Annotated in this window: 48 protein-coding genes and 1 pseudogene; 27 read left to right on the top strand and 22 right to left on the bottom strand. The window is 40.5% G+C overall.

Annotated features, from left to right (window positions below):
• Positions 1 to 119 precede the first annotated feature (119 nt).
• Positions 120 to 1,352 carry a tyrosine--tRNA ligase gene (gene tyrS, locus EXE30_RS15060; protein WP_130163106.1) on the bottom strand — a complete coding sequence of 411 codons (1,233 nt, stop codon included), beginning with the start codon at positions 1,350 to 1,352 and terminating at the stop codon, positions 120 to 122.
• A gap of 61 nt (positions 1,353 to 1,413) precedes the next feature.
• On the opposite strand from tyrS, the gene EXE30_RS15055 reads away from it, so the two are divergent.
• On the top strand, positions 1,414 to 2,547 hold the full coding sequence (locus EXE30_RS15055; protein ID WP_130163105.1) for an anhydro-N-acetylmuramic acid kinase: 1,134 nt from the start codon (positions 1,414 to 1,416) through the stop codon (positions 2,545 to 2,547).
• Between the two features lie 52 nt (positions 2,548 to 2,599).
• On the opposite strand, the gene erpA is transcribed toward EXE30_RS15055, so the two are convergent.
• From erpA to EXE30_RS15035, 4 genes are all read right to left on the bottom strand, one after another.
• Positions 2,600 to 2,935 carry an iron-sulfur cluster insertion protein ErpA gene (erpA, locus tag EXE30_RS15050; RefSeq protein WP_130163104.1) on the bottom strand — a complete coding sequence of 112 codons (336 nt, stop codon included), beginning with the start codon at positions 2,933 to 2,935 and terminating at the stop codon, positions 2,600 to 2,602.
• 123 nt (positions 2,936 to 3,058) lie between these two features.
• A complete protein-coding gene (locus EXE30_RS15045) occupies positions 3,059 to 4,063 on the bottom strand; it encodes a putative solute-binding protein (protein ID WP_130163103.1) in 1,005 nt (334 codons plus the stop codon).
• A 286-nt stretch (positions 4,064 to 4,349) separates the two neighbouring features.
• Positions 4,350 to 5,360 carry a putative solute-binding protein gene (locus tag EXE30_RS15040; protein ID WP_005194339.1) on the bottom strand — a complete coding sequence of 337 codons (1,011 nt, stop codon included), beginning with the start codon at positions 5,358 to 5,360 and terminating at the stop codon, positions 4,350 to 4,352.
• Positions 5,361 to 5,503: 143 nt separating this feature from the next.
• Positions 5,504 to 6,505, bottom strand: coding sequence for a putative solute-binding protein (locus EXE30_RS15035; RefSeq protein ID WP_130163102.1), 1,002 nt, complete (start codon positions 6,503 to 6,505; stop codon positions 5,504 to 5,506).
• A 254-nt stretch (positions 6,506 to 6,759) separates the two neighbouring features.
• Between EXE30_RS15035 and EXE30_RS15030 the strand changes: the two genes are divergently transcribed.
• Both EXE30_RS15030 and EXE30_RS15025 read left to right on the top strand, forming a co-directional pair.
• A complete protein-coding gene (locus EXE30_RS15030) occupies positions 6,760 to 8,685 on the top strand; it encodes an ATP-binding cassette domain-containing protein (RefSeq protein WP_130163101.1) in 1,926 nt (641 codons plus the stop codon).
• A 322-nt stretch (positions 8,686 to 9,007) separates the two neighbouring features.
• Positions 9,008 to 9,565 carry a VTT domain-containing protein gene (locus EXE30_RS15025; protein ID WP_130163100.1) on the top strand — a complete coding sequence of 186 codons (558 nt, stop codon included), beginning with the start codon at positions 9,008 to 9,010 and terminating at the stop codon, positions 9,563 to 9,565.
• Between the two features lie 124 nt (positions 9,566 to 9,689).
• On the opposite strand, the gene gyrB is transcribed toward EXE30_RS15025, so the two are convergent.
• The 4 genes from gyrB to dnaA all read right to left on the bottom strand — a co-directional run bounded on the left by gyrB (position 9,690) and on the right by dnaA (position 15,984).
• On the bottom strand, positions 9,690 to 12,158 hold the full coding sequence (gene gyrB, locus EXE30_RS15020) for a DNA topoisomerase (ATP-hydrolyzing) subunit B (RefSeq protein ID WP_130163099.1): 2,469 nt from the start codon (positions 12,156 to 12,158) through the stop codon (positions 9,690 to 9,692).
• Positions 12,159 to 12,209: 51 nt separating this feature from the next.
• Positions 12,210 to 13,304: a DNA replication/repair protein RecF gene (recF, locus tag EXE30_RS15015; RefSeq protein ID WP_130163098.1), complete on the bottom strand. Its 1,095-nt coding sequence runs from the start codon at positions 13,302 to 13,304 to the stop codon at positions 12,210 to 12,212.
• A gap of 28 nt (positions 13,305 to 13,332) precedes the next feature.
• On the bottom strand, positions 13,333 to 14,481 hold the full coding sequence (gene dnaN / locus EXE30_RS15010) for a DNA polymerase III subunit beta (protein ID WP_130163097.1): 1,149 nt from the start codon (positions 14,479 to 14,481) through the stop codon (positions 13,333 to 13,335).
• Between the two features lie 111 nt (positions 14,482 to 14,592).
• Positions 14,593 to 15,984 (bottom strand): chromosomal replication initiator protein DnaA, encoded by a 1,392-nt coding sequence (dnaA, locus tag EXE30_RS15005; protein ID WP_130163096.1) that lies wholly within the window; start codon positions 15,982 to 15,984, stop codon positions 14,593 to 14,595.
• A 666-nt stretch (positions 15,985 to 16,650) separates the two neighbouring features.
• Here dnaA and rpmH point away from each other — a divergent pair.
• From rpmH to EXE30_RS14970, 7 genes are all read left to right on the top strand, one after another.
• Positions 16,651 to 16,785 carry a 50S ribosomal protein L34 gene (gene rpmH / locus EXE30_RS15000; protein ID WP_000831329.1) on the top strand — a complete coding sequence of 45 codons (135 nt, stop codon included), beginning with the start codon at positions 16,651 to 16,653 and terminating at the stop codon, positions 16,783 to 16,785.
• 27 nt (positions 16,786 to 16,812) lie between these two features.
• Positions 16,813 to 17,208: a ribonuclease P protein component gene (gene rnpA / locus EXE30_RS14995; RefSeq protein ID WP_130163095.1), complete on the top strand. Its 396-nt coding sequence runs from the start codon at positions 16,813 to 16,815 to the stop codon at positions 17,206 to 17,208.
• A 9-nt stretch (positions 17,209 to 17,217) separates the two neighbouring features.
• Positions 17,218 to 17,541: a membrane protein insertion efficiency factor YidD gene (gene yidD / locus EXE30_RS14990; protein ID WP_004672254.1), complete on the top strand. Its 324-nt coding sequence runs from the start codon at positions 17,218 to 17,220 to the stop codon at positions 17,539 to 17,541.
• 2 nt (positions 17,542 to 17,543) lie between these two features.
• On the top strand, positions 17,544 to 19,301 hold the full coding sequence (yidC, locus tag EXE30_RS14985) for a membrane protein insertase YidC (protein ID WP_130163094.1): 1,758 nt from the start codon (positions 17,544 to 17,546) through the stop codon (positions 19,299 to 19,301).
• 90 nt (positions 19,302 to 19,391) lie between these two features.
• Complete coding sequence (mnmE, locus tag EXE30_RS14980) at positions 19,392 to 20,747, top strand: tRNA uridine-5-carboxymethylaminomethyl(34) synthesis GTPase MnmE (protein ID WP_130163093.1); 1,356 nt, start codon at positions 19,392 to 19,394, stop codon at positions 20,745 to 20,747.
• A gap of 162 nt (positions 20,748 to 20,909) precedes the next feature.
• Complete coding sequence (locus EXE30_RS14975; RefSeq protein ID WP_130163092.1) at positions 20,910 to 21,710, top strand: DUF2310 family Zn-ribbon-containing protein; 801 nt, start codon at positions 20,910 to 20,912, stop codon at positions 21,708 to 21,710.
• A gap of 134 nt (positions 21,711 to 21,844) precedes the next feature.
• On the top strand, positions 21,845 to 22,543 hold the full coding sequence (locus tag EXE30_RS14970; protein WP_130163091.1) for a DsbC family protein: 699 nt from the start codon (positions 21,845 to 21,847) through the stop codon (positions 22,541 to 22,543).
• A 52-nt stretch (positions 22,544 to 22,595) separates the two neighbouring features.
• On the opposite strand, the gene EXE30_RS14965 is transcribed toward EXE30_RS14970, so the two are convergent.
• Positions 22,596 to 22,847, bottom strand: a complete 252-nt coding sequence (locus EXE30_RS14965; protein ID WP_004672229.1) for a GlsB/YeaQ/YmgE family stress response membrane protein — start codon at positions 22,845 to 22,847, stop codon at positions 22,596 to 22,598.
• 218 nt (positions 22,848 to 23,065) lie between these two features.
• Here EXE30_RS14965 and EXE30_RS15940 point away from each other — a divergent pair, with 218 nt between their 5' ends.
• The gene (locus tag EXE30_RS15940) at positions 23,066 to 23,230 is read left to right on the top strand and encodes a hypothetical protein (protein WP_213072749.1); all 165 of its coding nucleotides are present in this window, start codon (positions 23,066 to 23,068) and stop codon (positions 23,228 to 23,230) included.
• Between the two features lie 10 nt (positions 23,231 to 23,240).
• On the opposite strand, the gene hpt is transcribed toward EXE30_RS15940, so the two are convergent.
• Together hpt and guaD are read right to left on the bottom strand one after the other, a co-directional pair.
• Complete coding sequence (hpt, locus tag EXE30_RS14960) at positions 23,241 to 23,768, bottom strand: hypoxanthine phosphoribosyltransferase (RefSeq protein WP_004672228.1); 528 nt, start codon at positions 23,766 to 23,768, stop codon at positions 23,241 to 23,243.
• A 222-nt stretch (positions 23,769 to 23,990) separates the two neighbouring features.
• Complete coding sequence (gene guaD, locus EXE30_RS14955) at positions 23,991 to 25,307, bottom strand: guanine deaminase (protein WP_130163090.1); 1,317 nt, start codon at positions 25,305 to 25,307, stop codon at positions 23,991 to 23,993.
• A gap of 181 nt (positions 25,308 to 25,488) precedes the next feature.
• On the opposite strand from guaD, the gene EXE30_RS14950 reads away from it, so the two are divergent.
• The gene (locus tag EXE30_RS14950) at positions 25,489 to 26,088 is read left to right on the top strand and encodes a nucleotidyltransferase family protein (RefSeq protein ID WP_130163089.1); all 600 of its coding nucleotides are present in this window, start codon (positions 25,489 to 25,491) and stop codon (positions 26,086 to 26,088) included.
• A 48-nt stretch (positions 26,089 to 26,136) separates the two neighbouring features.
• On the opposite strand, the gene EXE30_RS14945 is transcribed toward EXE30_RS14950, so the two are convergent.
• The gene (locus EXE30_RS14945) at positions 26,137 to 27,090 is read right to left on the bottom strand and encodes a TerC family protein (protein WP_130163088.1); all 954 of its coding nucleotides are present in this window, start codon (positions 27,088 to 27,090) and stop codon (positions 26,137 to 26,139) included.
• A gap of 404 nt (positions 27,091 to 27,494) precedes the next feature.
• Between EXE30_RS14945 and EXE30_RS14940 the strand changes: the two genes are divergently transcribed.
• Positions 27,495 to 28,691, top strand: coding sequence for a low temperature requirement protein A (locus EXE30_RS14940; RefSeq protein ID WP_130163087.1), 1,197 nt, complete (start codon positions 27,495 to 27,497; stop codon positions 28,689 to 28,691).
• A 55-nt stretch (positions 28,692 to 28,746) separates the two neighbouring features.
• Here the strand turns inward: EXE30_RS14940 and EXE30_RS14935 are convergent, their stop codons facing one another.
• Positions 28,747 to 29,664, bottom strand: coding sequence for a LysR family transcriptional regulator (locus EXE30_RS14935; protein ID WP_130163086.1), 918 nt, complete (start codon positions 29,662 to 29,664; stop codon positions 28,747 to 28,749).
• A gap of 106 nt (positions 29,665 to 29,770) precedes the next feature.
• Between EXE30_RS14935 and EXE30_RS14930 the strand changes: the two genes are divergently transcribed.
• From EXE30_RS14930 to EXE30_RS14915, 4 genes are read left to right on the top strand one after another with little or no spacing between them, the layout of a single operon-like run.
• Entirely contained in the window at positions 29,771 to 31,003 is a 1,233-nt protein-coding gene (locus tag EXE30_RS14930; protein ID WP_165382422.1) for an acyl-CoA dehydrogenase family protein, read from the top strand.
• Between the two features lie 12 nt (positions 31,004 to 31,015).
• Positions 31,016 to 32,137, top strand: coding sequence for a phosphotransferase family protein (locus tag EXE30_RS14925; protein ID WP_130163084.1), 1,122 nt, complete (start codon positions 31,016 to 31,018; stop codon positions 32,135 to 32,137).
• On the top strand, positions 32,134 to 32,832 hold the full coding sequence (locus EXE30_RS14920; RefSeq protein WP_130163083.1) for a histidine phosphatase family protein: 699 nt from the start codon (positions 32,134 to 32,136) through the stop codon (positions 32,830 to 32,832). Before EXE30_RS14925 ends, EXE30_RS14920 begins: the two co-directional genes overlap by 4 nt.
• 19 nt (positions 32,833 to 32,851) lie before the next feature.
• Positions 32,852 to 33,595: an SDR family oxidoreductase gene (locus EXE30_RS14915; RefSeq protein WP_130163082.1), complete on the top strand. Its 744-nt coding sequence runs from the start codon at positions 32,852 to 32,854 to the stop codon at positions 33,593 to 33,595.
• 272 nt (positions 33,596 to 33,867) lie between these two features.
• On the opposite strand, the gene mpl is transcribed toward EXE30_RS14915, so the two are convergent.
• Entirely contained in the window at positions 33,868 to 35,229 is a 1,362-nt protein-coding gene (gene mpl / locus EXE30_RS14910; RefSeq protein WP_130163107.1) for a UDP-N-acetylmuramate:L-alanyl-gamma-D-glutamyl-meso-diaminopimelate ligase, read from the bottom strand.
• 207 nt (positions 35,230 to 35,436) lie between these two features.
• Here mpl and EXE30_RS14900 point away from each other — a divergent pair, with 207 nt between their 5' ends.
• The 4 genes from EXE30_RS14900 to EXE30_RS14885 all read left to right on the top strand — a co-directional run bounded on the left by EXE30_RS14900 (position 35,437) and on the right by EXE30_RS14885 (position 39,579).
• Positions 35,437 to 35,793 (top strand): DMT family protein, encoded by a 357-nt coding sequence (locus EXE30_RS14900; RefSeq protein ID WP_165382421.1) that lies wholly within the window; start codon positions 35,437 to 35,439, stop codon positions 35,791 to 35,793.
• A 137-nt stretch (positions 35,794 to 35,930) separates the two neighbouring features.
• Complete coding sequence (purE, locus tag EXE30_RS14895) at positions 35,931 to 36,443, top strand: 5-(carboxyamino)imidazole ribonucleotide mutase (protein ID WP_005086095.1); 513 nt, start codon at positions 35,931 to 35,933, stop codon at positions 36,441 to 36,443.
• A gap of 69 nt (positions 36,444 to 36,512) precedes the next feature.
• Positions 36,513 to 37,634, top strand: a complete 1,122-nt coding sequence (locus EXE30_RS14890) for a 5-(carboxyamino)imidazole ribonucleotide synthase (RefSeq protein ID WP_130163081.1) — start codon at positions 36,513 to 36,515, stop codon at positions 37,632 to 37,634.
• Positions 37,635 to 38,277: 643 nt separating this feature from the next.
• The gene (locus EXE30_RS14885; RefSeq protein WP_130163080.1) at positions 38,278 to 39,579 is read left to right on the top strand and encodes a lytic murein transglycosylase; all 1,302 of its coding nucleotides are present in this window, start codon (positions 38,278 to 38,280) and stop codon (positions 39,577 to 39,579) included.
• Positions 39,580 to 39,619: 40 nt separating this feature from the next.
• Here EXE30_RS14885 and EXE30_RS14880 read toward each other — a convergent pair whose 3' ends face one another.
• The 4 genes from EXE30_RS14880 to EXE30_RS14865 form a co-directional block, all read right to left on the bottom strand.
• Positions 39,620 to 40,003 (bottom strand): hypothetical protein, encoded by a 384-nt coding sequence (locus tag EXE30_RS14880; RefSeq protein ID WP_165382420.1) that lies wholly within the window; start codon positions 40,001 to 40,003, stop codon positions 39,620 to 39,622.
• Between the two features lie 121 nt (positions 40,004 to 40,124).
• Positions 40,125 to 41,012, bottom strand: coding sequence for a matrixin family metalloprotease (locus tag EXE30_RS14875; RefSeq protein WP_130163078.1), 888 nt, complete (start codon positions 41,010 to 41,012; stop codon positions 40,125 to 40,127).
• A gap of 377 nt (positions 41,013 to 41,389) precedes the next feature.
• The gene (locus EXE30_RS14870) at positions 41,390 to 42,304 is read right to left on the bottom strand and encodes a matrixin family metalloprotease (RefSeq protein ID WP_130163077.1); all 915 of its coding nucleotides are present in this window, start codon (positions 42,302 to 42,304) and stop codon (positions 41,390 to 41,392) included.
• A 436-nt stretch (positions 42,305 to 42,740) separates the two neighbouring features.
• Entirely contained in the window at positions 42,741 to 43,649 is a 909-nt protein-coding gene (locus EXE30_RS14865) for a matrixin family metalloprotease (protein WP_130163076.1), read from the bottom strand.
• Positions 43,650 to 43,893: 244 nt separating this feature from the next.
• Between EXE30_RS14865 and EXE30_RS14860 the strand changes: the two genes are divergently transcribed.
• Positions 43,894 to 44,778, top strand: coding sequence for an MBL fold metallo-hydrolase (locus EXE30_RS14860; protein WP_130163075.1), 885 nt, complete (start codon positions 43,894 to 43,896; stop codon positions 44,776 to 44,778).
• 47 nt (positions 44,779 to 44,825) lie between these two features.
• On the opposite strand, the gene dnaK is transcribed toward EXE30_RS14860, so the two are convergent.
• From dnaK to EXE30_RS14845, 3 genes and pseudogenes are all read right to left on the bottom strand, one after another.
• Positions 44,826 to 46,772, bottom strand: coding sequence for a molecular chaperone DnaK (gene dnaK, locus EXE30_RS14855; RefSeq protein ID WP_130163074.1), 1,947 nt, complete (start codon positions 46,770 to 46,772; stop codon positions 44,826 to 44,828).
• Positions 46,773 to 46,973: 201 nt separating this feature from the next.
• Positions 46,974 to 47,522: a nucleotide exchange factor GrpE gene (gene grpE, locus EXE30_RS14850; RefSeq protein ID WP_130163073.1), complete on the bottom strand. Its 549-nt coding sequence runs from the start codon at positions 47,520 to 47,522 to the stop codon at positions 46,974 to 46,976.
• A gap of 94 nt (positions 47,523 to 47,616) precedes the next feature.
• Positions 47,617 to 48,575 (bottom strand): annotated as a pseudogene (locus EXE30_RS14845) (LysR family transcriptional regulator).
• Between the two features lie 108 nt (positions 48,576 to 48,683).
• On the opposite strand from EXE30_RS14845, the gene EXE30_RS14840 reads away from it, so the two are divergent.
• The 5 genes from EXE30_RS14840 (at position 48,684) to EXE30_RS14820 (ending at position 52,654) form a co-directional block, all read left to right on the top strand.
• Positions 48,684 to 49,547, top strand: coding sequence for an MBL fold metallo-hydrolase (locus EXE30_RS14840; protein ID WP_130163071.1), 864 nt, complete (start codon positions 48,684 to 48,686; stop codon positions 49,545 to 49,547).
• Between the two features lie 388 nt (positions 49,548 to 49,935).
• Positions 49,936 to 50,166, top strand: a complete 231-nt coding sequence (locus EXE30_RS14835) for a hypothetical protein (RefSeq protein ID WP_130163070.1) — start codon at positions 49,936 to 49,938, stop codon at positions 50,164 to 50,166.
• A 289-nt stretch (positions 50,167 to 50,455) separates the two neighbouring features.
• Complete coding sequence (locus EXE30_RS14830; RefSeq protein ID WP_130163069.1) at positions 50,456 to 50,653, top strand: hypothetical protein; 198 nt, start codon at positions 50,456 to 50,458, stop codon at positions 50,651 to 50,653.
• 243 nt (positions 50,654 to 50,896) lie between these two features.
• Entirely contained in the window at positions 50,897 to 51,967 is a 1,071-nt protein-coding gene (locus tag EXE30_RS14825) for an alpha/beta hydrolase (RefSeq protein ID WP_130163068.1), read from the top strand.
• 129 nt (positions 51,968 to 52,096) lie between these two features.
• Complete coding sequence (locus EXE30_RS14820; RefSeq protein WP_130163067.1) at positions 52,097 to 52,654, top strand: peptidylprolyl isomerase; 558 nt, start codon at positions 52,097 to 52,099, stop codon at positions 52,652 to 52,654.
• The last annotated feature ends 258 nt before the right edge of the window (positions 52,655 to 52,912 follow it).

Genomic DNA, 52,912 nt, shown 5'->3' with positions numbered 1-52,912 from the left:
CAAACATTTCCTTTTGCTTGTTTCTTTTTTCTACTAATTTGATGCTTTCGTTGTTTTTATCATCTATCTATGTATAAAAAGCAGGCTCAAGGCCTGCTTTTTATTGTTTTTATTTCGATTTAATCAGTGAAAGTCACACGTGCAATCGCTTTTTTACCAGATTGGATAATCAAAGTGACATTCTCTTTTACAGAGAAACTCATATCGACCACATTCCAATCCACTTTAACTGCACCACGACCAACCGCATCTTTTGCTGCCGCCGCATTCGCGTTTAAACCTGCCACACGCAAAATCGTTGCAATAAATAACTCGCCACCAAACTCACCACGTGAGATGGTCACTTCAGGCGTATCTTCTGGTACTTCACCTTCAGTAACACGGTTACCTGCACTCTTATGTGCATTTTCAGCAGCTTCCGCATCATGGAAACGTTCGACCAGTTCAAGCGCTAAGATACGTTTGATTTCCTGCGGATTACGCCCTGCCGCCATTTCATCAAGCAAAACTTTGATTTCATCCAGTGATTTAAAGCTAAGCAAATCAAAGTAACGTTCAATCAAGCTATCTGGCATCGACAAGATTTTTTGGTACATCGCACCCGGTGTGTCAAATACACCAATATAATTACCCAAAGATTTAGACATTTTATTCACGCCATCTAAACCTTCAAGAATCGGCACAGTGATGCAGACTTGTGATTCTTGACCATAGCGACTTTGTAAAGTACGCCCCATCAGCAAGTTAAAAGTTTGGTCTGTTCCACCTAACTCCACATCCGCCTCAAGTGCAATTGAGTCATAACCTTGCACCAAGGGATATAGGAATTCGTGAATCGCGATAGGCTGGTGGTTGTTATAGCGCTTGGTAAAGTCATCACGCTCTAACATACGTGATACGGTTTGCTGGCTCGCCAATTGAATTAAATCAGCCGCAGTTCTTTGATTAAACCACTCTGAGTTAAAACGTACTTTGGTTTTATTCGGATCTAAAATTTTAAAAACTTGTTCTTGATAGGTTTTGGCATTCGCTTCAACTTGTTCACGAGACAACGGCGGACGTGTCGCACTTTTCCCAGACGGGTCACCAATCATCGCGGTATAGTCACCAATCAAGAACGTAACCTCATGTCCCAAATCTTGAAAAGTTTTAAGCTTATTAATCAGTACCGTATGCCCTAAGTGTAAATCAGGGGCTGTTGGGTCAAAGCCTGCTTTTACACGGAGTGGACGATTCTCTTTGAGCTTTTTCAGTAAATCTTCTTCAGAAATAATCTCGTGCGTGCCTCGTTGAATGAGAGCAAGCTGTTCTTCGGCTGGCAAGAAATTTGACATCACAAAACCTAAACACATCAGTTATTCAATTTGTGCGATATACTAACATTTTTTCAGCATCTTGCAGGGGAAGTTGTATATGAGCGCAATCTATATTGGTGTAATGACAGGCACAAGCATGGATGGTGTTGATATTGTTGCAACTTCATTTGAGCCTTTAACCGTACACGCCACCTTAACAGTGCCATTTGAGCCTGAATTACGCGATGAACTGATGGCCTTAACGCTACCAGACGATAACGAAATAGATCGTATGGGAAAAGCCGATGTCGCTTTGGCAAAAATGATCGGCTCAGGGATTAATGAGCTGATTGAAAAAAATCAATTGGATCGAACTCAAATAAAAGCAATTGGTTCACATGGTCAGACCATTCGCCATCGTCCTGAATATGGTTTTACCCTACAAATTGGTGATCCGAATCTCATTACTGAAATCACTCAGCTGCCTGTTATTTCCGATTTTCGTCGACGTGATATGGCTGCTGGTGGACAAGGTGCACCGTTAGTCCCAGCATTCCATCAAGCGTTATTTCAACATGACAGTATCCATCGCGTTATTTTGAACTTAGGTGGTATCGCCAATGTCAGCATGCTGCCTGCCAACAATCCAGATGCTGTGTATGGCTTTGATACAGGTCCTGCCAACATTCTCATGGATGCGTGGTGTCATCGTCATACCGGACATCCCTATGATGAAAATGGCGATTGGGCTGCGTACGGGCAACCGATTCGGTCGCTACTTGATCGTTTACAAACACATGAATATTTTTCTAAAGAGCCACCAAAAAGCACGGGGCGTGAAGACTTTAATCTTGAATGGTTAGATGATCAAATTAGTGATTGGCGCAATGATCTCGAATACGAAGAACTCGAAGATACACCTGAGAATATCCAAGCCACGCTAATGAAACTGACCACACGAGCCATTAAGAAAGCAATTTATCGCAGCAAAGACTTGATGCCGACAGGTGAAGTCTATGTGTGTGGTGGCGGGGCTTATAACTCATTTCTGCTTGAACAATTACGCTGGCGCTTACGTAAACATAATTGGTCAGTGCAAACAACTGATGTGCTTGGTTTAGCACCCACGTGGGTCGAAGCAACCGCTTTTGCTTGGTTGGCAATGCGCTTCGTTGAACAGCTCAGTGGCAATCTACCAACCGTCACAGGCGCATCAGGTGATCGTATTTTAGGTACGATGACGGCAGTATAAGCAATAAAAAAGCTTCTCAATCGGAGAAGCTTTTTTGGGTATCAAGAATTTATTAGATCGAAAAAGATGACCCACATCCGCAAGTAGTCGTGGCATTCGGGTTTTGAATCACAAAACGAGAACCTTCCAGTCCTTCAAGATAATCAACCACTGAACCCACTAAATATTGATAGCTTAATGAGTCAACCAAAACTTTGACATCACCATTGCTGAACTCAGCATCATCTTCATTCACGCTTTCAGCAAAATTAAAGCCATAAGAGAAACCTGAACAACCGCCACCTGTGACATACACACGTAGCATGAGGTCATTATTCCCTTCACTTTCGCGCAATTGGCGAACTTTTTTGGCAGCATTATCTGACAATTCGAGAGCTTGGGCGTTCATGGTGGATATTCCTCAGACTTCAATACGTCTTTAACAAATTAAAAGACCCGATAATAAGTATAGCATACTCAATATCGGGTCTGTCTTTGAAGTTTAAAGTCCTGTTAATGACTTTTTACAAGATTATTTATAATTTTCATCCTGTAAACCACACTCAAAATTCTTAGCATCTTCACGACAACGGAATTGCCACAACAACTTCATCATGCGTTTGTCATAAATACCACGTTTAGTTAAATCAATACGGGCTTCCCGCATTAATTTTTGATAGCCTGGTTTGTCTGAAGCAGGGACTTCCATCCAGTATTTTTGTGGAATATCTGCTTTCATTTTGCCTAAAATATCAACCGCACGTGGCAATTGCGAACTAACCCATTGTCTGGATTTTTGCCCATACCCTTCTGGGAATTTATCGGAGCGAATAATAATATTACCCGTCACTTGTAAAATTGGATAATTCACAATTGCGCCTTTACTGCCCAAACCTTTATGCAGCTCCAAAGGTTTAAATGCTGCTGCTGGTGCGCCAATGATGTCCACTTGACCATTATTAAACTTGGCACCAAAGTTAGTGACATCTGAACTCACTGCCTGAGCACCGACTTGAGACGCCATAATTTTCTGGGCTTCATCATAGTCCAGAACCGCGATTTTCTTTCCTGCAGCTTTTGCAACCGTATTAATCTCGCGATCGTTGACCATCAGATAAGCATCACCAATCGGAATGACACCGACCACTTCATATTTACCATTGACCATTGCTTTAGCAAATGTCTGGCTCGATAAGCCTTGCATGACTTTGACTGCAAACTTTAAATTGGTAATTGCCCCAATGGCATCGAGTGAACCTGTAAAAGAGTTAAATTGACGACCACGCATCCCTGTAATACTGACAGCATCACATTTACCTGCTTTAAAATCCTCGGCGAGCACGGCTTCATTTTGTCCTACACGCAACTCAATGTCCGCACCCCATGCTTTTGATGCAAGCTGATAGTCTTTCATCAAAGCATAGACATCTCCGTTTTTTCCCACCAAATCAAACACGCAAAGTGTTTGTTTTGCTTGTGTGCTAAAAGAAATGGTTGCTACGCTCGAAGCGATTAAAAGTGTTTTAATCCATTGCATTTTATTTTTCCTTTTGCAGCTAGACTGATTGTTGTTGCTTAACATCAAAAATCAAAGAATAGTGATAGCACCTAATTAAAGCCACTCAAATGAATATATGTTTAACTTCATGGTGTTTCATCTTCCTGATTAAAACATATTTTTAAATCTGCACGATTTCATCTGATTTTTATATCTCTATGATTACGGTCTTTCTAAGTAAAGACAATGACTCAAATGACACAATGCAAAAAACAAAAAGCCTAGATAAATCTAGGCTTTAAGTATGATTTATAGCAATTAGTGATTATTCACCTGGCAATGCACACTCGAAGTTCGCTTTGTCAACTGAACAACGTGCTTTCTTCAATACAGACATCATGCTCGCATCGTAAATACCACGTTTGGTTAAATCCATACGACCATCACGTAGTAATTTTTGATATTTGAGCTTATCTTCATCACTTAATTTCATTTTGTATTTTGCTGGAATTTCAGCTTCTAAACGCTTGATCATTGCAAAAGCTTTCGGTAATTGCTTCACATGCCAATCACGAGATTTTTGACCAAAACCAGCTGGGAATTTTTCTGGACGAAGCACTAAATCAGCAGTTACATGTAATACTGGAAAGTCAAACATCGCGCCATTTGCACCCAAACCTTTGCTTAATTCTAATGGCTTATAAGCATAAGCTGGCGCACCAACCATGTCGACTTGACCATTGTTAAATTTCGCAGCAAAGTTTGAAATATCAGAAAGGACAGCTTGAGCACCTACGCGTTGTACCATGATTTTTTGTGCATCATCATAGCCCAATACCGCAAATTTCTTACCTGCTGCTTTTTCGATTGAGTTAATGTTCTTGTCACGTACAAAGATATACGCAGAACCAAGTGGTGCGATCCCACCGATTTCGTATTTGTTTCCGCCAAGATTGGTTGTCATTTTTGCAGCATTACGCGTATCTAGAACAAAAGTAATCGCACGTTGTGCAATTTCATTGCTGGTTACGCCACCTAACGAGTCAATTGAACCCGCAAATTTATTGTATGGGCGGGCACGCATTGATGTCATCGCAACCGCGTCACATTTACCCGCTTTAAAGTTGTTGTCTGCAACAGCTTCATCCGTCATTGCAACCAAGTTGACATCTGCACCCCAGCCTTTGGCTGCCAATGCCCAATCCTGCATCATTTTGTATGATTCACCAGATCTACCCAATAGATCAAATACACAAACTTCAACTTTATTTGCTTGCGCTGAAGCAGAAAAACCAACGATTGATGCGGTGATCGCAGCTAATGCAATTTTTTTCATTTTTTCATCCCTCTACAAACCAATGTGTCTGTACTCCTTGTTCAAAGCAAATATTAATCATGTTTTATGAAAAAAAATAGAGTTGTTACTCTATTTTTTGTGTCAATAATGCTATTTTTTGTCATTTTTTAACCAGTTTAATTTTACTCACCACTTAAAGAGCATTCAAAATTGGTCCTTTCAACGGTACACCGCGCCCGTTTGAGTACATTCATCATAGTGGCATCATACACACCCTGCTTGGTTAAATTCATACGCCCATCACGTAACATTTTCTGATAACGGACCTTATCCTCATTAGACAAAGTGATTCTTGCGGCATCCATGCCAGCCTCTAGGCGTTGCACCATTGCAAAATTAGCAGGTAACTTCTGCACGAACCACTGGCGAGATTGAATGGCAAACCCTGTCGGGAATTTTTCAGGACGAATGATCAAATCTCCCGTAATATTCACCACAGGGAAATTAAATAATGCGCCATTGCTCAAGCCTTTATTAATCTCTAAGGGCTTATAAGCATAAGCAGGGGCTGCAATCACATCGACCTGACCACGATTAAATTTCTGAACAAAGTCTGAAATATTCGAAGGCACAGCAATCAGGTTCATACTTTCAACAATGGTTTTTTGTGCTTGGTCATAATGCAAATAGGCAAATTTTTTGCCCTTGGCTTTTTCAATCGTATTAATATTTTTATCACGCACAAAAATATAAGCCAAACCGACTTGAATAATCCCTGCGACCTCAAATTTTTCGCCATTTAAAGTCGCAATAAGACGGTTCTGATTACGTTTATCGAGAACAAAAGAAATTGCCTTTTGAGCGATGGCATTACTGGTTACAGCCCCAACTGCATCAATAGAACCTGCAAATTTATTGTATTTTCGTGCTCGCATAGAGGTCATATACACGCCATCACACTTGCCAGCATCAAAATCACGTTCAGCTTTTTCCTCATCCTGATACGGAATAAGCTCAACGTCCGCTTGCCAGGTTTGAGCTGAAAGTCGCCACTCCTCAATCAGCTTATATGACTCTCCCGCCCGGCCTAATAAGTCGAATACACAAACTTTTTGTTTTGCTTGCACTTGCGTGGTCATGACGAATAGAGTCGCGGCACTCAATGCCCAAAATCCTTTTTTCATCTTGTTTTCCCTTATTTACTATTTTGCATATTTTTCCATCAGCATCGAATAAATATAGTCAAATTTTGATCAAAATCATAGTGCTTATATATACATACATCGGGTTCTTATCAGTTTTATCCATATTCATCACATTTCAAATCAGCACACCGAGGGTCTGTGAAAGGACATCCTCCCCCTAATCTACAAGATAAAATTTGCATTCACGCCCGATCATCTTAAAATGCAGCAATCTATCGCTATTTTGCATGCTCATGATCCAATTTGACCAAGTTTCATTACGCCGTGGTGGGCGAGTCCTCTTTCAAAAAGCATCAATGCAGCTTCACCCAGGCTGGAAGATTGGTCTTACAGGTGTAAATGGCGCAGGAAAATCGACTTTATTTGCCGCATTTTTAGGTGACGTCGTCGCAGATGAAGGCAATCTAACACGTCCAGCAGTTTGGACCGTGGCGCATATGGCACAAGAAATTAAAGCCTTAGAAATGGCAGCTATCGATTTTGTGCTTTCAGGAGATGAGGAGTGTTGGGGAATACAACAAAAATTGGCCGATCCAGATCAGCTCAGCAATGATGAGTTAGCGCATCTGCATGGTCGTTTTGATGAGATTCATGGCTATGCCGCCCCTGCTAAAGCCGCTCAACTGATGGCTGGTTTAGGTTTCCTCGATCACCAACTCCAATTAAATGTCTCTAGTTTTTCTGGTGGATGGCGAATGCGTTTAAATTTGGCGCGCACGTTGATGAGCCGTTCAGACTTACTCTTACTGGATGAGCCAACCAACCATTTAGATTTAGATGCTATTTTATGGTTAGAAGACTGGTTAAAAGCCTATGAAGGAACATTGGTTCTTATTTCACATGACCGTGATTTCTTGGATGCCATTTGCGATCGTATTCTGCATATTGAAAATAAAGAATTAACACTGTACACAGGCAATTATTCAACCTTTGAAACCACACGCAGTGAACGCTTGGCACAACAACAACAGTCGTTTGAAAAACAGCAAGAAACGCGTGCACATTTACAAAAATATATTGATCGTTTTAAAGCCCAAGCGACCAAAGCACGTCAAGCACAAAGCCGTATTAAACAACTTGAACGGATGCAACAACTTGCACCTGCACACGTCGATACCCCCTTTACCTTTAGTTTTCGTGAGCCCACCAAAATGAGCTCGCCGCTACTCAGTCTAGATGCAGCCAGTATTGGTTATGGCGAGACCATCATCGCAGAAAAGATTCGCCTGCAAATCACCCCAAGCTCTCGTATAGGCTTGTTGGGAATGAACGGTGCAGGTAAATCAACATTGATCAAAACATTGGTAGGTGACTTACCTTTACTGGCAGGTGAATACAAAGCGTCTGAACTGCTCAATATCGGTTATTTTGCTCAGCATCAAATGGATGCCTTGGATGCAAATGCCAGTCCAATGCTGCAATTGGCTCGCATCGCGGATAAACAGATCAGTGAAGCCGCTTTACGTGCCTTTTTAGGTGGCTTTGGCTTTAGTGGTGAACGGATGGACACCCCTTGTGAAAGCTTCTCTGGTGGTGAGCGTGCGCGTTTGGCATTGGCATTGATCGTTTGGCAGCGTCCAAATGTATTGATTCTGGATGAGCCAACCAACCATTTAGATTTGGATATGCGCCATGCGCTCAGCATGGCATTACAAGACTTTAATGGTGCGGTGGTATTGGTCTCGCATGAGCGTCAATTGATTGCCAGTGTCTGTGATGAGTTACTATTGGTCCATGCGGGGAAATGCACCGAATTTGATGGCGATTTGCAAGACTACGCCAAATGGTTACGTGAAGCGCGTCAGCAACAAATCAATGCTCAAAAAGCCTTGCAACAAACATCGACCACTCAAACGACATCGGTAAAGTTAGATAAAGACGCACAACGAAAAGCTGCGGTACGCCACCGTGAACTCACACGGCCGATCCGTAAAAATATTGAGAAAACTGAGGGACAAATTGAGAAACTTCAGCCTCGTTTAGCCGAAATTGAGAATTTGTTAGCTGACACTGCACTGTACGAAGAAAGTCGTAAAGACGACCTCCTTAAGTTGATGAATGAACAAAATGAACTAAAAGCCAAACTTGAGCTGCATGAAGAACAATTGTTAACGCTCATGATGGAATTAGAAGAGCTAGAAAGTGGTTTTGTAGGCTAATCTAATCAAGTATTCATAGATGCTCAAATCTAAGAGCATCTGTGGATACTTGATTTTTATCGTCACGTATAAAACTAAATCAATCACTCAAGTGCTTCATCATTAAGAAAAACCGTTCAAGATGTCATGATTTTTTCAATAAGCTCAGTTACAGTAACAATTGGAATATTCCCAAAAAATTGAGCTTTGGCTTCAGGCTCGATATACTCAACCCCCTATTATTGTAAAGTTATCTCTTACAAATGAATCCTGAGGGTGTGATTCATTTAATATTTTTGTACTCCAATGTGGTGAGTACGCTATTTGGGACAACGCAAACTGAATGAATTCTTTAGACTTTATTTTTAATTTCGAGCACTTCCTGCCAATTTTAGTTCAAGAATATGGTTTATGGATTTACGCTATTCTATTTCTGATTATTTTTTCTGAAACTGCTTTCGTTTTTATGTTCTTTTTGCCTGGGGATAGTTTACTACTCGCAGTCGGTGCGCTGTGTTCTGTGGTTGAAATCATGCATCTCGGCTATATGATCAGCTTACTCTTTTTTGCTGCTGCGTTTGGCTATATGGTGAACTATCATATTGGTCGCCACTTTGGTGATCGTATCTTCAATACCGACTCACGTTTTATTAAGCAAGCCTATCTACAAAAAACCAATACCTTCTTTTTAAAGCACGGTGGAAAAACCATTCTACTTGCTCGCTTCATTCCCTTTGCACGTTCATTTGCCCCTTTAGCGGCAGGTTCAAGCAACATGAATTACAGCCACTTTGTTATTTATAATATCTTAGGTGCATTGCTGTGGATCAGTGTCTTAGTCACCGCTGGTTATTTATTTGGACACGCCATTATTCAAGTCAGCGATTTAGTAGAAAGCTAATTAAGAATAACGTTTCACGTGGAACCTAAAGCAATTAAAAAAAGGCGATACCCATCTTGGTATCGCCTTTTTAATTCAAATTATGAAGAATAAAGCTAAATCATAATCAGATAGTTTGACTCAATTAAGCGTCAATATCTGCATTCAATGCATTTTCCTCAATGAATGCACGACGTGGTTCTACGTCATCACCCATTAAGCAAGAGAACATACGATCTGCTTCAATCATGTCATCAATGGTCACTTGCAACATGTGGCGGTTTTCAGGATCCATCGTGGTTTCCCAAAGCTGTTCAGCATTCATCTCACCCAAACCTTTATAGCGTTGGATCATCATGCCACGACGTGAGTCTTGTAAAATATGCTGCCATACTTGATGGAATGTATTGACCTGAATACGACGCTCGCCTTTTTGTAAGAAAGCCCCCTCTTCAAGCAAGGTAAACCAACTCTTCGAGTTTTTAAGTAAACGCGCATATTCAGCAGAATTTAACAAACCAGCGTCCAGTAAATACGAAGTCGGTAAGTTATGCACATAAACCGTTACACGCGGCCAGTAATGTGCTGATTTTTCACCTTGTGCATTTTCACGATCAAACGCTTCTAGGGTAATTTCAGGACGCAAACTTGGTTGCAACTTCACAATCGCGCCACGTAATTGCTCAGCCCATGTTTCGACATATTCACGTTCATGATTGTGATCAATTTTGAAAGCATCTAACTCAAGTAAACCATCCAATAAACTTGCAGGATAACGCTGGGTTAAACGTAGCAAACTTTTTTGAGACACTTGATAATCAGCAATCACATTTGCCAATGCTGTACCTGTGATAGCAGGTGCATCTGCACTGACATGCAATGAAAGTTCATCAATCGCATTGGAGATCAAGAAGGTTTCCAATGCATCATTGTCTTTCATGTACTGCTCATGCTTACCTTTTTTCAACTTATACAAAGGCGGCTGTGCAATATAAATATAACCACGCTCAACCAGCTCTGGCATTTGACGGAAGAAGAAGGTCAGTAGCAAAGTTCGGATGTGTGAACCATCCACGTCCGCATCGGTCATGATAATGATTTTGTGATAGCGTAACTTGTCTGGATTATATTCTTCGCGACCAATACCGCAGCCCAAAGCTGTGATCAAGGTACCGACTTCCTGACTCGAAATCATCTTGTCAAAACGTGCACGCTCAACGTTTAAGATTTTACCTTTTAAGGGCAAGATAGCTTGCATTTTACGGTTACGACCTTGCTTGGCACTTCCGCCCGCAGAGTCACCCTCGACTAGATAGAGTTCAGAAAGCGCAGGATCTTTTTCCTGACAATCTGCCAATTTACCTGGCAAACCGGCAATATCAAGTGCGCTCTTACGACGTGTCATTTCACGAGCTTTACGTGCAGCATCACGCGCACGTGCAGCATCAATAATCTTGCCAGCAATTGATTTCGCTGCTTGAGGATTTTCAAGCAAATAAGCAGAAAATTCCTTGTTCATCGCCTGTTCAACCGCAGGCTTCACTTCACTTGAAACTAATTTTTCTTTGGTTTGCGATGAGAATTTTGGATCAGGAACTTTAACCGAAATGATCGCCGTTAGACCTTCACGGGCATCATCACCAGTGACCGCAACTTTTTCTTTCTTGAGGATATTTTCGCTTTCAAGATACTGGTTTAAACCACGCGTTAAAGCTGCGCGGAAACCAGCAAGGTGCGTACCACCATCTTTTTGCGGAATATTATTGGTAAAACAACGTACATTTTCTTGATAACTTTCATTCCATTGCAATGCAACTTCAACTGCAATCCCACTATCGGTATCTGTAGTGAAATGGAAAATCTCATTTAAATGGGTTTTGCCTTCGTTAATATATTTAACGAACTCAGATAAACCACCTTCGTAATCATAGACGTGTTCAAAGTTGACTCGCTCATCACGCAGTACAATACGTACGCCAGCATTTAAGAACGACAACTCTCGTAGACGACGCGCTAAAATTTCAACGCTAAAAATGGTTTGGCTAAACGTCAGCTCACTTGGCCAAAAACGAATGACTGTACCGGACTTATCCGTTTCGCCAATTACTTTTAATGGATATTGTGAATCGCCATGACAATATTCCTGCTCATGCGTTTGTCCTGCGCGATGAATCGTTAAATGCAGCTTTTTAGATAAGGCATTAACTACCGATACACCAACACCATGCAAACCACCCGATACTTTATAGCTATTATCGTCGAATTTACCACCAGCATGCAGAATTGTTAGAATAACTTCGGCAGCGGATATTCCTTCCTCTGGATGAATATCCGTCGGAATACCACGACCATTGTCTGAAACACTGACCGATTCATCTTCATGAATGGTGACGACAATCTCATCACAATGACCAGCAAGAGCTTCATCGATGGCATTATCCACCACCTCAAAAACCATATGGTGCAAACCAGTACCATCGTCAGTGTCACCGATATACATACCAGGACGTTTACGAACTGCGTCTAATCCACGTAATACTTTGATACTAGAGGAATCATAAGCCTTTTCATTTGTTTGTTCTGTTTGAGAGACGGATTGAGACTCTGAACTCATGGTTACTCCCTAGTTAAATATTGATCTATCAAAAAAGATGAGGAAATAAATTTATGGCGCAGCAAGACTGACTTGACCGTGAACAACATGGAACAATTGAAAAGAAATCGACAAATCATGCAAGTGTTTTAATACCGACGTATGGTCTAAGGTGGTCATAAAAACTTGACTCCCCAACTGACTCAATCGCTCAATTAAACGTTGTTGTGCAGCTAAATCTAACTCTGCTGTCAGATCATCTAATAATACCACAGTTTCCTTATTACTCGCATGTAGCATTGCAATTTGTGACAGTTTTAATGCCATGATTAACAACTTTTTTTGTCCGCGAGATAACACATGAGCTGCATCGCTACGCAAGGCTTCACCGCCCGTTTTTAAGCGCAAATCTGCGCGGTGCGGACCATACTCTGTATAACGTCGATCCAAGTCTTTTTGATGCTGTACAATTAGGTCTTGGAGTAGCCCTTGCTCTGTATGAAAACCAGCACTGTACTCAAGCTCGATCTGAACATCTGGCAAAAGTTGCTGCAGATCATCTTTAAAAAATTGATTCCATTGTTCAACAATACCAACACGCTGCGAGTGCAAAATCTCGCCATAATCGCTCAGCATTTTATTCCATGGCTCTAAATCAGCCAAAGTTAAATTTCGCCGTGTTTTTAGTAAGCTATTCCGCTGTTTTAATGCACGTGAATAATACTGCCATGCAAAATAAAACTCAGGTTCCACGTGGAACATTAACCAATCTAATAACTGCCGTCTTGGCTTTGCGCCATGGTCAATAATATCGGTACTTTGCGGATCAATATGCTGTAAAGGCAATAACTTCGCCAACTGCCCTTGCGTGGCTATGGTGTCACCATTGACTTTAATCAGTTGCTCACCTGAAGCGAGTTTTTGCATCCCAATACGCTCATTGATTGATTGAGCAAATACAATCGAATCAGCCGCGTCATACTGAATATAATGTTTGGGAATGTGCGTACGAAATGAACGTCCTGTTGCCAACAGGTGAATCGCTTCTAAAATAGAGGTTTTGCCAGAACCATTTGCTCCGTAAAAAATATTAAACGGTTGCAACTCATTTAGTGCAACCGCTTTTAAATTACGTACACGTTCGATATTTAAACGCGTGATTTGCATGATTTAAAACTCAAACGATCAATGCAAATTAAACTCGCATTGGCATTACAACATAGGTTTGATCTGGATGCGCTGGATCTTGTACCAAAACAGACTGATTCGCTTCAGTCATTGTGATCTTGACGTCATCGCCATCCAGTACGCTAAGCACTTCTAAGATGTATTGCGCATTAAATGACATTTCCAAAGGTGCGTCCTGATATTGAATAGCAATATCTTCTACCGCTTCATCTTGTTCCGGATTGTTGGCACGTAATTGCAATGAATCTTGATTAAAGTTCAAGAACACACCACGTAATTTTTCATTACTTAAAATCGCCACACGTTGCAACGATTGTTTAAATACGTCTTGGCCAATAAAGACTTGTTTATCCCCACCACGAGGGATGACACGGCGATAATCTGGGAATTTACCATCAATCAGCTTGGTGGTAAAACGAACAATAATATCGCCCTGTTCTTTATCACGACTTGGCGTATTAATGGTGACATTTAATAATTCACGTCCAATCAACAAGGTCAGTTGTTCATCTTCAATACTGAGTAAACGTTGCAACTCACCTACAGCTTTACGCGGCACAATCGCCTGAATAGGTGACGTCGCAGTTGAAGAAGCTAACACTTCACACAAAGCTAAGCGATGTCCATCTGTAGTCACAGTACGTAATTGATTTTGATCAATTTCAAGTAAAGTTCCTGTGAGATAAAAACGCACATCTTGCACCGCCATAGCAAAGGCCGTTTTTTCAAAAAGACGTTTTAATTCACGTTGGGTAACTTGTACTTGCGTGCCTTGACTATTTTCAGTAGTGAGTAATGGATAATCTTCAGCAGGAAGTGTTCCCAAAACAAAACGACTATTTCCCGACTTCAAAATACAACGTTGATCTTCTGTAATTTGTAAATCGATCAGTGCTGCTGTTGGAAGTGATTTACAAATCTCAACCAGTTTACGTGCAGGGACGGTCGTTTCACCCGCTTCTAAACATGCCCCTTCTGCCAGCGTCGTGCTCGCCACCAATTCAACTTCTAAATCTGAACCAATAATGGTTAAGGCTTGTTGCGTGGTTTGAATTTTGACATTTGAAAGAATATTCAAGGTATGACGGCGTTCAACAGCTCCTACCACATGTGATAAAACATTGAGTAAACTTTCTTTAGCGATTTTCAAACGCACGATTTATTCCTCTTACAACAGAAGCCGATATGAATGTTAGCAGTGTACTATGCTGCACTTAAAAGCAGTTTGCAACTCTGAAAGTAGGGTCTATTGTTATTAAACCAGCGATTAACTTTGTAATAGACGCATTAGGTTTTTATAGTCTTCATTAAATATTGGATCTTCTTGACGCAAGCTCGTGACTTTTTCACATGCGTGCATCACGGTACTATGATCACGCCCACCAAAAGCCATTCCGATTTCAGGAAAACTATCGCCAGTTAGTTCACGCGCCAAACCCATCGCCAACTGACGTGGACGCGCATAAATACGTGTGCGTTTTGGTCCCACCAATTCTTTTAATGGGATACGGAAATATTCACTTACGACGCGTTGGATATTTTCAACGCTAATGGTTCTTGCACGAATGGCCAACACATCTTTTAAAGACTCGCGCACCACATCCAAATCAATAACCGTGCCTTTAAAACGGGAAATTGCCACCACTTTATTCAATGCGCCTTCCAGCTCACGCACATTGGCAACCACCTGTTGAGCAATAAATAAAGCACAATTTCTCGGTAAATCAACGCCGCTATTTTCAGCTTTTTTAAGTAAAATTTCGATCCGTGTTTCAATATCAGGTGGCTCGACTCCAACTGATAATCCCCAAGAAAAACGAGAAACCAAACGTGGATCCAATTCAGTTAACTCTTTTGGATAACGGTCAGAAGTTAAAATAATTTGTTTAGACTCATCAAGTAAGGCATTGAAAGTGTAAAAGAATTCAACCAAACTTGCTTCTTTACCCGCCAATAAATGAATATCATCGACCAACAATAAATCTAAAGAACGACAATTTTTCTTAAATTCTTCAACTTTGCCTTTTTGCAGAGAACTCACAAAATCTTGTACAAAACTTTCAGAGGTCATGTACATCACTCGCGCATTCGGTTTCGCTTGCAATAATGCATTTCCAACAGCTTGCATCAAATGCGTTTTGCCCAAACCTGTTGGACCATACAAAAATAAAGGATTGTGTTGTGAAGCACCTAATTGCGTAAGTACTTTGCGACAAGTTTCTGCAGCCATTTGGTTAGAACGCCCTTCTACAAATAGGGAGAAACTAAACAATGGGTTTAATTGTCTTTTCTTCGGTATTTTGGTTGGGTTTTGGCTAGGTTGCCCTACATCAGACTCTTTCTTGATTTTAATAGGTGTGGGTTGGCTACTTAACGCCGCAGTCGTGGTTGCGGGTTGTTCACTCGAAGATAAAATGGTGCCTGGACGCGAATCGACCAAAATTTCGACCTGACGTATTCGTCCTTCAGATAATTGTTCTGCCAATATTGAAATAAGCTCTAGATGATTATCCTGAATATAACGCGTCCAATATGGGTTAGGCGCATATAAGCGCATCACATCATCAACTTCTTCAGCAACCAAGGGACGAATCCACATCGCAAAGACGTTATCAGATAGCTCTTGTCGCAAGCGAGTTAAGCAGTCCGTCCAGAGCATGTGCATCCCCTATATATCCATTTTAAATTTAAAAAACAAAAACCAACCCCTTCTATTTCGAAGGGGTCGCCATTCTAACCAAGTTATCCACATCTGTCAGGCACATTCAGGCCACTTTCGCCGAAAAAAAAAGCATTCGTGAATTAAATTCAAATTTAAACCGATTGTGCATAACTTTTAGCACATCCTGTGGATAGTTTTAAGCCCAAAGTTATCCACAATCCACAAAGCCAATAGAAACACGGTTATACACAAAGTAACTACTTGTTTATTTTTAAAAATACTCGACTTTCCACAGAAAAAAGCCTTACTAATAATAATAAACTTAAATTTTAAATTTGAATTTACTTATAAGGATCACTGCGAATGTGGATAACTGAGCATATCGAAATTTAAATTCAAAATCCAAGGATTAAATTTAAAACAGCTATAGGAATGTGTATAAGCTTGTCGATAAGCTGTGAATATAACGCAATACTGATAAAATTTAAATAGATAGCTTGTGTATGTTTTTTGTTTTAAAACATTTTGTATAAATTGGAGTTGTTCACTTCATCTCAAACAATACAAACATTATGTAAAGTTTTAGGTTTTTGATTGACAGCGGAACCTTTGCGCCATAAAATCGCGGACCTTTACAGAAAGATCATTTTTGGGAGTTTCAATATGAAACGTACTTTCCAACCATCTGAATTAAAGCGTAAGCGTGTTCATGGTTTCCGTGCTCGTATGGCAACTAAAGCTGGTCGTCAAGTTTTAGCTCGTCGTCGTGCAAAAGGTCGTCATAGCTTAACTGTTTAATACTGTTAAGCTGACCAGATTTGGGTGATGTCACTTTACAGTTTTAGCACTGAATCTCGTATTCGTTGTGCTGCAGATTATAAAAGTGTGTTTGATGGTGCGCTTTTTAAAGTGCATCAGCCCCATTTCCTTTTTTTAGCAAAATTAACCGAACAGCCGAACAGCCGTTTGGGTATTGTCGTTGCTAAAAAAAAGGTACGTCGTGCACATGAGCGAAATAGAATAAAACGCCTTGCTCGGGAGAGCTTTCGTTTACATCAAGCGCAATTTAATGCTGATATCGATATTGTGGTGATGCCTAAAGTGGGTATAGAAGCAATTTCAAATCAAGAACTACATCAACAATTAGATTTAGCTTGGCAAAAATTACAGCGTTTAGCTAAAAAGCATTCCAAAGTCGTTGTAACACCCCTCCAAAATTAGAGATCTCCAATGGTACGTTTACTGCATTGGTTGATAAGATGCTACCAAATCGCAATTAGTCCATTATTGGGGCCGCGTTGCCGCTATATTCCAACTTGCTCTCAATATGCAATTGAAGCTTTACAGACCCATGGTGCTGTAAAAGGTGTATGGCTATCGACCAAGCGCGTTTGCCGTTGTCATCCTTGGGGTGGTTCAGGCTATGATCCCGTGCCACGCAAAGCACTTCGTTTCATTTCGTTTCATCAAATAGATTCTCAAATGCATCACGTTGCTGTACCCTTTCGTGATCGTTTATTTAAGCAAAATTTCTCTAATCATTTGGGATATTAGATATGCAACAATGGGCCAGATTTGCAATTCTTGGAGCCATGTTTGTTACCGCATATTTGCTTATTTTGGCTTGGCAAAAAGATTATGGACATGCTGCAACAGCACCGCAACAACAAGCGGCTGTTGTCACTACGCATGAAGTATCTGCAGATTTGCCAAATGCTCAAAATGCAACCGCGGCTTCAGACTTGCCACAAGCAAATGTGACTGCATCACAAGCCACAGAAAGTCCTTCTGTGAGTCAGCAACTGATTTCAGTACAAACCGACCTCTACCATCTTTGGATTAATCCGAAAGGTGGCGATATTGTTCGTATTGAGCTATTAAGCCACGATCAAAGCAAAAACGGTGATCAGCCGTTTGTGATGCTTGAAAATGATGCGAACCGTACTTATGTCGCTCAATCTGGTTTAATTGGTTTAAACGGACCGGACAGTAGCCGTAGCGGTCGTCCAATGTATGATGTTGAAAAAACATCTTATACATTGGCAGATGCGAAAAGTGTGGCGACCAAAGACGGTGCAACTCGTCAGGTATTGACGGTTCCATTGGTCTTTAAAACGCCTGAAGGCGTTGAAGTGATTAAGACTTTCACTTTTAGCCAAGGCGATTATCCGATTACGGTTAAACACCAAGTCATCAACCGCAGCCAGCAAAATTGGCAAGGTCAGATGTTTGGTCAATTAAAGCGTGATAATTCTGATGATCCAGGCAAATCTGACCAAGGTATTTTCACTTTAGGGACTTTCTTGGGTGGCGCATGGGGTACACCTGAAGCAAATTATAATAAGTTAAAGTTTGCTAATTTCTCTGATGAGAAATTGAGTCTTGATGCGAAAGATGCTTGGGTTGCGATGGTGCAGCACTATTTTGTCAGTGCTTGGATTCCGGGTAATCTAAAACTGACTCAAGCAGATGGTCAACCTTATGTTGCTAAGCTAGAGTCACGTCAGTCTACTGATAAAATGAATATTATTGGTTTCACCTCTCCTGTGATTAATGTACCTGCTGGTACATCAATGGAAGTGGATGCTAAGTTTTATTCTGGCCCAAAAATTCAATCTGAGTTAAAAGATCTCGCTGTTGGTTTAAATCAAACCGTTGATTACGGTTGGTTATGGCCAATTGCTAAATTATTGTTCTTAGGTTTGCAATTCTTCCATAACATCGTAGGTAACTGGGGTTGGTCAATTATCTTATTGACGATCTTAGTGAAATTGATTTTATGGCCACTTTCTTCGAAAAGTTATCGCTCAATGGCGAAAATGCGTGTGATTGCACCTGAAATGCAACGCATGAAAGAAGAGTTTGGCGAAGATCGCATGCGTTTTTCGCAAGAAATGATGGCGTTGTACAAGCGCGAGCAAGTGAATCCATTATCTGGGTGTTTGCCGTTATTGCTACAAATGCCAATTTTCTTAGCTTTGTATTGGGTCTTGATGGAGTCAGTTGAACTTCGTCATGCACCGTGGTTGGCTTGGATTCAAGATTTATCTGCGATGGATCCTTGGTTTATTTTGCCGTTGATCATGGGTGTTACCATGTACGTACAGCAAATGTTAAACCCACAACCGACTGATCCAATGCAGGCTAAAGTATTCCGTATCATGCCAATCATGTTCACGGTCTTCATGTTGTTCTTCCCTGCAGGTTTAGTGCTGTACTGGATCGTCAACAACAGTATTACGATCCTACAACAGTCATTTATCAATAAAAGCGTAGAGAAAGATCGTCTCAACAAGGTTGAGACAACCTCTTAATCTCGAACTTTTACTGAATAAATCCGCTTAAGATGGTAATCTTAGGCGGATTTTTCTTTGGCTGTCATTTGAGTTTTTTAGGTGAATAACATGCAATATCAAACCACAATTACTGCGATAGCTACGCCTTTGGGTCGTGGTGGTGTGGGGGTGATTCGTCTCTCTGGTCCTAAGGCCTATGAGATTGCACAACAACTCACACAAAAAACATTACCTGCTGCCCGTATGGCTGGTTTCCGCAAGTTTTATGATGCGGATGGTTCAGTGATGGATGAAGGTATTATCTTATGTTTTCCGAATCCGCATTCTTTTACAGGGGAAGATGTGGTTGAAATCCAAGGACATGGTGGTCCTGTGATTCAAAATGCACTGCTGGCACGCTTACTTGATTTAGGCGCAATTGCAGCCAAAGCGGGTGAGTTTTCCATGCGCGCTTTTGAAAATGGCAAAATGGATTTGGTTCAAGCTGAAGCGATTGCCGATCTGATCGATGCGACTTCACAAGCGGCGGCACGTTCAGCAGTACGCTCATTACAAGGCGCATTTTCAACCAAAATTAATACCGTTTTAGAAAAACTCATTCACTTACGTTTACATGTTGAAGCGGCGATTGATTTTCCAGAAGAAGAAATTGATTTCTTGGCGGATGGTAAAATTTTAGCGTTATTGGATGATGTGCAAAGTTCTGTTCACGCTGTACAGCAATCTGCGCGTCAAGGGCAGTTGTTACGTGAAGGTTTGCAGGTGGTCATTGCAGGTAAACCGAATGCAGGCAAATCCAGCCTATTAAACGCATTGGCGGGACATGAACGCGCCATTGTGACTGATATCGCAGGAACAACCCGTGATGTGTTACATGAAAAAATCAGTTTGAATGGTTTGCCTATCACCTTGACTGATACCGCAGGTCTACGTGAAACAGGTGATATTGTTGAGCGAGAAGGTATTCGTCGTGCCATCAAAGAGATTGAACAAGCAGATCTTTTGTTATTGGTATATGACCTAAATCAAGCCGATGAACCGTTGCAATTGGCGCAAGAATATTTTGCTGACCATCTTGAACCGAAACGATTACTTTTGATCGGCAACAAGTGTGACTTGACGGGACAAATCGCAGAATTAAGCGATTATCAAGGATTCCGTCATATCCGTGTTTCTGCCAAGCAAGAAATGGGTGTTCAGGCGCTCATAGATGCGATTACAGCGCATGCAGGCTTCCAGCCTGAAGAAGATACCTTTATTGCTCGAACTCGCCATTTAGATGCAATGAAGCGCACTCAGCGCTATCTTGCAGAGGCACGGGAGCAACTAGTGGTGTTTAATGCGGGTGAGCTAGTGGCAGAGTCATTACGATTAGCACAAAATGCCCTCGGTGAAATCACAGGTGATTTTAGTGCCGATGATTTATTGGGTAAGATCTTTGGTTCGTTTTGTATTGGGAAGTAATTGCACATTTTAGTCTTGTTTAATAGATTTTGGTGGGTTTTAAGCCATTAATTTATAATGATTTAATGGTTTTTTTATTGAGTATATCCAATATTTTTTGTTTTAATGATCATAGTTTTTACTGCTAAATTTTTTATAATTTAAAGTTCTCATGGGATAGAGATGATTGCTTATAAAGTAATATTCGGAACAATTACAAAAACAAATCGAGAAGATGCTGAATGGTTAGTTGAAGATTACATTTCAGTCTTATTACATAATGGACAGATTTGTGGTGAATATTTTTTAGTTGTACAAAAGGAAAAGCTTTGTGCGTATCTAAATGTACAAGGTAGAAATGCATATGCTATGAAATATCATTGTAAGTATGGTATTGAGCGACTTCATAAAATCATTGAATTTTTTGGTAGGAAGCCCCAATGGACGCTTATTGATGATGATATTCCAAAACAAAATATTACATGGGAAAATGCTCCATTTCTTTACCTCTTTACGCATATGGGGGATAGACGATCATCTTTATGTCGTGGGGATAATGGCGAATCGATTTCTATTTATCTTATTCCAGGTGAACATGAACAGCGTGAAGAAATATATTTTTGGCAGCAAGAATACAAAACTTATGATCAAGCTTGGACATATAGCGGTGCTTTGGAAAAAGTCGCTTATAAACAATTGGCAACTTCAGATAGTGAGTTAGCAAAAGCAGGTCAAAAAATCGGTAAATATATCGAAAAAGTTACAGGCATACCTACCTATTATTATCTAGTGCGTTATTGGGGACGTCGCACAAATGAATATGCTCGGCTTTGCCCATCTTGTGGTCAAAATTGGAGTACAGAAGTAAACTCTAATGAATTTCATCATTTTCCATTCAAATGTGATCAATGCCGTTTAGTCTCCCATCTTGCTGTCTCTTATGAAGATGAGCGACAAGCAGTCATTGGTGAGTGGGGGGGGTAAACAACTAATCAGCAATGTTCCACGTGAAACATCGCGAGAATTGGTTTGATTTTGGTTGCGACTCAGTAAGTCGAGCTGTTTAGCTATGAGAGACGGATTACAATAGCGGCTGATTTTTGATTCGAGTATCAGTCATGTTAAAAAAAATTGGGATATTCTCATTATTGAGCTGTGTTTCGGCACTGAGTTTAGCCAATGTGGAAACGCTCAAAAGTAATTTAAATAAGAACTATCCCAATATCCAAGTGACCAATATTCAAAGCACTGAAATGGCAGGTTTATACAGTGCCAGTCTGGATAATCAAATCATATATCTCGATGACACTGCAGAGCATATGTTTATTGGATCAATGGTGCGCTTAAAAGATCAGAAAAATCTCACCAAGGATTTGGTATTAAAGCAAAACTCAATTGATTGGAAACAACTTCCCTTACAGGATGCGATCAAAACGGTCAAAGGGAATGGCAAACGTCAGCTCGCAATATTTTCAGATCCAAACTGTCCGTACTGCAAGCAATTAGAAGCTGAATTAGACAAGCTCAATGATGTGACGATTTATACCTTTATCTATGCTTTAAAACCGCAATCTATCTCTGTTTCGAAACAAGTTTGGTGTGAAGCTAATCCATCGTATGCATGGAAAAATTTACTGCAGAAGAATGTTAAACCTAAAGCCAAAACCTGTGCCAATCCGATAGAGCGAAATCTAGAGTTAGGCCGTAAATTAGGGGTGAGTGGTACACCAACGTTAATCTTCTCAAATGGTTTGAAAATGGTCGGTGGTCGCAGTGCTGAAGACATTCAAATGATTTGGAAGGAATTAGGACTTTAAAAATACAACTCCCAATTCATTATTTTGGATGAATTGGGAGTGATCCAACGATTTAACTTTTCTTGGTGGCGAGGTTATAAACAAATAAAATAATCACTGCACCGATCACGGATGCAATAAATCCTGCTGCTGAGTTTTCCCCGTATAAACCGAGTAATCGCCCCCCATAAGTCGCCAATAAAGAACCCGCAATACCGAGTAAAGTGGTGACGATAAAACCTGCTTTATCATCCCCTGGATGTAAGGCTCTTGCGATTAGACCTGCAAAAAAACCCACGACAATTGCAACAATCAGCGTCCACATTGTTTTTCTCCTTGTTTCATAAAGCGATTTATTTTTTTATCCTGCTAGATCAAGCGCGTGCTGTCTGTAGTAGATTGCTTATTTATGTCGTATTTTTGTGCAATGTTTAACAGATTTTAATTAAAATTAAAGCTTAAAAAAGTGCTTTTCAACACCTGAGCGAAGATAAAAGCATGAGAAGCATCGCTTCGCAAGGTACGAGCGCAAGATGAGCAGCTATGCTGAGAATGGAGAAAATTAAAACAAACTTAAAGCATCGCGTTAAGGATTTGTCTTACGAAGCCTTTAAAGCTTCGCAAGAAGACCTTGAGCCATATCTGGCTCATATGCTGCGCATGGGGATAAAAGCATTGGATATTTGCAGCACATTAAAAATGGGCTGATGTTGCAAGCTTACAGACCAATTTCACCAATAAAAGGTAAATGACGATATTTCTGATCGAAATCGAGACCATAACCGACAATAAAGCGATCTTCAACTTCAAAACCTAAGAATTTTACGTCTAAATCAATCTCACGGCGTGATGGTTTGCTCACCAGCGTACACAGTTCAATTGAATTTGGTTTACGCGTTTGCAGCATTTGCATCACTTTGTTGAGGGTATTGCCTGAGTCAATAATATCTTCAACCACCAATACATCTTTACCGTGAATTTCGCCATCCAAGTCCTTTAGGATTTTGACATCACGGCTAGAGGTTGTACCACCGCCATAGCTGGAAACGGTCATAAAATCGAGTTCGTGTGGTTTTTCAATGGCACGGCATAAGTCTGCCATGAAGATGACTGAACCGCGCAGTAAACCAATCAATACCAGTTCTTTATCACTTTGAGCATAGTGTGCATTGATTTTTTCGCCAAGCTCTTTCACTTTGGCTTGAATCTCTTCACTTGAAATCATAATGCGCATTGCAATGGTCATCGGCAGATTCCTAAAACATTAAATATGGGAAAATAAAAAAGGTGTTGACCTGCAACACCTCGAAAATTTGAGCTAATGGAAGAATTTTAAAACAAAATGAGTTTTCATGCATCTTTTGATGATGAATATCTGCCATTTTGCTGAGAAGTGCTATCTCGTTTCAGCAAGATTGCAGTTCCAATCGCTAACAATATCAAACCAAGTTTTCGTTTGTTTGAGGCTTTAGTTTTGGCTATAGGCTTTTTTTCCATAGATATAAGTGGCCTCAATATTGCGGTCATCGCCCATGGTAAACAGTGCAAATAAGCTGTCATCAATGGATTTTGACCGTGACTGACGCAGTTGTTGTAAAGCGGTTGCTTGAAGATTCAGCACCACAAAATCCGCTTCTTTGCCTATATTGAAGTTACCGAGTTTATCATCCAGATCGAGCGCTTTTGCACCACCCAAAGTGGCATGATAAAGCGATTCAAAAGCGGAAAGTTTGTCGCCTTGTAACTGTTGTACTTTGTAGGCTTCATTGACCGTTTGCAATAAGCTAAATGAAGTCCCCGCCCCGACATCAGTGCCTAAACCAACTTTGACTTGTTGATCCCATGTTTTTTTCAATGGAAATAATCCGCTGCCTAAAAACAGGTTTGAGGTTGGGCAGAAAGCAATTGCGGAATCTGTGTCATGCATGCATTGCCATTCAGCATCTTCCAAATGCACGCAGTGTGCGAACACCGAACGCTGACCTGTTAGACCATAATGATGATAGACATCGAGATAGCCATTTTGCGCTGGGAATAAATCTTTGACCCATGCAATCTCATCTTTATTTTCACTTAAATGTGTATGCACATACACATCAGGAAACTCTGCTTTAAGTTGCCCTGCTTTTTCTAATTGTTCTGGTGTAGAAGTCGGTGCAAAACGTGGTGTGATCGCGTATAGGGCACGGCCCTGACCATGCCACTTCTGAATTAGTGCTTTAGAATCGTCATAGGCGCTCTCTGCGGTGTCGCAAAGTGCTTCAGGTGCATGACGGTCCATCATCACCTTACCTGCAATTAAACGCATCTGGTGCTGTTGTGCGGCTTCAAATAAAGCATCAACTGATTCAGGATGGACAGTGCAGAACACCAGTGCCGTGGTGGTGCCATTTTTAAGCAGTTCATTGACAAAGAATGCGGCAATTTCTTGGGCATAAGCTTGGTCTTTAAATTGGATTTCGGTTGGGAAAGTATAGGTATTTAACCAACTGAGGAGTTGTTCGCCGTAGGCACCGACCATTTCGGTTTGTGGAAAATGGATGTGAGTGTCAATCATCCCAGGAATGATTAATTGTTCAGGATAATGCTGAATGTCAACGCCTGTAGGAAGATGCTCTTGTGCTTCATTCCAAGCACCAAACCAGCGAATTTTGCCATTTTCGGTGATGAGTACGCCATCTTCGATATAACGCGCTTGATCGGCGATTTCTGCTGCTTGGGAAACGGTTTTTTGAATATCTAAGAAGCGACCACGAACAACCGTGATCTGAGTAGCCAACGTCATAACAACCTACAGGTTTACTTTTTTCGGTTGATTGTACCTGATTTTGTCCAAGTTACTGGAATATTCGCCTAAATTAAGCTGCTAAAAAGTGTATAAATGTGAGTAATCTTTTGAGTCAATTCACTCAACTTTTCGGTGGTTAGGGCTAAGCTGCTTTAGTTATTTAAGGATTTAAACACCAATGACGTCGCATCAAACACATCATCGAGACGCTTTTTTTGATTTGATCTTAAATAGCTCTGACCTCTCGGAGATGCTAAAACAACTTGCAAAGCTACATCCTCAAGCCTATTTAAGTGCAGGTGCGCTTAGAAGTACAGTTTGGGCATTTTTGCATGGTCAGACTTTTGATTTAAAAGATAGCGAAATTGACGTGATTTATTACGATGGGCAGGAACGGAATAACCATGTACAGCAGCGATTAAAACAAAAATTAGAACAACTATTTCCTCAACAGCAATGGGATGTGGTGAATCAGGCTTTGGTGCATACATGGTATCGCAAGGAAAATGGCGAACAAATTCAGCCCATATCATCGATTGAACATGCTTTATCGTTATGGCCTGAAACGGCAACCGCTATCGCGCTTCGTTTGAACTCATCTGGAGAGCTGGAGCTGATTGCACCATTTGGTTTACAAGATTTATTTGAATTACGACTCCGCTGGAATCCTGCACTGGTCAGCTATACCACCTTCAAAAATCGTGTTGAGTCTAAAAAATGGTTGCAACAGTGGCCTCGATTACAGTGGGTTGGTCCAACTGAAACACATGAGGCTTGAATAGAACAAAGGGACTTGATTGAAATCCCTTTGTTCATGTTCAGCGTATTATTCCGCTTGACGCTTATTGTGACGTAACGACAAATACGCCGTAATACTTAATACCAAGATGATAAAGCTGAGTGAGATCCAAATTGGCATGTGGAACACATCTAGCAATAACATTTTTGTTCCAATGAACAACAGAATAATGCCCAAGCCATACGGCAAATAATGTAATTTCGTTGCGGCGCCCGCCAGTAAAAAGAACATTGCGCGTAAACCTAAAATCGCCATTAAATTTGCCGTGAGGACAATAAACGGGTCAGTGGTCACGGCGAATATCGCAGGAATGGAATCCACCGCAAAAATCACATCGGACGCTTCTACCAATACCAACACCAAAAATAACGGCGTTGCCCACAAAAGTCCGTTTTGACGTACAAAGAATTTGTTACCTTCAAGTTGAGGAGTAATCCGGAGGTGTTTGCGTAACCATTTGAGTAAAATATTGTCTTCAATATTGCTTTCTTGCTCTTGTCCTTTTAGGAACTTAAAGCCTGTATACACAAGGAATGCGCCGAAAATATACAGTACCCAAGAGAACTCTTGAACGAACCAAGCACCGATGAAAATAAAGATCGTTCTCAGCACGATCGCACCGAGTACGCCATAGAGCAAAATTTTGCGTTGTAAGGCTGGTGGGATGGCGAACGCGGCAAAAATCATCAACCAAACGAAGACATTATCAATCGCCAATGATTTCTCAAGTAGATAACCTGCGAAGTACTCCATGGTTTTTTGATTGGCGATATTTGTCCCGATCGTTTGTTGTAAATACAGCCATAAGCCTCCACCAAATACGATCGCTGCAGTGACCCACGCCACACTCCAATAAGCGGCTTGCCGAATTGGCACGTCTTGGTCTTGTTTTTGTTTAAAGCCTAAAAAATCGATCAATAGCATCACCGTGACGATGCCAAAGAATGCAAGATACAACCATACGTTGCCGATAGATTCCATTACCACTCCCAATCTGGCAAATGGAAGAGGCATAAAAAAACCTTGACCAGTTGCCAGATGAATTAAAAAAAACATCTGTTTCAACATGATCAAGGTCTTGCCTACATCATCCTTGGGGATGATGCTCAGAGTCCGACTTTTTGCAAAGTGTAATGACGGAGCTCTGACACCAAAGCGCTTTAATTTCAGTGCTTCGGTTTGGAGGAGGCTACTCCCCTTGTCAAACGAATTTCGTATGGATGGTGACATCCAAATTAGGCTGTAGAATTACACAATTAACTTATTTGTGCAAATTTGAAGAAATAATTTTCCAACTATATTTTATGATGCAAGGGGTTAACCCTGATTCCCCAATAGATTAAGTTAGATGTATACGTTAGATAATATCGCTTAGAGAAAAATATATGAGTGCCGAGAAAAATCAAAACATGACTTTAAAGTTATTTGCCCCCAGAGATCCCAAAGAGCCGCACCGAGCTGCAACGCCATTAGAGCTTTTATTTGATTTAGTTTTTGTTATTGCAATTGCAACAGCTGGTCAACAACTTCACCATGCCATGATCGAAGGTCATTTATGGCATGCCTTGCCGACTTACTTTATGGTGTTTTTTGCCCTGTGGTGGGCATGGATGAACTTTTCTTGGTTTGCTTCAGCATATGACAATGATGACACGCTATATCGATGTTTGACCTTTGTTCAAATGGTGGGATCATTAGTCATGGCAGCAGGCATTCCTGCGGTGTTTCAGCAGCATAATTTCGACATGATCATTATTGGTTATGTGATTATGCGGTTGGCTTTAGTGACCCAATGGCTGCGAGTAGCAAGGCATGATCCGCTAAGAAAAGTAACAGCATATCGCTATGCAATCGGAATCGTATTGGTTCAACTCGGTTGGCTCATCAGTTATTTTAGTGCGATTCATCTTAGTCCATTGCTGTTTTTGGTCCTTGTATTCTTTGAACTGGCAGTGCCTTTCTATGCTGAGAAATACGCAGCGACGCCATGGCATCCACATCATATTGTTGAGCGATATGGATTGTTGACGATTATTGTATTAGGTGAATCGATCATTGGGTGTTTTGCTGCGACTCAAGATGCATTTTCAAATAAAGAATTAAATCTTGAAGAAATTTTTCTAGTAGTGGGTGGCTTATTGATGATGTTTGCAATGTGGTGGAACTACTTTGATCGAAGTCATCACCATCACCAACGCCGAGGTGTACAACCATTTTTATGGGGTTATGGACATTTTTTAATTTTTATTAGTATTGCGGTTTTGGGGGCAGCATTAGCAGCCGCCGTAGATGTCTCAACCCAAAATGCACAGATTTCAAGTCAGATGATGGGGCTGATTATTGCTGCAACGTTGGTTGTGTATAGCAGCTGTGTGTGGTTGTTTTACGAAGCATTTTATTTACAGGGGTGGAGACGTTGGATTTATCCTGTCACCGTTTTAATTTTATTTTGCACTCCATTCTTATTTAACCAAATTGGACATATCATCTTGGCTATGGCCGTTGTATATATCCTTAGACTCATCGTTTCTAAAGCATTTTTACTGAACTGTACTGATGAGCCTGTAGGTTCAACTCAATAAATGCCTACCAAAATTGTTTTGAGTGCGAGTTAGAGATGGAATGCTCTCACTCGTCTCAATCGAAAATTTTTAAGATCTCTTGGCGTAAAAATTGATGACGCGGGTTTTGTTTCACATGGTCATGCCAATACATACCCATGGTGATTCTTGGCAGTTCGATCGGTAAGGCATGAATATGCAAATTTTCTGCATAATTGAGGTGTTTTAAAATACTTTGTGGAATGGTCAAAATCGAATTTGGATACTGTGAGAGGACTTGCAACGCTGTTGAATAATGCTGACAACGCAGAAAAATTTGGCGAGACAGTTGTTGGCGATTGAGATAAATATCCTCCAACAGTATGCCAGTGCGCCGTGATGAAACCCCGATATGCGGTGAAGATAAATACAGTGATAAATCCATTTCCGTTTGTTGAGTGCATACGACAAAGTGATCTTCAATCAGGTTTTCAAATTGTAAATTCGCTTGATAGGGTTGCACTAAATCAATCACAAAATCAATTTGTTGGGCGGATAAATCCGCCAGCATGTTTTTACGATCCAGTTTAGAGCTGAGAAACTGAATATCGAGATTTAATTGTGCAAAGTGATTGACCAATTGCGGAAAAATAATCGGCTCGATTTCATCGTGAATCGCAATTTTAAGGCTTTGCAACATGCTCGGTACAAATGCTTGTTTCGGCATGGCAATACTTTGAATGCTTAGCAATGCCGTTTGAATGGGTTGATAAATTTGCTCGGCAAAGGGTGTAGGCAACATTTTTTGGCCGCTACGCACAAACAGCTCATCATTCAATTGTGTGCGTAAGCGTTGTAAGGCATGACTCACTGCGGATTGACTAATACATAGCAGTTGTGCAGCTTTAGAAATGCTTTTTTGTTCAAAAATGGCAATAAAAAGCGGGTATAAATTAATATCAATACGATGGAAATGGCCTACTTCTAAAGGGGTTGTATTATGAATATTGTTCATAGTTCTAAATAAAATAAAATCATTTCATTCATAATAAAATTTCGCTTATGGTGATGTAAAGCAGCGAATGATCTTTCGCCACATTTTTACCTTGAGGGAGCTGATGATGTTTGCATTATCTGAACGCGCACAGGATTTTATTGCACGAACGCAAGCCTTTATTCAACAAGAAATAGAACCGATCGAAAAAGCGTTTTGGGATGAAGTGCATCGTTTAAATGTCGATGGCGACTGGACCAAATGGCAATGGCCTGAACAATTACAACAACTGAAAAGTAAAGCCAAAGCCGCTGGTTTATGGAATATGTTTTTGCCTGATCCTGAACTTGGTGCGGGCTTATCGGTACAAGAGTATGCACATATTGCCGAACTTACTGGACGTAGCTTGCTCGCCCCTACCGTTTTTAACTGTAATGCACCGGATAGTGGCAACATGGAAGTATTGTGGCGATATGGTAGCGAAGCGCAAAAGCAACAATGGCTGCAACCTTTACTGAATGGAGAGATTCGCTCGGTCTTTTGTATGACTGAACCTGCTGTTGCTTCCAGTGATGCCACCAATATGCAAGCCACTGCCGTGATTGACGGTGATGAGATTGTATTAAATGGGCGTAAATGGTGGTCATCTGGTTTGGGTGATCCCAACGCTAAAGTGATCATTTTCATGGCCTATACGCCTGATTCGAGCAAAGACCGCCATCATCAACATTCGATGGTGTTAGTCCCAATCGAAACCCAAGGTGTGAGCATTGAAAGAATGTTACCTGCTTTTGGTGACTATGATGCGCCACATGGTCATGGGCAAGTCAGCTTTGACAATGTTCGTGTTCCTGTCAGCAGTTTTATTGGTGGTGCAGGACAAGGCTTTGAAATAGCACAAGGAAGGTTAGGACCTGGGCGGATTCACCATTGTATGCGATGCATTGGCGCAGCAGAAAAAGCCTTGGAGTTGATGATTGATCGTGGCATGTCACGTAAAGCCTTTGGTCAAGAGATCCTGAAATTGGGTGGGAATTTAGAGCGTGTGGCTGAAGCACGTGTGCAAATCGACCAAGCCCGTTTATTGACGCTTTATGCAGCGTATAAGATGGATACTTTGGGCAATATGGCTGCGCTCACCGAGATTTCAGCGATCAAAGTGGTCGCACCAACCGTATTGCAAAATGTGGTGGATATGGCGATTCAAATCCACGGTGGTGAAGGCGTTTCACGAGATACCCCACTCACAGCATTTTTTAATCAAGCACGTAGTTTACGTTTAGCCGATGGACCTGATGAAGTTCATAAAGGCATGATTGCCAAATTAGAGCTGAAAAAACGTGGCTATGGTCGAAAATAAGGATATAAGAAAATGGCAGTGATTGATGTAGCTGATCAAGTTCGTAAAGGTGAAGAACTGGATGTTGCCGCAATTGAAATGTGGTTAAAAACTCAGGATGTGAGTTTACAAGGGCAAGCGCAAGTGACCCAATATTCAGGTGGGGCTTCCAACTGGACTTATCGCTTGCAATATGACAATGCAGATCTGATTTTACGTCGCCCACCCAAAGGCACCAAAGCCAAATCCGCGCATGACATGGCACGTGAATACAATGTGCAGAAGCATCTTGCACCGTTCTACCCTGTCCTGCCTGAAATGGTTGCCCTATGCCAAGACCAGAGTGTCATCGGTTGTGATTTTTATGTGATGAAGCGGATCGAAGGCATTATTCCGCGTGCCAATTTACCTAAAGAATTGCAGCTTGATGAGCAACAGGTGCAGCAACTTTGTTTGAATGTTTTAGATAAACTGATCGAATTGCATCAGGTGCCGTATCAAGGTACTGAGCTAGAAAAACTGGGCAAAGGTGATGGCTATTGTCGTCGTCAGGTTGAGGGGTGGGATGCGCGTTACAGTAAAGCACTGACCCCGAACGTGCCTGATTTTGCTTTTGTGCGTCAGTGGTTGCAAGCACATATCCCTGCCGATGCCAAAACTTGTGTCATTCATAATGATTGGCGTTTTGACAATGTGATTTTAAATCCGCACCAACCGACTGAAGTGATCGGTGTGTTGGATTGGGAAATGGCGACTTTAGGTGATCCATTGATGGATTTAGGTAGTGCCCTTGCCTACTGGATTCAGGATGATGATGATGCGTTGATGAAGTCGACTCGCCGTCAGCCGACCAATCTAAAAGGCATGCTGACGCGTCAACAAGTGGTGGATTATTATCTTGAGAAAACAGGCTTACAACCTGAAAATTGGGCCTTCTATGAAGTGTTTGGTCTGTTTCGATTAGCGGTGATTGCCCAACAAATCTATTATCGCTATTACCATCAACAAACCGATAATCCAGCCTTTAAAGATTTCTGGATCATGATTCATGCTTTGCATATCCGAGCCTTAAAACTGATTGCTCAAGACAATACAGAGGCACAGCAACTCATTCCTGAATGTGCGGCGAACTTACAGGATATTTTAAAGCGATGAGCACGATATATTTGGTGCGACACGGGCAAGCCTCTTTCGGCGCAGCAAGTTATGACCAGCTCTCAGCCAAAGGTGAGCAACAAGCGCAGATCGTGGGTGATTTTTTTAAGCGCAGCTTAAAGCAACCCCCATTTGTACTTGCAGGTTCAATGCAACGTCATCAGCAAACAGCACAATTGGCTTTATCGCAAAGTTTTCAGAATGCGCTGATTCAGACTGAATCAGCATGGAACGAGTTTGATCATCAACATATCTTTGCGCAATATGAACCGCGTTTTAATCAACCTGAATTGCTCAAACAGGATATTGCACAAGTGGCGAACCCACGTGCTTATCTGGCTAAAATCTTTGATGGTGCGATTGATCGTTGGATTGGGGAGCAATTTGACCATGAGTATCATGAAACGTGGTTAGGCTTCCAATCACGAGTGGAAACAGCGTTGCAAGGACTGTGTGAAAGCATGGATGCCACACAGCAGCGTCAAGCGGTGGTATTTAGCTCTGGCGGCGTGATTTCAGTGGCGGTGGGCAAGGTGTTGGGGCTAAATGCCAAACAAATTTTTGCGCTGAATTGGTCACTTGCCAATGCCAGTATCACCACACTGCGCTGGAAGGAAGGCCGTTTGCAATTACTGAGTTTTAATGAGCATCATTATTTAAAAGCGTACGATGAAGAACTTTTAACATGGATTTAAACAAGAATAGGTGACAGACATGGCAAAGACGATTTTAATTACAGGTGCAAGTTCGGGTTTAGGCGCAGGTATGGCGCGGGAATTTGCTGCCAAAGGCTATCATCTTGCGCTTTGCGCACGACGTTTAGAGCGTTTAGAAGCGCTCAAACAAGAGCTAGAAAACCAATTTTCGGTTCAGGTCAGCATTAAAGTTTTGGATGTTACCCATTACGATGATGTTTTTACGGTGTTTAAAGACTTCCAACAAGAGTTCGGCACTATTGATCGTATTATTGTCAATGCAGGTGTCGGTGAAGGGCGCCGTATAGGCAAAGGTCATTTTGAAATTAATCGCGCCACGGCAGAAACCAACTTTATTTCCGCATTGGCACAATGTGAAGCGGCGGTTGAAATCTTTAGGGTGCAAAATAAAGGTCATTTGGTGGTAATTTCTTCGATGAGTGCGATGCGTGGTTTACCGAAGCATCTATCAACTTATGCTGCAAGCAAAGCTGCAGTTGCACATTTGGCCGAAGGGATTCGTGCTGAGTTATTGAATACCCCGATTAAAGTCTCGACGATTTTCCCTGGTTATATTCGAACTGAGCTAAATGAAGGCGCGAAAAAATTGCCATTTGAAGTCGATGAGAAAACAGGTTGTCGAGCTTTAGTGAAAGCAATTGAGAAAGCACCAATAAAAGCGTATGTACCACAGTGGCCGTGGTTGCCTGTGGGGATTGCAATGAAGATTTTGCCGTTGAAATTAGTGAATAAATTGAGTTGATTGCAATTTAAAGAGAAGACTAATTTCTGAAAATGAGGGTAAAAATGATTTATAGCGCAATAAAGTGAGTACTGTGGCAGAAGTTTGGAATCATCAGAAGACTTTTGTATTGGCAATATTTTACTTTTGATGGGTCAAAAGTAACAAAAAACCCTCTGTTTGGCTGACGGCACATCCTTGATGCCGCAACCAAACGAGCGGCATCCATGCCGCCTGTCACGATAGTAAATACCGTTACAAGATTAAATTATGAAAGTGGGATATAGGCTAGATTAAGACAAAGCAGTAATCAATTTTTGGTGTAAACCACCAAAGCCACCATTCGACATGATCACCACAGCATCGCCCTCACCTGCTTCATTGACCACACGGGCAATGATGTCATCCAAAGAACGGCTGACTTCGGCTTTGTTTGATGATGCAGAGATGATGGGTTGTAAATCCCAATCTAAGCCTTCTGGTTGATACCAGATCACTTCATCCGCTAAACGTGCTGAATGCGCTAAACCATCTTTGTGGCTACCCATACGCATGGTGTTTGATCGTGGCTCAATGATTGCCCAAAGTTTACGCTCACCTAGACGCTTACGTGCGCCGTCCAGCGTGGTTTCAATCGCGGTCGGATGATGTGCAAAGTCATCATAGACTTCGATGCCACGTATAGTACCTAACAATTCCATACGACGTTTTACACCACCAAAATTTGATAATGCATCACAGGCTTGTTCAATGCTGACACCAACATGTTGCGCGGCAGCAATAGTCGCTAAAGCATTGGCAACGCTATGCTGGCCTGTCATGCTCCATTTCACTTCACCGATCACGCTACCGTGTTCCAGCACTTTAAAATGACTGCCATCGGCACTGATCAATTCAGCCGATAACGCTGCTTGAGCATTAGGTTCAAGACTGGTGCGGATGACAGGTGTCCAGCAGCCTTGTTCTAGGACTTCATCAATATTGGATTCGGTAATTGGCGCAATAATACGCCCTTCGCTTGGAATGGTACGCACGAGATGATGGAACTGTTTTTGAATCGCAGCAAGATCATCAAAGATGTCGGCATGGTCAAATTCAAGGTTATTTAAAATCGCTGTTTTAGGATGGTAATGAACGAACTTAGAACGTTTGTCAAAGAAAGCAGAGTCATATTCATCTGCTTCAACACAGAAGTATTGACCACCACCTAAACGCGCGCTTTCACTAAAACCAAGGGGCACACCACCGATCAAGAAGCCGGGATTTAAACCTGCTTGATCGAGTACCCAGGCGAGCATGGTTGTGGTGGTGGTTTTACCATGTGTCCCTGCGACACCTAGCACGTGTTTACCTTGTAGCACATGGTCTGCCAAGAATTGCGGACCAGAAATATACGGCAAACCTTCATTGAGCATGTATTCAATCGCATCTATGCCACGTTTCATGGCATTGCCGACGATGACTAGATCTGGATGTGGCTGTAAATGACTATGATCATAACCTTGCATCAACTCGATACCTGCATTTTCCAATTGAGTTGACATCGGTGGATAAACATTGGCATCTGAGCCTGTGACTTTATGTCCTAAATCTCGTGCTAATAGAGCCAAAGACCCCATAAATGTGCCACAAATACCCAAAATATGCAGATGCATCATGCTTCTCTCTTTATCCAATCACGCAATAAACGTGTGTAATGCAATTAAAAATTTGCCTCAAAAGATAGCAAGGCTGATATGGAAAAGATAGTCAAAATTCGTTGTTGTTGTTTACTTCAAATTAAAGCAAGAAGTGTTAATATTTCAGCGCTTTTATACTGACTCCAATCTCCTTATTAAGCTTGTATTCTGAATCAGAAGGACATGAACTTGAGCCCTACTCTTTTAGCGCTGTGTTTATTGGTTATTTCCAATTGTTTTATGACCTTGGCATGGTATGGTCATTTGAAATATTTACATGATGCACCGATCTGGCAGGCGATTTTACTGAGTTGGTGTATTGCCCTACTCGAATACAGTTTTATGATTCCAGCGACCAAACTATTGAGTCAACATGGCTGGGGTCTGGGGCAAATGAAAATTACTCAGGAAGTGGTGACCTTGCTGGTGTTTGTCCCATTTTTACTATTTATGTTTAAACAGCCTTTTAAGTTAGATTATGTTTGGGCGATGCTCTGTTTATTGGGCTGCGTCTATTTTGTTTTCCGCAATCACAGCTAATTTTTCTGCGATCAGTTCAAGCGTTCTGTAGTTGGGGATGCTTGAAAAAACCGCTATAATATCTGCCAATTTATTCCTTTGTGTTTGGCGTAAGTCGAGACACTGCCCTCTTTTTTTATCAAGTTTTGGAAAAGCCAATGAATGCGGTCGCAACAGATAGCCAACCTTTAGTCGGGATTATCATGGGTTCTCAATCAGATTGGGCAACACTTGAACATACCGCTAACATGCTCAAACAATTGGGTGTGCCTTTTGAAGCTGAAGTGGTTTCTGCGCACCGTACACCAGATCGTTTATTTGAATATGCTGAAACAGCACGTGATCGTGGTATCCAAGTGATTATTGCAGGTGCTGGTGGTGCGGCACATTTACCAGGAATGTGTGCAGCAAAAACTGATTTGCCTGTGCTGGGTGTACCTGTTAAATCTTCGATTTTAAATGGTGTAGATTCATTACTTTCGATTGTACAAATGCCTGCAGGTATTGCAGTAGGTACATTGGCGATTGGTCAAGCGGGTGCAACCAATGCAGCCATCATGGCAGCGCAAATTCTGGGTTTAACACGTCCTGAGATCGCAAAAAATGTTGCGGATTTCCGTACTGCGCAAACTGAGAAAGTGTCGAGCAAAAATATCCCTGGTCATGAATGAGGATAAGCAAAGCAACGCTTTGCCCGAATGCAAGGCGAAGACTTTGTCTGAGCAAGTAGAGTCATATAAATGAATAAAACCATCGGTATTTTTGGTGGCGGACAACTTGGACGCATGATGGCGCAAGCAGCTCTGCCACTGAATATTCAATGTAGCTTTTTTGAAGCAGAAACGGATTGCCCAGCGGCGATTTTAGGTCCAGTCTTTTCAAGTAAAAATGAGCATGCCTTGCAGGATTTTATTGCCAGTGCAGATGTATTTAGCCTTGAATTTGAAAACACGCCTGTTGCGGATGTAGACGTTTTGACACAAACTAAAACTTTACACCCTCCTCGCCTTGCTTTAGCAACAGCACAGAATCGTTTGGCTGAAAAATCCTTATTTGATGAATTAGGTATTCCTGTTGCGCCGTATCGTGCAGTTGATAGCTTAGACAGCTTAAAACAAGCAGTAACTGATCTAGGTTTGCCAATCGTTTTAAAAACCGTAACTGGTGGCTACGATGGTAAAGGTCAATTTGTTCTACGTTCAGAAGATCAGATTGATACAGCTTGGGCTGAGCTTGGACCTGCGAAAAGCTTAATCGCTGAAAGTTTTGTGAAATTCAGTCGTGAAGTATCCATTATTGCGGTACGTGGTCAAGATGGTGATGTCAAAACATGGGCATTGGCAGAAAACCACCATCACAATGGTATTTTGTCGCACTCGATTGTTCCTGCGCCAAATAGCACCGATTTACAACCTGTTGCACAAGACTACATCACACGTTTGTTGAATCATCTCAATTATGTAGGTGTATTGACGCTTGAATTGTTTGTGACAGAACAAGGTTTATATGCCAATGAAATGGCATGTCGTGTCCACAACTCTGGTCACTGGTCAATTGAAGGTGCAATTTGCTCGCAATTTGAAAACCATATTCGTGCAGTAGCGGGATTACCGTTAGGTTCAACTGAGGTGATTCGTCCTACGGTAATGATCAATATTATTGGTCAGCATCCTCGATCAGAAGACGTTTTGGCACTCAACGGCGCGCATTTACATCTTTATAATAAGTCTGAACGTGCGGGTCGTAAGTTAGGCCATATTACTCTGATGCCGAATAATCGCGATGATTTAACTGTTTTATGTCGTCAACTTGCTCAGATTTTACCTGTGCCGTTGGCCTTGACGGAAGAAATGAGTATTTAAATTTAAAATATTTATCCACAATTGAGCGATCTTCGGATCGCTTTTTTATTGCCTATTACTTTTAAATTTAAAAAATGAATACTGTTGAGCTTGCGCCGAGGTGTGGATAACTTTATTTTTGACTTTTGAATTTAAATCCTACGGGTTAATTTGAATTTAAAACGCGAGAAGCTGCTTATGCTGTTTTTAAATTTAAAAATACGATCGAGTTTTAAATTTAAAAGTGGCGAGTATCATTGTTTTGAATTTAAATTATGGGCCTGTGGGTATCTATTTCCTTGGGCTATAAGTGTTTTGAGGTGAATAAATAGCTATAAATCAGCAATTTCCTCTTCTGATTTCATCGGTTGGGTTGTTAAAATGAATTTAAATAGGAGTGTTTTTTTTGAATTTAAAACTGATGCGACGTTCTGGTTGTGTTTTTAAATTCAAAGTTGATGTGGTGAGTTAAGCTTATTTTGAATTCAAAACATGGCGCTTGAGCTTTTTTAAATTTAAATGGCGTCTGTGTTTTGAATTTAAAAAGTGAACTTTAAATTTAAATGAGGAAGAATGAATTCAAAGTTACGTTTCCAAACTATACATCTTGATAGAGCGTGTTAAGGTGAACAAGAAATTTGAATTCAAAAATTATGGTTAAGACATGAAACATTATTTCCCTTTTTTTCTAGGCTCTGCCTTATTGACCTTATCCTATAGTGCCCATGCTGAGCTGATCATTAATGGCGCAAAAGTTTCTACGACTACCACAACGCCAAGCGCTGCAAATAACAGCAGTTTTACCCCGACGCAGAATTTTCAGAGCTGTCTGGCTGGTTTGCGCACTTCGGCTGTAGCGGCAGGTGTTTCTGGAGCGAATTATGACCGCTACACCCAAAATCTGAGTGCAGATTATTCGGTGATTGATCGATTGAATTATCAACCTGAGTTTTCAACACCGATTTGGGATTATTTGTCTGGTTTAGTTGATAACGAGCGAGTTCAAGCAGGACAGCAGAAACTTGCGCAACATCGTGATGTGCTGCGACGTGTAGAGCAAGCCTATGGTGTTCCCGCTGAAACCGTGGTCGCGGTATGGGGTGTGGAAAGTAATTATGGTGATATTTCAGGTAAATATCCTTTATTACAAGCTTTAGGAACTTTGAGTTGTGAAGGTCGTCGCCAGAGTTATTTCCGTGGAGAATTTTTTGCGACCATGCGTATCTTACAGCGCGGTGATGTCACCCAAGATCAACTCTATGGTTCATGGGCGGGAGCATTTGGTCATACGCAATTTATGCCATCTACTTATGAGCGTTTAGCCGTAGATTTTGATGGAGACGGCCGCCGTGACCTTGTTTCCAGTATTCCAGATGCTTTGGCATCAACAGCAAATTTCTTAAAGCGAGCAGGGTGGCAAACAGGCATGCCTTGGGGCTTTGAGGTTAAAGTTCCACAAGGTATGTCGATCTCTGGTGAAAGTCGTCGTAATAAAAAGTCACTGAATAGTTGGATTGCTCAGGGCGTAACGCGTGCCGATGGTCGGGCATTGGTGCAAGGGAATTTATCAGGTAGCACACCTGCAGGATTGATTGCACCTGCTGGTGCGAGTGGTCCTGTGTTCTTGGTGTTTAAAAACTTTGATGCGATTTATAGTTACAATGCTGCTGAAAGTTATGGTTTAGCGATTGCACATTTATCAGATCGATTAGGTGGAGCAACACCATTTTTAACTGCTTGGCCAACAGATGATGCAGGTACATCGCGAGTGGAACGTCGTGAAATTCAACAGTTTTTGATTCAACGTGGTCATGACATTGGTACGGTAGATGGATTGATAGGCGATAAAAGTCGTCAAGCGATTCGTCAAGAGCAAACGCGTTTAGGGTTAAATCCAACAGGACGTGCAGGGCAGCAAATTTTGCGCGCTTTCCGTCAGGAACAAGCACGCAAAATGATGCAGTAAGTATCGATGTGAAAAGGTCTGCCCAGTGCAGACCTTTTCTTTATGGTGCAGCGTCTAATTTTACTGCTTCTAGAATATCTAAAATCACCGCAGTCACATCCTGACTTAAGTCACGATCATTAAAAATTTCATAAGCAGTGATGGTGACATCAGTATCACTTGGCAATTGTTTTTGCTCTTCTTCAATCAAATGCTCAATCGGCAATAAGGTCTGCTTTACTTCTAAATGTAGAATGTCATCATGAGCAATATTTTCATCTTCAAGTTCGACGATTTGCTCATTGAAATAAGGAATCAAAATAGAATGAAGATAAGGACTGATATTTTGAATATCCATGATTTCGATATCACGAGTCTGCTCAATCGTACTGATGTGGTCATTCACTTCAATTAAGATATGATAATAACTCATGCTGATCTCCATTTAGGCTAAGATGATGTTTTCACATCACAATAACATGAATAAATCATAACAATCGACCCATTCTTGTCATCTTGTAAAAACATCATCTAATAAATGGCCTGGAGTTTGGATAGATCAAGCCTCAGTGAGAATAACCTAATAGCTCCAAATCAGTATCGGTCAGTCTAAAGTCTTTGGCTTGTTGTTGTTTAATTTTTGGATACATTAACGATTTTGGGTTGTGGGTATGTTTTAGGCCTAATGCATGACCAAATTCATGTGCTAAGGTTAAACGTAAATCATCTAGAGAAGAAAATTCGTAAATAAAAATTTGGTTGCCTTCAAATTGACCTTTATGCAAAATCTGTGGTTTAAACGTTTGATTAAATTCAGTAATTGACTGAGTTAAATGTTGGTAGAGCAGTTTGGATTTTCTGGTTTGTTGATCAAGTTGTTGAACCAGTTGCTGATGTATATCAATACGCGTTTGTAGTTGTGCAGATAGTTGTTCAAGTTCTTGTTTTGGACTTGTTGTAAATAAGGTTTTAATCGAGCGTCGCTGTGTATGTTGTTGCTGGCTCTCAACACGTGCTTGATATTCAGTTTTCTGCAATTCAAGTTGCATTGTTGAGCGAGCGAGGTTTTGTTTGAGCTGTTGTAATTGTTGATTTTCATTTAGCCAAATTTGTTGTTCATGTTTTAATTGATTCAAACTCTCGGTGCGTTTCATACTACGGATTTGACGCTGATCAAAGACTAAATGAATGGAAAACTCAGCTTCAGGATCATAAACAAAATAATGTTGTCCAGTGTCTTTTTCCCAAATCGCAGCCGCCTGTTTGCTCAAATCAATCATTTGCTGTTGGCTGATATTTAAGCGTGGATCAAAATGGGCAATACGGTAGCGCAAAGGCTGCTCTGTATTATAACGAACCTGAGTAGTTGTGGCATTTGATGAAATTTGAGCAAAGGCAGGGATTTGGGTTAGCATGAAAATACATGCAACCAATAGGATGGAACATAAACGCATAGCAGGAGATAAAGCTTGAAAAGGGCTGTATTTTAATCAGCTTTTATGATTAGTCAATTTGATGAAATGTATTTAAAATTCACTGGGTTGAAAAATACGTTTAGAAAAATAAAAAATACATCTGTAGAAGAGTAGATACTTCAGTGAGCTAAAAATCACTATTTTTAGGGAAGGTAGAGCTAAAAATAATGGAGCAACAATTATTTAGTTTTTATGCTCGACTAGGAATAATCTTAATTATGGCAAAGATAATCAACAAAAATGGGTCTGATTTACCCAATAAAATACATTCTGTATCACATAAAAATAATATTTTTCCTGTCAAAAAAACTGGCCACCGCGTTATACCGTTAAATGCTGAGCATATAATTTTATGCTTAGTGGATTGCTTTGACCAAGTTTCGATCAGAATCCGTAAGAGCAAATCTTTGCAGATTCTGTTGTTGAATGACGGGATACATTAGGGACTTAGGATCATCTGTATGTGCCAATCCCAAAGCATGTCCAAACTCATGTGCGAGCGTTAAACGTAAATCATCCGACGTCGTAAACTCATAAATAACAATCTGTTTGCCATTAAAATGACCTTTATGGAACAGACGCGGTTGAAAGACTTGATTAAATTGATTTGCTGCGGCAACAAGCTGCTGATTTTTCTGATTTAAGGTTTTAATCTCCTGATTAAGTTGCTGGGTTTTTTGGTTATGCAATTGCATGTCGTGTTGTAGTGTCACAGCCTGCTGTTGCAGTACTTTTTGGCGTTGCGTAAGCTGGTTTGCTAAACTTTTGGATGATGATCGTTGCTGATTAAACTGCTGTACATCAGCATTATATTGTTGGAATTGGGCGGTGAGTTGCGTTTGTTTGTTGGCGAGCAAGAGTGTCGTTTTTTCGATTTCATCTTTGGCTTGTTGTAGCTGTTGATTCTGATTTTCCCATTGTTTTTGTTGTTGCGTGATTTGATTCAAGCCTTGGATACGGTGAGAACTTTGTTGTTGACGTTCATCATAAACTAAGTGAATGCTAAATTTGGCGTGCGGATCATAAATAAAATGTTGTTTCCCCGTTTCTTGCGTCCAGATATTTGCAGCTTGTTGGGTGAGTTCTAACACTTGTTGCGTAGTTAAATTGAATCTTGGGTCAATCTCTGCAATACGATAATAAAGAGGTGTTTCAACAGATTGATGTATATGTGAACTTGCGTTATGGGAGTTGTTTTGTGCATAGCTAACAGGGGACACGCTCATATATATGCACGTCGCCATAATGATCATTAAACGTTGATCACGCATGTGAAATCCCCAAAAATAAAATTTATTCTTGAGTAATTTTTTACCTAGGTCAAAGTGCTATCTATTTAATAAATAAAGCTAAAAATTGTGATTTTTTTCTAGTAAAGTTGAAAATGAATCGAATGATATACACAACAGATAAGTAAAAAAATAGGTTGTTTTTTTATCATAAGTCTAAAAATATCAAAGAATTAAGCTTTGTTTAACTAAAATTTTAGCACAAATGGTTGTAAATTGATCAAATTGTTAACTTTTGTAAGAATTAGCCATGATTGAAAAGTTTTTTACTTTTGGGCAAAAAATTGTTTATTTGTGACATGAACGGTCGATTGATATTTCCGCTATGTATCGCCCTTTTAGTTAAAAAAAGATATGCATATAGTTCATCGAAATTTTGATTACTTTTTTATCTTGATCGGACAACACGTTGTTCAGCTTAACGCGCCCACAATAAATTGAGGTCGGCTTGTGTTAAACGAAAATGAGCAGCATCTTGATCTTTCATAATTGGATGCATGAGGGCATGTGGGTCATCACTATGTTTTAGTCCTAAAGCGTGACCAAACTCATGTGCAAGCGTTAACCTCAGATCATTCTCTGATTCCAGTTCATAAATGAGAATTTGTTTTCCGTTAAATAAGCCTTTATGAAATAAATGGGGTTGAAAACGTTGTTTATACTGACTGACTGAGGTGTTTAATTGTTGATCAAGTGCGTTAAGCTCATCCACTTTTTGATTTAAATGATTAATTTTTTGGTTGTATTGTGCTATTTCTTGTTTTAATAATTCGACACTTTGTTGTAAAGCTTGTTGCCGTTGTTGAAAGTATTGCTGATGTGCGGCTGATGAACGCTTGAGTTGAGCAGCTTGTTGTTCTTGATTGTATTGTTGAATTTGCTGATCAAGTTGTTGCCGTTTTAGGTTCAAAGATTGTTTGTTCTGAATCATTTCTTGTTCGATTCGATCAAGCTGTTTTTTCTTATCTCGCCATTGTTGTTGGTTCGCTTTCAGCTCAGTCAAATGCTCTCGTCGTTGTTCGCTCTCAACTTGGCGCTCATCATAAATTAAATGGATACTCAGTTGAGCGTCAGGATCATATACAAAATATTCTTTTCCTGTGCCATCTTTCCAAATTTGCGTGGCTTGTTGACTAATCTCTTTCACTTGCTCGATACTGAGTTTAAAGCGAGGATCCACTTCAGCAATACGATAGCGAAGACGCGTATCCAACGGGTGGGTGACCCGATCTAACAGTGAGTTAAATTTGAGCTGCGGGTGCTGGTAGCTTTGATAGCCAGTCCATAAGATAAAGAGTGTAAGACATATAAAAACGATTCGTATCATTTAATATTTTTGAAAAATAAAGGTTGATAGAGGCTTGGCGATAACAAGATCAGCTTTCATCTTTTATTTATATCATCATTTTAACATTTTGAATTATACATAAAGTTTGTGTTTATCAAGTTGGTGAACTGTGATACCGCTCCTTGAGCGTTAACATTGCACTTGTTATACATGCGTACAGCTGCGATATTTAGATAGATGAAGCAAATGTCGATAAGTAAAAATAAAATGTAAGGGAATCTAAATGCTGAAATATTTACTCAAAACACCTGATCCAATATGGGCAGCTTGCTCTCCAGCTGAAGCGAAAAATGAAAATTTAAAAATTAAATATTTAGGCACAGCAGGTTTTATCTTATCGGACCAACATCGAACTTTAGTCTTGGACCCATTTATTAGTCGTCCAAACCTATGGCATACACTCACTCAGCCTTTGCTGAGTGATCCAGAATTGGTTAAACAATACATTCCTCAGGCAGATGATGTGCTGATTGGACATGCACATTATGATCATATTTTGGATGCGCCAGAAGTATGTAAACAAACAGGGGCACGATTAATTGGTTCTCAAGCGAGTTTAATGTATGGACGTTCGGCAGGTTTGTCTGAACAGCAAATGCTTGAAACAAAAGGGCGAGAAATTATTGAATGTGGTAAATGGCAAGTTGTTGGGTTGCCTTCGATTCATGGCAAAGCACTATTTGGTCGTGTGCCCTTACCTGGAGACATGACTACACCACCACCTTATCCACCCAAATTTCATCAACTAAAGCATGGACAAGTCTTTAACTGGTGGATTAATACAGGGCAGTTGAGCGTGGTACATATTGATTCAGCAGATTTTATTGAACAGGAATTGCAGGGGAGGCAGGCGGATATCGTGTGTTTGTGTGCAATTGGACGTAAATACCGACCAAATTACGTCAGAGATGTGGTGCAACTGCTCAAGCCAAAATATATTATCCCGTGCCATTGGGATAGCATGGTGACTCCGATTGATGAGACACCGCAGTTATTACCTGAGGTGAATATCCCTGAATTTATAGAAGAAATTAAGGACTGTGGCGTGATTCCATTATTTATGCCGATCTTAGGAGAACTGTATTTTGATCAGGGAAATGATGCTTAGCACATAAAAAAACCGCGCTTTCGCGCGGTTTTTTTTAAAGAGACAAATTATTTTTTGTCATCTTTTACTTCTGTGAACTCAGCATCTACAACGCCATCGTCCGCTTTTTGTTGTTGACCCGCATCGCCACCTTGGAATGCATTTGGATCAAAACCTTCAGCACCACCCGCTGCACCTTGTGCTTGTTCATAAGCACGTTGTGTGATTGGCATCAAGATGTTTTGTAAAGCTTCAGTTTTTGCTTTGATATCTTCAACATCATTCTCTTTTGTTGAAGCTTCAAGTTCAGAAACCGCAGTTTCAATCGCAGTTTTTTCATCAGCAGTCACTTGTTCACCAAGATCTTTCACTGCTTTGTTCGAGCTAGTAATTAAAGCATCTGCTTCATTACGTGCTTTCGCAAGCTCTTCAAACTTACGATCTTCTTCAGCATTGATTTCAGCATCTTTGATCATTGCTTCGATTTCAGCATCAGACAAACCTGAGTTTGCTTTAATCTGGATCGACTGCTCTTTACCTGTGCTCTTATCTTTCGCAGATACTTTTAAGATACCATCAGCGTTAATATCGAATGAAACTTCAATCTGTGGCACACCACGTGGAGCAGGTGGGATGTCGCCGAGTTGGAAGTTACCTAACAATTTGTTTTGCTGCGCCATTTTACGTTCACCTTGGAACACAGAAATGTCTACAGCAGGTTGGTTGTCAGCAGCAGTTGAGAACACTTGTGATTTCTTCGCAGGAATCGTGGTGTTTTTCTCAATAATTGCAGTTAACACGCCACCCATGGTTTCGATACCAAGCGTTAATGGTGTTACGTCGAGTAAAAGTACGTCATTCTTGTCACCAGACAATACCGCACCTTGAATCGCAGCACCCATTGCAACAGCTTCGTCAGGGTTCACGTCTTTACGTGGCTCTTTGCCAAAGAATTCTTGTACTTTTTGTTGTACAAGTGGCATACGAGACTGACCACCCACCAAGATCACGTCTGAAATTTCAGAAGTTGAAAGTCCAGCATCTTTAAGTGCGATACGGCATGGTTCAATCGTACGAGCAACTAAGTCTGCAACTAAACCTTCAAGTTTTGCACGTGTTACGTTGATCACTAAGTGTTTAGGACCAGTCGCATCAGCAGTGATGTATGGAAGGTTGATTTCAGTTGCGTTTGATGAAGAAAGCTCAATTTTTGCTTTCTCAGCTGCTTCTTTTAAACGTTGTAACGCAAGTGGATCATTTTTCAGATTCACACTTTGTTCTTTCTTAAACTCTTCAACTAAGAATTCGATCAATGCGTTATCGAAATCTTCACCACCAAGGAAAGTATCACCATTGGTGGAAAGAACTTCGATTTGTTGGTCGCCATCAAGGTCTGCGATTTCGATGATTGATACGTCAAAAGTACCGCCACCTAAGTCATAAACCGCGATTTTACGATCGCCTTCTTTTTTGTCCATACCGAACGCAAGTGCAGCAGCAGTTGGTTCGTTAATGATACGTTTAACATCAAGACCTGCAATTTTACCTGCATCTTTAGTCGCTTGACGTTGCGCATCATTAAAGTACGCAGGAACAGTAATGACTGCTTCTGTTACAGTTTCACCTAAATAGTCTTCTGCAGTTTTTTTCATCTTTTTCAAGATTTCAGCAGAAATTTGTTGAGGTGCTAATTTTTTATCATTTACTTCAACCCAAGCATCACCGTTGTCTGCTTTGATGATTTTATAAGGTACAAGACCGATGTCTTTTTGTACTGCTTGGTCTTCGTAGCGACGACCAATTAAACGCTTGATTGCGAATAATGTATTTTTAGGGTTGGTTACAGCCTGACGTTTTGCACTTTGACCGACCAAGATCTCGCCATCTTTATAGGCAATGATTGATGGAGTTGTACGTGCGCCTTCTGCGTTATCGATTACTTTTACTTTATCGCCTTCAAGTACAGCAACACATGAGTTGGTAGTACCTAAGTCAATACCAATAATTTTCGCCATTTGGTGTGTTCCTCTAAAATTTTTGAATCCCCTCATTTCCTCTTTTAATAAAGAGGATAAAAGCGTTGTTTGCTAAAGGGGATTTGCTTGTTATTCGATATGAGAGTCATTCGGTTTTTTTCAAGCATTTTTATGAAAAAAAAATCAAAAAACTCTCAAATTCTTTGTACTTTGAGCACATTTACATGTTGCTCGTGTGCTTTATTGACCAACCATGACCATCGCTGGACGCAAGAGACGACCAGATAAGGTATAACCTTTTTGTAGTACTGTGCCGATTTCACCTGCTTTGGCATTTGGGTCAATACCAACAGCTTGATGGTGATCTGCGTTGAAACCATTTGTGGTATCGACTGCAACCACATCGAATTTTTCGAGTGTGGTGAGCAATGATTTCAGGGTCAGTTGCACACCTTCAAGTAAAGGCGACTGTTCATCACCCGCAGCTTGAATCGCGCGTTCAAGGTTGTCGACTGAATCAAGTAAATCTTTGGCGAATTTCTCTAAAGCAAATTTCTTCGCAGTTTCAGCTTCACGTTCTAAACGTTCTTTCACTTTTTCTGCTTCATAGGTTGCATTGGCTGCACGTGCTTTTTCTAGTTTTAAACCTTCCGCAAGCGTGGTGATTTGTGCTTGTAAATCTTCAACGCTAAGCTCGTTTGTTGCTTGCTCTACACCTTCAGCTTGAGTTTGTTCAGGTTGTTGCTCATTTTGAATGTCTTGAGCTTGCTCATTGTGCTCATTAGCCATTGATGATCTCCGTTTAAAAAAGTTCTTAAACATGTACAGTCCTTTTGGCGTGAATGCTCATAGGATCAAACCCGAACTGCCACATATTGGTCATTCATAGATATGGATGAAGTATGGGCAACCCGACAAAATTCAAGCGTTCAGGTTGATTTAAATCTTTTAATTTTGCTGATCTAAGTAAAAATTTAAGTTTTCGATCACGAAAGCAATAAATTCTTGGGTTATTTTTGGTAAATGTTGTCTAGAGGCATAGACTAAAGACAAAGTCAGATCGGGTGCAGAAAAATCTGTAAACACCTGTTGCAAACGATCTTTTGCAATATCTTGACGAACGAGGAACGTCGGTAACATGGCAATGCCTTGCGCTGCGAGGCACATTTGATACAGTGCAATCACATCATTGCTTTTAAATGTTACATTTAATGGATAATTCTGAGGTTGTTGATCTTGATCAAACAAAGTCCAATATTGATTGTGGGTATAGTGAGCAATACATTCATGCTGAATCAATTGACTGGGGTGTGAAAGGGGTGGGTGATCTTGTAAATAATGCGGATGTGCACAAAAAGTAGATGCAATTTGGCATACAGGCCGTGCAATCAGTCCATCAGCAACTTTTTGAGTAATACGTAGGGCTAGATCAACTTGAGCATCCATGAGATCAAGCGTGTTCTCAGTCAAATAAACGTCAAAATGGATATGAGGATAGCGTTTTTTAAATTGTCGAATACATTCATTCACACCCAGTTGAAATAAAAATAAACCACAGGTGAAGCGAATCGTACCTGTATGTTGTTCTGGAGCAGCCAAGCCGGCCAAAAGTTGCTGTTGTTGCAGGATATTTTCGCAATACACCAGTGCTTTTTCACCCGCAGGTGTCAGTGAAACTTTACGTGTATTGCGTTGAAACAATCGAGTTGAAAAGCTTTGTTCGAGATGCTCAAGATAGCGAGACACCATCGCTTTAGAATAATCTAAATGTTTTGCGGCTTTACTGAGATTGCCTTGATGTGCAATGCAAACAAAGACCTGAATGGCTTTTAAAGTATCCATATTTATTTTTGATTGTTGCAAGGTATGCAACATTTTATCTTAATTTAGACGGTTTATTCAGTAATAAATGCAATTTATAGTAACTTCTATCAGATTGGAGATGAAAAAATGAACATAAAACCGTATGCCATTGCATTCACTGCATTATCAACACTCGCTGCAGCATCAAACACTTTCGCACAAGAATTAAAAATTCAAAATTTTCTGGCTAAACCAGAGCACTTTGGTGTGACTTCAACTTTAATTGAAGGTGATAAAGAAGTTTTATTGGTCAATGCGCAATTTTCTAAATCAGAAGCTTTGCGTATCGCGGCTGACATCCTTGATAGCGGTAAAACGTTAAAAACGATTTTTGTGAGTTATGGCGATCCAGACTTTTATTTTGGTTTAGATGTTTTTAAACAATATTTCCCTCAGGTGCAAATTATTGCGACACCTGAAACGGTTAAGCATATTCAAGATACACAAGCTTTGAAAGTGCAGTATTGGGGACCTAAAATGGGTGCCAATGCACCGACTAAAATTATCATTCCTCAAGCCTATACAGCGAAAACCTTAAAACTTGAAAATGAAAACATCGAAATTAAAGGTAAAAAAGAACTGACTTATTTGTGGGTTCCAAGTGCTAAAGCTGTTGTAGGTGGAATTCCAGTATCTTCAGGCATACATTTATGGATGGCGGATACCCCGACCACAAAAGATCGTGCTGAGGTGGTTCAGGCGTTAGAAAGTATAAAAGCATTGAAGCCTAAAACTGTGGTACCAGCCCATATGAAAGCGGGCGCCGCTGAAGGCTTAGAGGCAGTGAATTTCTCGATTGACTATTTAAAGCAATATGAGAAAGCGGTAAAAGCCACCAAGGATTCAGCTCAGTTAATACAAACCATGCAAAAACAATATCCGGCTTTAGGCGAATCAGATAGTTTAGATTTGGGTGCTAAAGTGGTAAAAGGTGAAATGCAGTGGCCGTAAATTCATGGTCAAAAAACATAAAAACCGTGGTTTAGACCACGGTTTTTTATTGGTGCTTAATTCATTATCAATAAAAACTACGCAATTGTAATCTTTTAAGAAGGTTGTACAGTATTTCTATAAATTATAAAAACATAATATAAACAAAGATTTGCGATATAGAGCCAAAATAAAAATAAAAAAACGCTGTATTAATAGTTATTTAGTAAGTCTGTTTATATGAAAAGATATGTGAATTGTGAAGACGGCTGATATAAGAAAAATTGCAAAATAATGCAGCTTCCACTACAAACTACAACCAATCCTCATCACGTCAGCGAAAAAAATTGTGAATGATAGGCAACGCAAAGGCGACTTTGCTTTTTGTCATAATGAAAGGAAGTAAGCAATGAAAAAATTAGCATTGATTTCAATGGTTGTAACAGGCGTAGCATTCACAGCTGTAGGTTGTACTTCTCAAGGTGGCTTAGAAGCTTCTGGTTCAGCTCAAACAAGTGCAAGCCCTACTGGCGCACAAGCTGGTGTAGGTATACAAGCAGATACTTCTATGGGTGTTGAGTCAGGTAGCCCATCTGCTGATGTATCTGGTGCGGTCGATGCTGAGGCATCAGTACAATAATCTAAACGTATAGAGCAATAGATTGTCATGTTGATGCCAACAGAACAATCTAAACATATACTGCTATATATGGTGCTCTTAAGTTATATAGATTCATTGATGAATGAAAACTAGAATCAATAAAATGATTCTAGTTTTTTAGTTTTAGCGCCATTCAAATCTCTCGTAACGATTTGCCAAACTGACAGTAAAAATAACCCATGCGGACTTGTAGATTGATCTGCAAAACAGTAATGATGATATTTCACCAACCGAATGGGTTGTGTTGAATTAATTGAGAGAAAAAATTATGAAACAGTTCACTTTCATTTCGCTACTGTGTATTGCGATAAGCCCAATAGTGGGTTGTGTTTCTGTTGAGGCGACAGGTTCTACAAATGTGGGTGTCGGTTCTCATGGTGTTCAAACGGGCGCTGGAGTAAAGGCTCAAGTCCAACCAGGACAAGTTGGAATTAATATCTCTGGTTCAGCATCTGCTGGTCGTTAATCGGGATATAAAAGTCATCAAAACTCAAAAAGCACAATCTTCCTTTTTGAGTTTTTTATTTTCTCATCCAATCAAAGGCTCTAATTGACCTAAAAAAAGGGCATAGATAAGCAGAATGGTTAATGACATTTGTAGATCAGCCATTTAGCTTAGATTTTATTTTTAAATTCTTGATCTATGACTTTATAAGGGCATATAGTCGGATAGAACAAGAACTAACGACAAAGTGGAAAGGGGAAAAACGTGACAGCATTACCTCAAAAAATTCAAACAATTTTAGATAATGGACAAGGTCCTGCTGCACGAGTGCTGGATAAGCTGCCTAAAATCGTACAAGAATCTCTCGCTAAGGTTTTAGGTTATTCATATCAGTACCCAGATTTAGATGCATTTACCAAATGCTTGATGGCTATCCAGATTAAACAAGGGCATATTGGTTTTCTGGGGGATGATCCGATTGAGTCTAGACGCCAATTCGATGCGCAGATGTTGGCTATATTGAATAAACCGACTGCAATCGAATCTGTTGAAGATATTCGATTGCCTTTGCAAAGTGGAACGGTGTTTGCGCGCCATTTTCATCCAGCGCCAAATAAGAAACTCCCTATGATTGTATTTTATCATGGCGGTGGTTTTGTGGTGGGTGGTTTGGATACACATGATGAGGTTTGTCGCTTAATCGCCAAATACGCGAAAGTACAAGTCTTGAGTATTGATTATCCACTGGCACCCGAAGCATCTCCACAACTGTTGATCAAATCATGTGAGGATGCTTTGGCTTGGGTTTATCAGAATCGTCGCCAACTCAAGATTTATAAAAATCGTATTGCGGTTGCTGGAGATAGTGCGGGTGGTAATATTAGTACTGTGGTGGCGCAACACAGCGTTGGGAAGGCCTATGCACCACAAGCTCAACTGTTAATTTATCCAACTGTAGATTTTAAAAGTAGACATCCATCATTCTACGCATATGGTGAAGGCTTGGTGTTGACCAGTAAGGATGTGGATTATGTGACGGATTATTATGCGACACAGCATAACGTTGCTTTAGATGATCCGCTTATTTCACCTACCTATGGCAATCTTCGTAAGCTTGCACCAGCATACGTGCTTACGGCTGGTCATGACTTACTTCATGATGAAGGTGAAATATATAGCCATAAGCTCAGACAAAATGGCGTCAAAGTTCAGTATGTCAATTATGTTGATCAGACTCATGGTTTTATCAACCTAACCCCGATCTCAAGTAAGGCCAAACGCAATACAATTGAGTTTGCAAGAAACTTTAGAAAATTCTGGGATAAACATAGCTAATATCGATGAGCCTATGTTTCACGTGAAACATAGGCATTGCTTAGCGTAACAAATAAAAATAGTAAAAATGGATTTGCAAATCTAAGATTAGTATTCGCAAAAAATCTATTTTTCAAGTCGAGAAAAGCAATGATGAAAAAGTTGTTCATTACAACAAGTTTACTTTTGGCAAGTGGTCATTTATTTGCAAATACAATGGTTGAAATGAAAACCAGCATGGGGAATGTTGAAATAGAGCTTTTTGATGATAAAGCACCTGTGTCAGCTAAGAATTTTGAAAACTATGTAAAAAGCAACTTCTATACTGGTACGATCTTCCATCGTGTGATTCCTGGGTTTATGGTTCAGGGCGGGGGCTTAGATGCGAATATGGTTGAGAAGAAAACTAAAGCACCTATTGTCAATGAAGCAAACAATGGTCTAAAGAATACCCGTGGTACTTTAGCGATGGCACGAACTAACGATCCTAATTCTGCGACGAGTCAATTCTTTATCAATGTTGCAGATAACAGCTTCCTCAATCGTTCCCAAAGGGATGCTGGTTATGCCGTGTTTGGGCAAGTGACTAAAGGTATGGAGATTGTTGATAAAATCGTAAATGTACCTACGGGAAACCATGGAATGCATCAAAATGTACCAAAACAACCGGTTAAAATCATAAGTGTTCAGATAAAGAGCAAAAAGTAAAAAATAAGGAAGAAATATAGAATTAATATTTCTTCCTTATTATCATTGGTTTATGGTGTTTTTGATGGTTTGTTGTGCAGGCTGTGGTCTAAAAAAGCAACACTCAATAAATCATATGTTTAAAAAGACTTGCGCACCAAAAAAAATCTCCTATAATGCACACATCCCGACGCGATGAAGCAAACAAAACTTAGCTTTACTGGTTAAGTTTATGAGTGTTTATTGCGTTGATTTGCCACTGATGAGGTGGTGAGAAAT

Source organism: Acinetobacter halotolerans (assembly GCF_004208515.1).
GTDB lineage: Bacteria > Pseudomonadota > Gammaproteobacteria > Pseudomonadales > Moraxellaceae > Acinetobacter > Acinetobacter halotolerans.
The sequence above is the reverse complement of the archived record's forward strand: the minus strand, read 5'-3'. Positions and strand labels throughout refer to the sequence as shown.

Coding starts and splice junctions, on each gene's coding strand:
- tyrS (WP_130163106.1), bottom strand. CDS start 1,352: ATGTGTTTAGGTTTTGTGATGTCAAATTTCTTGCCAGCCGAAGAACAG.
- EXE30_RS15055 (WP_130163105.1), top strand. CDS start 1,414: ATGAGCGCAATCTATATTGGTGTAATGACAGGCACAAGCATGGATGGT.
- erpA (WP_130163104.1), bottom strand. CDS start 2,935: ATGAACGCCCAAGCTCTCGAATTGTCAGATAATGCTGCCAAAAAAGTT.
- EXE30_RS15045 (WP_130163103.1), bottom strand. CDS start 4,063: ATGCAATGGATTAAAACACTTTTAATCGCTTCGAGCGTAGCAACCATT.
- EXE30_RS15040 (WP_005194339.1), bottom strand. CDS start 5,360: ATGAAAAAAATTGCATTAGCTGCGATCACCGCATCAATCGTTGGTTTT.
- EXE30_RS15035 (WP_130163102.1), bottom strand. CDS start 6,505: ATGAAAAAAGGATTTTGGGCATTGAGTGCCGCGACTCTATTCGTCATG.
- EXE30_RS15030 (WP_130163101.1), top strand. CDS start 6,760: ATGATCCAATTTGACCAAGTTTCATTACGCCGTGGTGGGCGAGTCCTC.
- EXE30_RS15025 (WP_130163100.1), top strand. CDS start 9,008: ATGAATTCTTTAGACTTTATTTTTAATTTCGAGCACTTCCTGCCAATT.
- gyrB (WP_130163099.1), bottom strand. CDS start 12,158: ATGAGTTCAGAGTCTCAATCCGTCTCTCAAACAGAACAAACAAATGAA.
- recF (WP_130163098.1), bottom strand. CDS start 13,304: ATGCAAATCACGCGTTTAAATATCGAACGTGTACGTAATTTAAAAGCG.
- dnaA (WP_130163096.1), bottom strand. CDS start 15,984: ATGCTCTGGACGGACTGCTTAACTCGCTTGCGACAAGAGCTATCTGAT.
- rpmH (WP_000831329.1), top strand. CDS start 16,651: ATGAAACGTACTTTCCAACCATCTGAATTAAAGCGTAAGCGTGTTCAT.
- rnpA (WP_130163095.1), top strand. CDS start 16,813: ATGTCACTTTACAGTTTTAGCACTGAATCTCGTATTCGTTGTGCTGCA.
- yidD (WP_004672254.1), top strand. CDS start 17,218: ATGGTACGTTTACTGCATTGGTTGATAAGATGCTACCAAATCGCAATT.
- yidC (WP_130163094.1), top strand. CDS start 17,544: ATGCAACAATGGGCCAGATTTGCAATTCTTGGAGCCATGTTTGTTACC.
- mnmE (WP_130163093.1), top strand. CDS start 19,392: ATGCAATATCAAACCACAATTACTGCGATAGCTACGCCTTTGGGTCGT.
- EXE30_RS14975 (WP_130163092.1), top strand. CDS start 20,910: ATGATTGCTTATAAAGTAATATTCGGAACAATTACAAAAACAAATCGA.
- EXE30_RS14970 (WP_130163091.1), top strand. CDS start 21,845: ATGTTAAAAAAAATTGGGATATTCTCATTATTGAGCTGTGTTTCGGCA.
- EXE30_RS14965 (WP_004672229.1), bottom strand. CDS start 22,847: ATGTGGACGCTGATTGTTGCAATTGTCGTGGGTTTTTTTGCAGGTCTA.
- EXE30_RS15940 (WP_213072749.1), top strand. CDS start 23,066: ATGCTGAGAATGGAGAAAATTAAAACAAACTTAAAGCATCGCGTTAAG.
- hpt (WP_004672228.1), bottom strand. CDS start 23,768: ATGACCATTGCAATGCGCATTATGATTTCAAGTGAAGAGATTCAAGCC.
- guaD (WP_130163090.1), bottom strand. CDS start 25,307: ATGACGTTGGCTACTCAGATCACGGTTGTTCGTGGTCGCTTCTTAGAT.
- EXE30_RS14950 (WP_130163089.1), top strand. CDS start 25,489: ATGACGTCGCATCAAACACATCATCGAGACGCTTTTTTTGATTTGATC.
- EXE30_RS14945 (WP_130163088.1), bottom strand. CDS start 27,090: ATGGAATCTATCGGCAACGTATGGTTGTATCTTGCATTCTTTGGCATC.
- EXE30_RS14940 (WP_130163087.1), top strand. CDS start 27,495: ATGAGTGCCGAGAAAAATCAAAACATGACTTTAAAGTTATTTGCCCCC.
- EXE30_RS14935 (WP_130163086.1), bottom strand. CDS start 29,664: ATGAACAATATTCATAATACAACCCCTTTAGAAGTAGGCCATTTCCAT.
- EXE30_RS14930 (WP_165382422.1), top strand. CDS start 29,771: ATGTTTGCATTATCTGAACGCGCACAGGATTTTATTGCACGAACGCAA.
- EXE30_RS14925 (WP_130163084.1), top strand. CDS start 31,016: ATGGCAGTGATTGATGTAGCTGATCAAGTTCGTAAAGGTGAAGAACTG.
- EXE30_RS14920 (WP_130163083.1), top strand. CDS start 32,134: ATGAGCACGATATATTTGGTGCGACACGGGCAAGCCTCTTTCGGCGCA.
- EXE30_RS14915 (WP_130163082.1), top strand. CDS start 32,852: ATGGCAAAGACGATTTTAATTACAGGTGCAAGTTCGGGTTTAGGCGCA.
- mpl (WP_130163107.1), bottom strand. CDS start 35,229: ATGCATCTGCATATTTTGGGTATTTGTGGCACATTTATGGGGTCTTTG.
- EXE30_RS14900 (WP_165382421.1), top strand. CDS start 35,437: ATGAACTTGAGCCCTACTCTTTTAGCGCTGTGTTTATTGGTTATTTCC.
- purE (WP_005086095.1), top strand. CDS start 35,931: ATGAATGCGGTCGCAACAGATAGCCAACCTTTAGTCGGGATTATCATG.
- EXE30_RS14890 (WP_130163081.1), top strand. CDS start 36,513: ATGAATAAAACCATCGGTATTTTTGGTGGCGGACAACTTGGACGCATG.
- EXE30_RS14885 (WP_130163080.1), top strand. CDS start 38,278: ATGAAACATTATTTCCCTTTTTTTCTAGGCTCTGCCTTATTGACCTTA.
- EXE30_RS14880 (WP_165382420.1), bottom strand. CDS start 40,003: ATGGAGATCAGCATGAGTTATTATCATATCTTAATTGAAGTGAATGAC.
- EXE30_RS14875 (WP_130163078.1), bottom strand. CDS start 41,012: ATGCGTTTATGTTCCATCCTATTGGTTGCATGTATTTTCATGCTAACC.
- EXE30_RS14870 (WP_130163077.1), bottom strand. CDS start 42,304: ATGCGTGATCAACGTTTAATGATCATTATGGCGACGTGCATATATATG.
- EXE30_RS14865 (WP_130163076.1), bottom strand. CDS start 43,649: ATGATACGAATCGTTTTTATATGTCTTACACTCTTTATCTTATGGACT.
- EXE30_RS14860 (WP_130163075.1), top strand. CDS start 43,894: ATGCTGAAATATTTACTCAAAACACCTGATCCAATATGGGCAGCTTGC.
- dnaK (WP_130163074.1), bottom strand. CDS start 46,772: ATGGCGAAAATTATTGGTATTGACTTAGGTACTACCAACTCATGTGTT.
- grpE (WP_130163073.1), bottom strand. CDS start 47,522: ATGGCTAATGAGCACAATGAGCAAGCTCAAGACATTCAAAATGAGCAA.
- EXE30_RS14840 (WP_130163071.1), top strand. CDS start 48,684: ATGAACATAAAACCGTATGCCATTGCATTCACTGCATTATCAACACTC.
- EXE30_RS14835 (WP_130163070.1), top strand. CDS start 49,936: ATGAAAAAATTAGCATTGATTTCAATGGTTGTAACAGGCGTAGCATTC.
- EXE30_RS14830 (WP_130163069.1), top strand. CDS start 50,456: ATGAAACAGTTCACTTTCATTTCGCTACTGTGTATTGCGATAAGCCCA.
- EXE30_RS14820 (WP_130163067.1), top strand. CDS start 52,097: ATGATGAAAAAGTTGTTCATTACAACAAGTTTACTTTTGGCAAGTGGT.